Origin of the sequence: Mesorhizobium sp. Z1-4, assembly GCF_004000235.1 — a bacterium.
Classification (GTDB): domain Bacteria; phylum Pseudomonadota; class Alphaproteobacteria; order Rhizobiales; family Rhizobiaceae; genus RCIO01.
Genome location: NZ_RCIO01000005.1, coordinates 1 through 55,916, shown reverse-complemented (window position 1 = coordinate 55,916; position 55,916 = coordinate 1). Strand labels below are relative to the sequence as shown.

The 55,916-nt window shown below is 63.0% G+C and carries 60 protein-coding genes (1 of these 60 running past the window's edge); 28 read left to right on the top strand and 32 right to left on the bottom strand.

The features are described 5' to 3' along the window. The 9 genes from rpsR to purF form a co-directional block, all read left to right on the top strand. Positions 1–13 carry the final stretch of a 30S ribosomal protein S18 gene (gene rpsR / locus EP165_RS16095; RefSeq protein ID WP_127523865.1) on the top strand. 236 nt of this gene lie to the left of the window's left edge, so the window shows 13 of its 249 coding nt (coding positions 237–249); the start codon falls outside the window, past its left edge; its stop codon occupies positions 11–13. A gap of 248 nt (positions 14–261) precedes the next feature. Then, the gene (gene rplI, locus EP165_RS16090) at positions 262–903 is read left to right on the top strand and encodes a 50S ribosomal protein L9 (protein ID WP_127523864.1); all 642 of its coding nucleotides are present in this window, start codon (positions 262–264) and stop codon (positions 901–903) included. Positions 904–1,064: 161 nt separating this feature from the next. Further along, positions 1,065–2,351: a cyclopropane fatty acid synthase gene (locus EP165_RS16085; protein ID WP_127523863.1), complete on the top strand. Its 1,287-nt coding sequence runs from the start codon at positions 1,065–1,067 to the stop codon at positions 2,349–2,351. Between the two features lie 67 nt (positions 2,352–2,418). Beyond that, positions 2,419–4,209: a caspase family protein gene (locus tag EP165_RS16080; RefSeq protein ID WP_127523862.1), complete on the top strand. Its 1,791-nt coding sequence runs from the start codon at positions 2,419–2,421 to the stop codon at positions 4,207–4,209. Between the two features lie 251 nt (positions 4,210–4,460). Beyond that, on the top strand, positions 4,461–5,951 hold the full coding sequence (locus tag EP165_RS16075; RefSeq protein WP_127523861.1) for a replicative DNA helicase: 1,491 nt from the start codon (positions 4,461–4,463) through the stop codon (positions 5,949–5,951). Positions 5,952–5,955: 4 nt separating this feature from the next. Then, positions 5,956–7,113 (top strand): alanine racemase, encoded by a 1,158-nt coding sequence (alr, locus tag EP165_RS16070; RefSeq protein ID WP_245440182.1) that lies wholly within the window; start codon positions 5,956–5,958, stop codon positions 7,111–7,113. After that, positions 7,113–8,495, top strand: a complete 1,383-nt coding sequence (gene radA, locus EP165_RS16065) for a DNA repair protein RadA (RefSeq protein WP_127523860.1) — start codon at positions 7,113–7,115, stop codon at positions 8,493–8,495. The genes alr and radA overlap by 1 nt, the downstream gene beginning before the upstream one ends. Before the next feature lie 37 nt (positions 8,496–8,532). Then, positions 8,533–9,084 carry a CvpA family protein gene (locus EP165_RS16060; RefSeq protein WP_127523859.1) on the top strand — a complete coding sequence of 184 codons (552 nt, stop codon included), beginning with the start codon at positions 8,533–8,535 and terminating at the stop codon, positions 9,082–9,084. Between the two features lie 44 nt (positions 9,085–9,128). Then, positions 9,129–10,604, top strand: coding sequence for an amidophosphoribosyltransferase (gene purF / locus EP165_RS16055; protein ID WP_164743069.1), 1,476 nt, complete (start codon positions 9,129–9,131; stop codon positions 10,602–10,604). Positions 10,605–10,609: 5 nt separating this feature from the next. Here the strand turns inward: purF and sugE are convergent, their stop codons facing one another. Next, on the bottom strand, positions 10,610–10,927 hold the full coding sequence (sugE, locus tag EP165_RS16050) for a quaternary ammonium compound efflux SMR transporter SugE (protein WP_127523858.1): 318 nt from the start codon (positions 10,925–10,927) through the stop codon (positions 10,610–10,612). A 192-nt stretch (positions 10,928–11,119) separates the two neighbouring features. Between sugE and EP165_RS16045 the strand changes: the two genes are divergently transcribed. The 3 genes from EP165_RS16045 to EP165_RS16035 all read left to right on the top strand — a co-directional run bounded on the left by EP165_RS16045 (position 11,120) and on the right by EP165_RS16035 (position 13,159). Further along, positions 11,120–11,869, top strand: coding sequence for an SDR family NAD(P)-dependent oxidoreductase (locus tag EP165_RS16045; RefSeq protein WP_245440181.1), 750 nt, complete (start codon positions 11,120–11,122; stop codon positions 11,867–11,869). 71 nt (positions 11,870–11,940) lie between these two features. Then, entirely contained in the window at positions 11,941–12,372 is a 432-nt protein-coding gene (locus tag EP165_RS16040; RefSeq protein WP_127523856.1) for a hypothetical protein, read from the top strand. Positions 12,373–12,478: 106 nt separating this feature from the next. Beyond that, entirely contained in the window at positions 12,479–13,159 is a 681-nt protein-coding gene (locus EP165_RS16035; protein WP_127523855.1) for a 1-acyl-sn-glycerol-3-phosphate acyltransferase, read from the top strand. A gap of 6 nt (positions 13,160–13,165) precedes the next feature. Here EP165_RS16035 and pssA read toward each other — a convergent pair whose 3' ends face one another. From pssA to EP165_RS16010, 5 genes are all read right to left on the bottom strand, one after another. Then, positions 13,166–13,960, bottom strand: a complete 795-nt coding sequence (gene pssA / locus EP165_RS16030; RefSeq protein WP_127523854.1) for a CDP-diacylglycerol--serine O-phosphatidyltransferase — start codon at positions 13,958–13,960, stop codon at positions 13,166–13,168. A 12-nt stretch (positions 13,961–13,972) separates the two neighbouring features. After that, on the bottom strand, positions 13,973–14,671 hold the full coding sequence (locus EP165_RS16025) for a phosphatidylserine decarboxylase (protein ID WP_127523853.1): 699 nt from the start codon (positions 14,669–14,671) through the stop codon (positions 13,973–13,975). A gap of 89 nt (positions 14,672–14,760) precedes the next feature. After that, positions 14,761–16,650 carry an ABCB family ABC transporter ATP-binding protein/permease gene (locus tag EP165_RS16020; RefSeq protein ID WP_127523852.1) on the bottom strand — a complete coding sequence of 630 codons (1,890 nt, stop codon included), beginning with the start codon at positions 16,648–16,650 and terminating at the stop codon, positions 14,761–14,763. A 22-nt stretch (positions 16,651–16,672) separates the two neighbouring features. After that, entirely contained in the window at positions 16,673–16,996 is a 324-nt protein-coding gene (locus tag EP165_RS16015) for an ArsR/SmtB family transcription factor (RefSeq protein WP_127523851.1), read from the bottom strand. 62 nt (positions 16,997–17,058) lie between these two features. Next, the gene (locus tag EP165_RS16010) at positions 17,059–18,807 is read right to left on the bottom strand and encodes a LysM peptidoglycan-binding domain-containing protein (protein WP_127523850.1); all 1,749 of its coding nucleotides are present in this window, start codon (positions 18,805–18,807) and stop codon (positions 17,059–17,061) included. A 112-nt stretch (positions 18,808–18,919) separates the two neighbouring features. Here EP165_RS16010 and EP165_RS16005 point away from each other — a divergent pair, with 112 nt between their 5' ends. Then, the gene (locus tag EP165_RS16005; RefSeq protein WP_127523849.1) at positions 18,920–19,528 is read left to right on the top strand and encodes an LOG family protein; all 609 of its coding nucleotides are present in this window, start codon (positions 18,920–18,922) and stop codon (positions 19,526–19,528) included. A gap of 4 nt (positions 19,529–19,532) precedes the next feature. On the opposite strand, the gene EP165_RS16000 is transcribed toward EP165_RS16005, so the two are convergent. The 10 genes from EP165_RS16000 to cysS all read right to left on the bottom strand — a co-directional run bounded on the left by EP165_RS16000 (position 19,533) and on the right by cysS (position 28,161). Continuing rightward, positions 19,533–20,216, bottom strand: a complete 684-nt coding sequence (locus EP165_RS16000) for a glutathione S-transferase family protein (protein ID WP_127523848.1) — start codon at positions 20,214–20,216, stop codon at positions 19,533–19,535. Between the two features lie 2 nt (positions 20,217–20,218). Next, a complete protein-coding gene (rarD, locus tag EP165_RS15995; RefSeq protein ID WP_127523847.1) occupies positions 20,219–21,166 on the bottom strand; it encodes an EamA family transporter RarD in 948 nt (315 codons plus the stop codon). A 129-nt stretch (positions 21,167–21,295) separates the two neighbouring features. Continuing rightward, a complete protein-coding gene (cimA, locus tag EP165_RS15990; protein WP_127523846.1) occupies positions 21,296–22,909 on the bottom strand; it encodes a citramalate synthase in 1,614 nt (537 codons plus the stop codon). Positions 22,910–23,030: 121 nt separating this feature from the next. Next, on the bottom strand, positions 23,031–23,987 hold the full coding sequence (pip, locus tag EP165_RS15985; protein ID WP_127523845.1) for a prolyl aminopeptidase: 957 nt from the start codon (positions 23,985–23,987) through the stop codon (positions 23,031–23,033). Further along, positions 23,984–24,445, bottom strand: coding sequence for a GFA family protein (locus EP165_RS15980; protein WP_127523844.1), 462 nt, complete (start codon positions 24,443–24,445; stop codon positions 23,984–23,986). The genes pip and EP165_RS15980 overlap by 4 nt, the downstream gene beginning before the upstream one ends. Then, positions 24,442–24,921, bottom strand: a complete 480-nt coding sequence (locus EP165_RS15975) for a GFA family protein (RefSeq protein WP_127523843.1) — start codon at positions 24,919–24,921, stop codon at positions 24,442–24,444. The genes EP165_RS15980 and EP165_RS15975 overlap by 4 nt, the downstream gene beginning before the upstream one ends. After that, the gene (locus EP165_RS15970) at positions 24,918–25,406 is read right to left on the bottom strand and encodes a GFA family protein (RefSeq protein ID WP_127523842.1); all 489 of its coding nucleotides are present in this window, start codon (positions 25,404–25,406) and stop codon (positions 24,918–24,920) included. The genes EP165_RS15975 and EP165_RS15970 overlap by 4 nt, the downstream gene beginning before the upstream one ends. Then, on the bottom strand, positions 25,403–25,801 hold the full coding sequence (locus EP165_RS15965) for a VOC family protein (protein ID WP_127523841.1): 399 nt from the start codon (positions 25,799–25,801) through the stop codon (positions 25,403–25,405). The genes EP165_RS15970 and EP165_RS15965 overlap by 4 nt, the downstream gene beginning before the upstream one ends. 4 nt (positions 25,802–25,805) lie before the next feature. Continuing rightward, complete coding sequence (locus EP165_RS15960) at positions 25,806–26,633, bottom strand: aspartyl/asparaginyl beta-hydroxylase domain-containing protein (RefSeq protein ID WP_206075931.1); 828 nt, start codon at positions 26,631–26,633, stop codon at positions 25,806–25,808. 67 nt (positions 26,634–26,700) lie between these two features. Further along, positions 26,701–28,161: a cysteine--tRNA ligase gene (gene cysS, locus EP165_RS15955; protein ID WP_127523840.1), complete on the bottom strand. Its 1,461-nt coding sequence runs from the start codon at positions 28,159–28,161 to the stop codon at positions 26,701–26,703. 356 nt (positions 28,162–28,517) lie between these two features. Between cysS and EP165_RS15950 the strand changes: the two genes are divergently transcribed. Continuing rightward, entirely contained in the window at positions 28,518–28,655 is a 138-nt protein-coding gene (locus tag EP165_RS15950) for a transcriptional regulator (protein ID WP_127523839.1), read from the top strand. Between the two features lie 90 nt (positions 28,656–28,745). Here EP165_RS15950 and EP165_RS15945 read toward each other — a convergent pair whose 3' ends face one another. After that, positions 28,746–29,501, bottom strand: coding sequence for an SOS response-associated peptidase (locus EP165_RS15945; protein ID WP_127524021.1), 756 nt, complete (start codon positions 29,499–29,501; stop codon positions 28,746–28,748). 7 nt (positions 29,502–29,508) lie between these two features. Further along, the gene (locus tag EP165_RS15940) at positions 29,509–30,081 is read right to left on the bottom strand and encodes a DUF2799 domain-containing protein (protein WP_127523838.1); all 573 of its coding nucleotides are present in this window, start codon (positions 30,079–30,081) and stop codon (positions 29,509–29,511) included. Between the two features lie 92 nt (positions 30,082–30,173). Here EP165_RS15940 and EP165_RS15935 point away from each other — a divergent pair, with 92 nt between their 5' ends. From EP165_RS15935 to EP165_RS15905, 7 genes are all read left to right on the top strand, one after another. Further along, complete coding sequence (locus EP165_RS15935; protein ID WP_245440179.1) at positions 30,174–30,584, top strand: NUDIX hydrolase; 411 nt, start codon at positions 30,174–30,176, stop codon at positions 30,582–30,584. Positions 30,585–30,659: 75 nt separating this feature from the next. Next, positions 30,660–31,040, top strand: a complete 381-nt coding sequence (locus EP165_RS15930) for a TIGR02301 family protein (protein ID WP_127523836.1) — start codon at positions 30,660–30,662, stop codon at positions 31,038–31,040. 128 nt (positions 31,041–31,168) lie between these two features. Then, a complete protein-coding gene (locus EP165_RS15925) occupies positions 31,169–31,426 on the top strand; it encodes a hypothetical protein (protein WP_127523835.1) in 258 nt (85 codons plus the stop codon). A 114-nt stretch (positions 31,427–31,540) separates the two neighbouring features. Then, positions 31,541–32,260, top strand: coding sequence for a hypothetical protein (locus EP165_RS15920; RefSeq protein WP_127523834.1), 720 nt, complete (start codon positions 31,541–31,543; stop codon positions 32,258–32,260). 60 nt (positions 32,261–32,320) lie between these two features. After that, positions 32,321–32,746: a hypothetical protein gene (locus tag EP165_RS15915; protein ID WP_127523833.1), complete on the top strand. Its 426-nt coding sequence runs from the start codon at positions 32,321–32,323 to the stop codon at positions 32,744–32,746. 133 nt (positions 32,747–32,879) lie between these two features. Continuing rightward, positions 32,880–33,737, top strand: coding sequence for a CAF17-like 4Fe-4S cluster assembly/insertion protein YgfZ (ygfZ, locus tag EP165_RS15910; RefSeq protein ID WP_127523832.1), 858 nt, complete (start codon positions 32,880–32,882; stop codon positions 33,735–33,737). Further along, positions 33,737–34,345 carry a YfbR-like 5'-deoxynucleotidase gene (locus tag EP165_RS15905; protein ID WP_127523831.1) on the top strand — a complete coding sequence of 203 codons (609 nt, stop codon included), beginning with the start codon at positions 33,737–33,739 and terminating at the stop codon, positions 34,343–34,345. The genes ygfZ and EP165_RS15905 overlap by 1 nt, the downstream gene beginning before the upstream one ends. A gap of 6 nt (positions 34,346–34,351) precedes the next feature. Here EP165_RS15905 and EP165_RS15900 read toward each other — a convergent pair whose 3' ends face one another. Together EP165_RS15900 and EP165_RS15895 are read right to left on the bottom strand one after the other, a co-directional pair. Continuing rightward, positions 34,352–35,803 carry a RimK family ATP-grasp domain-containing protein gene (locus tag EP165_RS15900; protein WP_127523830.1) on the bottom strand — a complete coding sequence of 484 codons (1,452 nt, stop codon included), beginning with the start codon at positions 35,801–35,803 and terminating at the stop codon, positions 34,352–34,354. Then, complete coding sequence (locus tag EP165_RS15895) at positions 35,800–36,900, bottom strand: GNAT family N-acetyltransferase/peptidase C39 family protein (RefSeq protein ID WP_127523829.1); 1,101 nt, start codon at positions 36,898–36,900, stop codon at positions 35,800–35,802. Before EP165_RS15895 ends, EP165_RS15900 begins: the two co-directional genes overlap by 4 nt. A gap of 250 nt (positions 36,901–37,150) precedes the next feature. Here EP165_RS15895 and EP165_RS15890 point away from each other — a divergent pair, with 250 nt between their 5' ends. Both EP165_RS15890 and EP165_RS15885 read left to right on the top strand, forming a co-directional pair. Beyond that, positions 37,151–38,029 (top strand): mechanosensitive ion channel family protein, encoded by an 879-nt coding sequence (locus tag EP165_RS15890; protein ID WP_127523828.1) that lies wholly within the window; start codon positions 37,151–37,153, stop codon positions 38,027–38,029. Between the two features lie 116 nt (positions 38,030–38,145). Next, positions 38,146–39,381, top strand: coding sequence for an MFS transporter (locus EP165_RS15885; RefSeq protein WP_127523827.1), 1,236 nt, complete (start codon positions 38,146–38,148; stop codon positions 39,379–39,381). Positions 39,382–39,384: 3 nt separating this feature from the next. Here EP165_RS15885 and EP165_RS15880 read toward each other — a convergent pair whose 3' ends face one another. The 9 genes from EP165_RS15880 to rpoZ form a co-directional block, all read right to left on the bottom strand. Next, the gene (locus EP165_RS15880) at positions 39,385–39,915 is read right to left on the bottom strand and encodes a PaaI family thioesterase (protein ID WP_127523826.1); all 531 of its coding nucleotides are present in this window, start codon (positions 39,913–39,915) and stop codon (positions 39,385–39,387) included. Further along, the gene (recO, locus tag EP165_RS15875) at positions 39,912–40,673 is read right to left on the bottom strand and encodes a DNA repair protein RecO (RefSeq protein WP_127523825.1); all 762 of its coding nucleotides are present in this window, start codon (positions 40,671–40,673) and stop codon (positions 39,912–39,914) included. Before recO ends, EP165_RS15880 begins: the two co-directional genes overlap by 4 nt. 14 nt (positions 40,674–40,687) lie before the next feature. Continuing rightward, the gene (era, locus tag EP165_RS15870) at positions 40,688–41,605 is read right to left on the bottom strand and encodes a GTPase Era (RefSeq protein WP_127523824.1); all 918 of its coding nucleotides are present in this window, start codon (positions 41,603–41,605) and stop codon (positions 40,688–40,690) included. Further along, on the bottom strand, positions 41,602–42,312 hold the full coding sequence (gene rnc, locus EP165_RS15865) for a ribonuclease III (RefSeq protein ID WP_127523823.1): 711 nt from the start codon (positions 42,310–42,312) through the stop codon (positions 41,602–41,604). The genes era and rnc overlap by 4 nt, the downstream gene beginning before the upstream one ends. Before the next feature lie 17 nt (positions 42,313–42,329). Next, a complete protein-coding gene (gene lepB, locus EP165_RS15860) occupies positions 42,330–43,079 on the bottom strand; it encodes a signal peptidase I (RefSeq protein WP_127523822.1) in 750 nt (249 codons plus the stop codon). Between the two features lie 103 nt (positions 43,080–43,182). Continuing rightward, positions 43,183–43,584, bottom strand: a complete 402-nt coding sequence (gene acpS / locus EP165_RS15855; protein WP_127523821.1) for a holo-ACP synthase — start codon at positions 43,582–43,584, stop codon at positions 43,183–43,185. Positions 43,585–43,596: 12 nt separating this feature from the next. Then, complete coding sequence (locus EP165_RS15850) at positions 43,597–44,187, bottom strand: DUF2062 domain-containing protein (RefSeq protein WP_127523820.1); 591 nt, start codon at positions 44,185–44,187, stop codon at positions 43,597–43,599. Positions 44,188–44,353: 166 nt separating this feature from the next. Then, positions 44,354–46,579 (bottom strand): RelA/SpoT family protein, encoded by a 2,226-nt coding sequence (locus EP165_RS15845; RefSeq protein ID WP_127523819.1) that lies wholly within the window; start codon positions 46,577–46,579, stop codon positions 44,354–44,356. Between the two features lie 172 nt (positions 46,580–46,751). Then, the gene (rpoZ, locus tag EP165_RS15840; RefSeq protein ID WP_127523818.1) at positions 46,752–47,147 is read right to left on the bottom strand and encodes a DNA-directed RNA polymerase subunit omega; all 396 of its coding nucleotides are present in this window, start codon (positions 47,145–47,147) and stop codon (positions 46,752–46,754) included. Between the two features lie 252 nt (positions 47,148–47,399). Here rpoZ and EP165_RS15835 point away from each other — a divergent pair, with 252 nt between their 5' ends. From EP165_RS15835 to asnB, 3 genes are all read left to right on the top strand, one after another. Next, positions 47,400–47,984 carry a LabA-like NYN domain-containing protein gene (locus EP165_RS15835; protein ID WP_127523817.1) on the top strand — a complete coding sequence of 195 codons (585 nt, stop codon included), beginning with the start codon at positions 47,400–47,402 and terminating at the stop codon, positions 47,982–47,984. Positions 47,985–47,998: 14 nt separating this feature from the next. Beyond that, positions 47,999–48,646 (top strand): uracil-DNA glycosylase, encoded by a 648-nt coding sequence (locus EP165_RS15830; RefSeq protein WP_127523816.1) that lies wholly within the window; start codon positions 47,999–48,001, stop codon positions 48,644–48,646. A 68-nt stretch (positions 48,647–48,714) separates the two neighbouring features. Beyond that, positions 48,715–50,268 (top strand): asparagine synthase (glutamine-hydrolyzing), encoded by a 1,554-nt coding sequence (gene asnB / locus EP165_RS15825; RefSeq protein ID WP_127523815.1) that lies wholly within the window; start codon positions 48,715–48,717, stop codon positions 50,266–50,268. A gap of 30 nt (positions 50,269–50,298) precedes the next feature. Here the strand turns inward: asnB and smpB are convergent, their stop codons facing one another. After that, on the bottom strand, positions 50,299–50,772 hold the full coding sequence (smpB, locus tag EP165_RS15820; protein WP_127523814.1) for an SsrA-binding protein SmpB: 474 nt from the start codon (positions 50,770–50,772) through the stop codon (positions 50,299–50,301). Between the two features lie 24 nt (positions 50,773–50,796). Further along, a complete protein-coding gene (gene dapA, locus EP165_RS15815; RefSeq protein WP_127524020.1) occupies positions 50,797–51,687 on the bottom strand; it encodes a 4-hydroxy-tetrahydrodipicolinate synthase in 891 nt (296 codons plus the stop codon). 253 nt (positions 51,688–51,940) lie between these two features. On the opposite strand from dapA, the gene EP165_RS15810 reads away from it, so the two are divergent. Together EP165_RS15810 and EP165_RS15805 are read left to right on the top strand one after the other, a co-directional pair. Continuing rightward, positions 51,941–53,971 (top strand): lytic transglycosylase domain-containing protein, encoded by a 2,031-nt coding sequence (locus tag EP165_RS15810; RefSeq protein ID WP_127523813.1) that lies wholly within the window; start codon positions 51,941–51,943, stop codon positions 53,969–53,971. A 2-nt stretch (positions 53,972–53,973) separates the two neighbouring features. After that, a complete protein-coding gene (locus EP165_RS15805; protein WP_127523812.1) occupies positions 53,974–54,867 on the top strand; it encodes an alpha/beta fold hydrolase in 894 nt (297 codons plus the stop codon). Between the two features lie 116 nt (positions 54,868–54,983). Here the strand turns inward: EP165_RS15805 and EP165_RS15800 are convergent. After that, positions 54,984–55,916 (bottom strand): porin (locus EP165_RS15800; protein WP_164743067.1); only part of this gene is annotated, 933 nt, incomplete at its 5' end.

The window sequence follows — 55,916 nt, the reverse complement described above, 5'->3', positions numbered from 1 at the left end:
CGTGGTGAAGTAAGGCCTCGCGGCCGCTAGCCGCGAACCGGAAACATCGTCTGCCGCCCTCGCCCAGCGCGCATTGAGGCGGCAGACGGAAATACCGCTTCGGAAGCGGCAAAACTCCGAGTTGAGGCCGGCCCAAAGGGCTCGCTTCTAACTGCCCGGCGGGCAGGACAGCGATACCAGAGCGCCACAGGCGCGCCGCTTCCTGTTCGTTCGAATTCAACCGCGCCCGGCTCCGCCCGGCGCCAGAACAGGACAAAGACGATGCAGGTCATTCTTCTCGAGCGCATCGCCCGGCTCGGCCAGATGGGCGAAGAGGTGAAGGTGAAGGACGGGTTTGCCCGCAACTTCCTTCTGCCGCAGGGCAAGGCGCTGCGCGCCAACGACGCCAACCGCAAGAAATTCGAAGGCCAGCGTGTGCAGCTCGAAGCACGCGATCTCGAGCGCAGGACAGAAGCACAGTCCGTTGCAGACAAGCTCGACGGCAAGACCTTCGTGGTGGTGCGTGCCGCCGGCGAAACCGGCCAGCTCTACGGTTCGGTGTCGACGCGCGACATCGCCGACATCCTGACCGGAGAAGGCTTCTCGGTTGCCCGCAACCAGGTCGAGCTGAACCAGCCGATCAAGGCAATCGGCCTGATCAATGTGGCGCTCGCGCTGCACCCGGAAGTCGACGTCACGATCACGCTCAACATCGCCCGCTCCACCGACGAGGCCGAGCGCCAGGCACGCGGCGAGACGTTGACCAGCGCCGAGGCGATCTATGGCGAAGACGTCAACGAAAACGCACAGCCGGAAAACTTCTTCGATCCCGATGCGGAATTCGAGGATGAAGACGCCGGCGAAGCCGAGGAAGGCGCAGAGGCCGCGGCCGAGGAAGGCTCGGACGAGGAAGAGAAGTCCTGAGCGGCGACCACGCCTGAGACATTTCGAAGAGGCCCGGCATCGTCCGGGCCTTTTTTCTGTCAGCAGCCATTAGGCCACCGGCACCGAAAAGCTTCACGAAAACGGCAACTTGAGTCATAATGCCGGCCTGCAAACGTGTGATGCAAGCGGGTGTTGTCGCCATGTCGCTGCTGACTACGATCGCAAGTCGCATTTTCAGAACCGGCTCGTTGACACTCACCGAACCGGATGGAACCGTCACACGCTTCGGCGACGGCACGGGCGAACATATTCACATCGCCATTCGCACACCGGCAGCGGCACGCGCCATCGCGCTCGACCCGATGCTGGCGATGCCCGAAGCTTTCATGGACGGCACGTTCGAGGTGCTGGAGGGCGACATTCTCGGCTTCCTGCGGATTGCGCTCGAGAACACCGGCCGCAAGGGCTCGAACCCTCTCTTTACGCGCATGATCGAAGGCTGGCGGGTGATGCTTCGCCGCTTCCAGCAGTTCAATACGCTGGCGCGGGCGCGCGAAAACGTGCACCGGCACTATGATCTTTCGGGCGAGATGTACCGGCTCTTCCTGGATGCCGACATGCAGTATTCCTGTGCCTATTTCGAGCAGCCCGGCATGACGCTGGAGGAGGCGCAGGAGGCCAAGAAGCGCCATATCGCAGCCAAACTCGACATGAAGCCCGGTCTTTCGCTGCTCGACATCGGATCGGGATGGGGCGGGCTGGGCCTCTATCTCGGGCGGCGGTTCGATGCCGAGGTGCTGGGCGTCACCCTGTCGACCGAGCAGCACGCGGCAGCGACGGAGCGGGCGCGCCAGGAAGGCTTGGAGAACCAGGTTCATTTCGAACTGCGCGATTACCGCAGGCTGTCGGAGCGCTTCGACCGGATCGTCTCGGTCGGCATGTTCGAGCATGTCGGCGTCAATCACTACCGCACCTTCTTCGAGCGCACCGCCACGCTGCTGAAGCCGAATGGAACGATGCTTCTGCACACGATCGGCCGCAGCGGCCCGCCGTCGGCAACAAGCGCCTTCATCCGCAAGCACATATTTCCGGGCGGTTACATTCCGGCGATGTCGGAAATGCTGCCGGCGATCGAAAATGCCGGGCTTGTGGTGACGGATGTGGAGGTGCTGCGGCTGCACTATGCAGAAACGCTGAAACACTGGCGCGAGCGCTTTCTGGCCAACCGCAGCCGCGCCGTCGAAATCTACGACGAGCGTTTCGCGCGCATGTGGGAGTTTTATCTCGCGGCGTCCGAGGCATCGTTCCGGTGGCACGACCTCGTGGTGTTCCAGTTACAGCTGACCAGGCGCAACGACACCCTGCCGATCACACGCGACTATATGGTACGGGCCGGAGCCGCACTGCGCCGCACGGCCGCGAAAGGCCCGCCGCGCGAGCCGGTGAAAAGACAGGGGCGCAGGAAGGCAGCCACAGGACGCCTTTGAGCGCCGACAAGCGGCCTTAACTTTGCCCCCAAGGCGGCGCTAGAGTGCTGCCGGGCGGAGACTGCAGATGGCGCGGATCGCATTCTGGGTGTTTTTCTGGACCGGGCTCTGGCTTGGCGCTGCACAGGCCACTCTCGTCATTGAGGCAGCTCCGGCGGACGCTGCCGCCGGCACCGAGGTTCACGACGACAAAGCCGCGCAGCCTGCCGGCGAAGCGCAAACAGAGCCTTATGCCGTTCCGCAGCGCAAATACGCTTTGCTGATCGGCATCGGGGATTACCGCAATCTCAACCCGGTCTCGAACACCAAGAACGACACGCGCCTGATCGCGCAGACGCTCTTCGACCTCGGCTACGAAACGCAGATCCTGCTCGACCTGACCACCGAGGAGATCGGCGAAGCAATCGCCGGCCACCGGGCAAAGCTGGAGCGTGCGGGCCGTGCCGTCTCGCTTGTCTATTATGCCGGCCAGGGCGCGCAGATAGATGGCAAGAGCTTCATGATCGGCGTCGACTTCGAAAACACGCCCGAGCGCAGCAAGCTGACCGGCGAAGGCATCGCGGTCGAACCGAACCAGGAAGACCTGGTGGAAGCCAACACGGCCGGCATCAACCTTTTCTTCTACGATTCCAGCCGCGACGACCCCTTCGTCGCGTCGGATTCACGCGGCAGCCTGCAACTTGCCGCACTGGCGCCGGTCAAGACACCGGAGCTCAACAGCCTGATCATCTACTCGGCCTCGACGGGACAGCAGGCGCTCGACGGCGCGAACCCCGGCGCACAATACAGCCCCTTTGCACAAGCGGTATCGAAAGCCGTGGCGACACCGGGGCTCGACCATTCGGAGATGTTTCGCGCGCTGCGCAACGAGGTGATCGACCTGACCGCCGGAAGGCAGGTGCCGGAGATGCACGACGCCATGAGCGTGCGGTTCGTCATCAACCCCGGGCCGCCGCAGGACGAACCCGAAACGGACCCGAAGTCGCGCGCCGCAACAGCGCTCTATCGCGCGGATTCGGGCCGCCTCGTACCGACCTATGAAGATGGCAGCTATGCCCTGCTCATCGGACAGAGCGATTATGACCAGATCGGCGACGGCAGGCAGGCCTGGCGCGACCTGCCTTCCGTGAAAGGGGAAATCGAGCGGCTGGCCGAGGTGCTGGAAACCGTCCACGGCTTCGAAGTGGAGCAGGTTCTCGATCCCGACAGCGCCGAGCTCGAGGAGGCACTGGAATCGTTCGTGAACAGGAACGGCGTCAAGCCCAATGCACGGCTTTTCATCTACATGGCCGGACACGGCGTGACCACGGAACGCTACGGCAACAAGGTCGCCTGGTTCGTGCCGCGCGACGCGCCCTCAACGTCGCCGCTCGGCCCGTTCGTGAACACGGCGCTCAATCTGCGGCGCATCGAGGAATGGTCAGAGATCATGGAAGCCAAGCATGTGCTCTGGCTGTTCGACAGCTGCTTTTCCGGCGCCGCGATCAAGATGATCGAATCGCGCAGCGGCGAAGAGAAGAAGGACGGGTGGTCGGTGCATCTGCACACAAACCCGGTACGGCGTGTCATCACGGCCGGGTCGGAGAACGAGGAAGTGCCGGCCGAAAGCCGTTTCACCCAGCGGCTCATCGATGTGCTTGCAGGCGCCGTGAAACTGGGTGACGGAACCACCATCACCGGCCAGCAGATCGGTGCATTTCTGCGCGAGGACATCGTTCGCTACACTTTCAAGCAGGGACTGCCCAAGGTGACCCCGCAAAGCGATACGATCGTGATCCCGGACGAGGAAGGCGACATCATCTTCCGGCTCGAACCACAGCTGGTTGCCGACTGGCAGCAGGCCGGCACAGGCCGCTAGCGGGCGGCCCGAGAAGGTTCGAATTCGCGTTCTGTTCCCGCTCCGGGCGCGCTATGCTGAAGCAGCGATTCGGGTCAACCCGGGGTCGCGGCATTGGCCGAGGCAACTGTGGAGAGCTGTGAATCGCGGGGCGAAACGATGAATGTTTCCCGGCGGTCCTGTTCGCCGCAGTTAATGGCGGGTTAACACGGCTGTCGGGCAAGGCCGGTACACGTTCCTCACTACGGCCGGACAACAAACTGGACATTTGAATGGCAGACGCAGTCCGTAAACTCGGCGCGGCGGAAACGCCGCTTTACCGCGAGGCACCGAACAATGTGGAGGCCGAACAGGCGCTACTGGGCGCCATTCTGGTCAACAATGATGCGTTCTACCGCGTCTCGGACTTTCTGAAAGCGTCGCATTTTCACGAGCCGATCCACCGCAAGATCTTCGAGGTCGCAGGCGAACTCATCCGCATGGGCAAGATCGCCAACCCGGTGACGCTGAAGACCTTCCTGCCGGCGGACGAGAAGATCGGCGAGATGACCGTGTCGCAGTATCTGGCGCGGCTTGCAGCCAACGCGGTCACCGTGATCAACGCCGCCGATTATGGCCGCGCGATTTATGACCTGGCCACCCGCCGCGCCCTCATCACCGTGGGCGAGGACATGGTCAACATCGCCTATGACGCCCCGGTCGACATGCCGCCGCAGGAGCAGATCGAAGACGCGGAACGGCGGCTGTTCGAGCTGGCCGAGACGGGACGTTACGACGGCGGCTTCGAAAGCTTCACCGATGCCGTGAAGACCGCGATCGACATGGCGAACGCCGCCTATATGCGCGATGGGCATCTGTCGGGCACCGCAACCGGTTTTCGCGACCTCGACCGCCGCATGGGCGGCCTGCAGTCCTCCGACCTGATCATCCTTGCCGGGCGTCCGGGCATGGGCAAGACATCGCTGGCCACCAACATCGCCTTCAACGTTGCCGCGGCTTATGAGCCGGCGCAGCAGGCCGACGGCTCCTACGCCGCGACCAATGGCGGCGTGGTCGGCTTCTTCTCGCTCGAAATGTCGTCGGAGCAGCTGGCTACCCGTATCATCTCGGAGCAGACGGAAATCCCCTCCTCCAAGATCAGGCGCGGCGAGATCACCGAACCGGACTTCGAGAAGCTGGTCGCCTGCGCGCAGACGATGCAGCGCATTCCGCTGTTTATCGACCAGACCGGCGGCATCTCGATCGCACAGCTGGCGGCGCGCGCCAGACGGCTGAAACGGCAGCGCGGGCTCGACGTGCTGATCATCGACTATGTGCAGTTGATGACCGGCACCAGCGCACGCGCTTCGCAGAACCGCGTGCAGGAGATCACCGAGATCACCACCGGCCTCAAGGCGCTGGCCAAGGAACTCAGCGTGCCGATCATCGCGCTGTCGCAGCTGTCGCGTCAGGTGGAAAGCCGCGACGACAAGCGGCCGCAGCTGTCCGACCTTCGTGAATCCGGCTCGATCGAGCAGGACGCCGACGTGGTGATGTTCGTCTATCGCGAGGAATACTACCTCAAGAACCGCGAACCGAAGCCGGGTTCGGAAGAGTACATCAAGTGGGAAACCGAAATGAACGAGGCGCGTGGCAAGGCCGAAGTGATCGTGGCCAAGCAGCGCCACGGACCCACGGGAACGGTCTCTGTGGGCTTCCAGGGCGAATACACACGCTTCTTCGATCTGGCGGAAGATTCGCATATGCCAGAACGTTTCGAGTAGCGACGTGCAGACAGACCTGGCAGCCGCCGGTCCGGCGGTGCATGGCAGCATCGCGGGCGCCCGCCTGACGATCGACCTTGGCGCCCTGGCGGCGAACTACCGCGCCCTTGCCGCCCGTTCCGCCCCGGCTGAAACGGCCGCGGTCGTGAAAGCCGACGCCTATGGCCTGGGTATCGCCCATGCGGTGCCGGCACTCTGGAGCGCCGGCTGCCGCACCTTCTTCGTTGCTTATCCAGCCGAAGGCCTGGCGGTCCGGACAGCGGCTCCCGGCGCCCGTGTATTCGTTCTTTCGGGGCCGATGAACGAAAAAGCCGCGGGCATCATCGCGGGGGCCGGGCTGATCCCGGTTCTCAACACTGCCGAGGACATAACGCTCTGGCGGCGGGCGGCAGGCGGGCCGGCTGCGCTTCATGTCGACACCGGCATGAACCGGCTCGGCGTGAGCGAAAGCGAAGCCGCGGCCTTTGCGGCCGAGAATACAGGCGATGCGGCGATACCGCTGACGCTCGTCATGAGCCACCTTGCCTGCGCCGACGATCCCGGGCACCCGCTGAACCGGCAACAGATTGAGTCTTTTCAGCGTGTTGAGGCCCTTTTCGAAGGGATCGATTCAAGCCTGGCAAACTCCGCAGGCATCATGATCGGCGGCGATTTTCGCTGCACCCTCACCCGTGCCGGCATTGCGCTCTATGGCGGGCGCGCGGTGAATGCGGGCGATAACCCGATGCTGCCGGTCGTAACGGCGGAGGCACACATTCTGCAGGTTCGGCGTGTGCCGGCGGGCGGTGTCGTCGGGTATGGCGCCGCCGCGAAGCTCGAACGCGACACCGTGGTGGCCATCGCCGCCACCGGCTACGCAGACGGCTATCACCGCTCGGCTTCGGGCGCAGGCGTGCCGCTGCGCGGGGTGGCAGCACAGGGCGCATGCGGCTTCCTCGCCGGCAAGCGCGTGCCTGTCGTCGGGCGCGTCTCCATGGACCTGACGGCATTCGACATCACGGATTGCACAAAGAACATCGTGCCCGGCGACCGGATCGAGCTTTTCGGGGCGAACATTCCGCTGGACGAGGTTGCGGAAGCCGCCGGCACGATCGGCTACGAACTCCTGACCGGGCTGGGGCGCCGCTACGAGCGGGTTTATGTTGGAGGAAGCGGCGGCTGATGGCCAAATCCCGAATCCAGTTCATCTGCCAGAATTGCGGAACGGTGCATGCGCGCTGGGCCGGCAAGTGCGATTCGTGCGGGGCATGGAACACGCTGGTGGAGGAAGGTACTGCCGGCGGCATCGGCTCCGGCCCGCAGAGCCAGAAATCGGCCCGCAAAGGCCGCGCCGTGGCGCTGACCACACTTTCAGGCGAGATCGAGGACGCGCCGCGCATTGCGACCGGCATCAGCGAACTCGACCGGGCGACCGGCGGCGGCTTCGTGCGCGGCTCGGCGCTGCTCGTTGGCGGCGACCCCGGCATCGGCAAATCCACGCTGCTGACGCAGGCGGCGGCTGCACTCGCCAACAGGGGCAACCGCATCATCTACGTCTCAGGCGAAGAAGCGGTGGCGCAAATCAGGCTGAGGGCGCAGCGGCTGGGCGCCGCCAGTTCGCCGGTCGAACTTGCCGCCGAAACCAATGTCGAGGACATTCTTGCGACGATTTCCGACGGCCCGCGGCCCGATCTTCTGATCCTCGATTCCATCCAGACGCTGTGGACAGACCTCGCCGAGTCGGCGCCCGGAACGGTCACCCAGGTTCGGGCCGCCGCCCAGGCGATGATCCGTTTTGCGAAATCCACAGGCTGTGCGGTCGTGCTGGTCGGTCATGTGACCAAGGACGGCCAGATCGCCGGGCCGCGCGTGGTGGAGCACATGGTGGACGCCGTGCTCTATTTCGAGGGCGAGGGAAATCACCATTACCGCATCCTGAGAACGGTGAAGAACCGCTTCGGACCGACCGACGAGATCGGCGTCTTCGAGATGGGCGACAAGGGCCTGCGGGAAGTGCCCAATCCGTCGGAGCTTTTCCTCGGCGAAAGGTCGGAAAAAGCGCCGGGGGCTGCGGTTTTCGCGGGAATGGAAGGTACACGCCCCGTACTGGCCGAAATCCAGGCGCTGGTCGCCCCCTCGCCGCTCGGCACGCCCCGCCGCGCGGTCGTCGGCTGGGATTCGGCCCGCCTCTCGATGGTGCTCGCGGTACTGGAGGCCCATTGCGGCGTGAAGTTTTCGCAGCACGACGTCTATCTCAATGTCGCAGGGGGTTATCGCATTGCCGAACCCGCCGCCGATCTGGCGGTCGCTGCCGCACTCGTTTCCTCGCTCACCGGTCTTGCCCTGCCAGCAGATTGCGTCTATTTCGGCGAAATCAGCCTGTCGGGCGCCGTGCGGGCCGTAGCTCACGCGCCGCAACGCCTTAAGGAGGCCGAGAAATTGGGGTTTGGCAAAGCCGTAATGCCCATCCTTTCGGAAGAGCTTCCAGCTTCACTGGCAACCGGTTCCTTCCAGCCTGAGGCGCTTTCGGAACTGGTGGCGCGCATCGCCGCCGGCACGAAGTAGCGGCGCGCAGGGATTCAGCAACAGGAGTAGCGCTTTAATGCCAATCACGCTGCTTGACGGTATCGTCATTGCATTCACGCTGGTCTCGGCCATGCTGGCGATGGTTCGCGGCTTCTCGCGCGAGGTCCTGTCGATCGCATCATGGGTCGCGGCCGCTGCCGCCTCCTATTTCTTCTATCCGGCCATCCTGCCTTATGTGCAGCCCTATATCGACCATCCGACGGTCGCACTTGCAGTGTCGGCTGCGATCATCTTCTTCATCGCGCTGATCGTGGTGACGGTGATCACCATGAAGGTCGCAGATTTCATCATCGATTCCAAAATCGGTGCACTCGACCGCACGCTGGGCTTCCTTTACGGCGCTGCGCGCGGTCTGCTGGTGCTGGCCGTGGCGCTGCTCTTCTTCGGCTGGCTGGTGGGTTCCAACCCGCCCGGCTGGGTAACGGAAGCGAAATCGCGCCCGCTGCTTGAAGGCATCGGGACCTGGCTGCAGGGCATTCTGCCCGACGATCCGGAGGATTCGATCCTCAACCGGCTGAAAGACATCAACCCGGACGCGCCGAACCAGAGCAGCGGCGCGGACCAATAGCGCGCGAATGGTTGCGCGCGAAACAATACAAGGCGCAACAGGCGATGAGTGTCGACCGCATGAATGACTTCGCCAAGGCGGAGGCCGACGACCATTTCCACGACGAATGCGGCGTGTTCGGCATATTCGGCCGGCAGGATGCGGCGGCGATCACCACGCTTGGCCTGCATTCACTGCAGCATCGCGGCCAGGAAGCGGCAGGCATCGTTTCTTATGACGGCAACCAGTTTCATGTCGAACGCCATGTCGGGCTGATCGGCGATACGTTCACCAAGCAGTCGGTCATCGACCGGCTGGCAGGCAACCGCGCCATCGGCCACACCCGCTACGCCACGACCGGCGGTTCGGGGCTGCGCAATGTGCAGCCGCTGTTTGCCGAGCTTGCCGACGGCGGCATCGCCGTCGCCCACAACGGCAACATCACCAACGCCCTCACCGTTCAACGCCGCCTGCAGAAGGACGGCGCCATATTCTCGTCCACGTCGGACACCGAAACGATCCTGCACCTGATCGCGACCAGCAAGGAACGCGACACCAATGCGCGCTTCATCGAAGCGGTGCGGCAGCTCGAGGGTGCTTTCTCGCTGGTGGCGCTGTCAGCAAAAAAGATGATCGGCTGCCGCGATCCGCTCGGCATCCGGCCGCTGGTGCTAGGCGATCTCGACGGTGCATGGATACTCGCCTCCGAAACCTGCGCGCTCGACATTATCGGCGCCCGCTTCGTGCGCGATGTCGAGCCCGGCGAAATGATCGTGGTGACGAAAACCGGGATCGAAAGCCATTACCCGTTCGAGAAGGCGGAACAGCGCTTCTGCATCTTCGAATATGTTTATTTCGCCCGGCCGGATTCGCAGGTCGAAGGCCGCAATGTCTACGCCGTGCGCAAGGATATCGGCGCTCAGCTGGCGCGTGACAAGCCGGTGGACGCCGATGTCGTCGTCCCGGTGCCGGACTCGGGCACCCCGGCGGCGATCGGCTACAGCCAGGAATCGGGTCTTCCCTTCGAACTCGGCATCATCCGCAACCATTATGTCGGGCGTACCTTCATCCAGCCGGGTGACGCGATCCGGCATATGGGCGTGAAGCTGAAACACAACGCCAATCGGCGCTCGATCGAGGGCAAGCGCGTGGTTCTGGTCGACGATTCGATCGTGCGCGGAACGACCAGCCAGAAGATCGTGCAGATGGTGCGCGACGCCGGCGCGAAGGAAGTGCACATGCGCATCGCCTCGCCGCCGACACGCGCCTCCTGCTTCTACGGCGTGGATACGCCGGAAAAGGCGAAGCTGCTGGCCTCGCGCATGTCTGTCGAGGAGATGGCTGAGTTCATTCGCGTCGATTCGCTCGGCTTCCTGTCGCTCGACGGCCTCTACCGCGCGGTCGGCATGGCTGCCCGCAACAACGAGGCGCCGCAATTCTGCGACGCCTGTTTTTCCGGCGAATATCCGACCCGGCTTGCCGATCACGAGGGTGCGGACAATGTGCGCACGCTCTCCTGGCTTGCCAGTGGCGGCCAGTAGAGCCGTCAGGGCGTAACGAGTTTCAGCCCGACTATACCGGCCACGATCAGCATGATGCAGACGACGCGCATGATGTCGGCAGATTCGGAAAAGAGCAGGATTCCCAGGATGACCGTGCCGACGGTGCCGATGCCGGTCCAGATCGCATAGGCGGTGCCCAGCGGCAGCGACTTCAGCGCTATGGCCAGCAGAACCATGCTGATAGACATCGACGCGACGGTCCAGACGCTCGGCCACAGCCGCGTGAACCCTTCCGAATATTTCAGTCCTATGGCCCAACCGACCTCGAACAGACCTGCCCCGAATAGAGCGAACCAAGCCATTTCTGCCTCCAGATTGACGACGATGAGGCCGTCCCCATCAATGTTCGGAAAAATACGGGCCGTCCCGCTCTGCCAATATGGAGATGACGGGCCAGGACCTCAATGCGTGGCGGGTTCCACCGCAGGGAAAATTCGGCTAGTTGCACGCAGTCCCGATTTTGCCCGTTCCGCGCCCGCCTCAGGAGCCGACCTTTGACCACAACACCCGATCTTTCCGGCCGCATCGCCCTTGTCACCGGCGCGTCGCGCGGCATCGGCTATTTCATCGCCAAAGGTCTGGCGGCGGCAGGCGCGCACGTGATCGCGGTTGCACGCACGGTCGGCGGGCTTGAAGAGCTCGACGACGAAATCAAGGCTCAGGGCGGCGGCGGTGCGACGCTGGTGCCGCTGGACATCGCCGACATGGCCGGGCTCGACAGGCTCGGTGGTTCCATTCACGAACGCTGGGGCAAGCTGGATATCCTGTTTGCCAATGCAGGCGTGCTCGGCGTGATCGCCCCGGTCGGCCATGTCGAAGCCAAGGTGTTCGAGAAGGTAATGACCGTCAACGTCACCTCGACCTGGCGGCTGATCCGTTCGGTCGATCCGCTGCTGCGCGCCTCAGACGCCGGACGGGCGATCCTCATGTCGTCGGGTGCGGCGCATTCGGCCCGCGCCTTCTGGGGCCCCTATGCGGCGTCCAAGGCCGCGGTCGAGGCACTCGGCCGCTCCTGGGCCGACGAAACCAAGAATATGCCGCTCAGGGTGAATTGCGTGAACCCCGGCGCCACGCGCACGGCCATGCGGGCCCAGGCAATGCCGGGCGAAGACCCAGCGAAACTGCCGCACCCCTCCGAAGTGGCAGGCAAGATCCTGCATCTCGCAAGTCCGGGCCTGACAGAAACCGGGCAGATCTACGACGTGCCGAAAGGCCGCTTCGTTGAATACCGGATGCCGGAATAGGCCTCACAATCTTGCCCGCTTTCGCTTGCACCATTATCTTCGGCTCAATTGCGAGCCAGGGGGTTCGAACGATGCCGAAACGATACGGATGGACTGCGCTTGCCGCGGCGGCCGCGTTGAGCGCCTACGCTCTGCCCGCGCTGGCATGGGACCAGCTGGACCTCGGTACAAACTCCGCCGGCCAGCCGACTTATGCGCCTGAAGGGCAAGGCAATGGCCAGCTGAAATTCAAGGATCTGCCTGGCGTTCACCTCAATCCCGGCGGACAAACCGCGAGCGGCGATTGTTCGGAAAGCAAGTTCTACTCCGACAAGCCCGGCGACTTCGGATCGGCAGGCAGCGTGACGGAATGCAATTTCGGCAAGTTTTCGCTGCGGACATACCGTTCCAGCGGCACCCCGAGCAGCACCGGATACAACCCGTTCCCGGTGCCCGCACCGCTGCAACAGCCCGGACCGCCACCCGGTTCGGGGGGCTACAGCAGCAAATCCCAGACCTGGTAGGCCGCAATTTCGAAGCGGCCGTCCGGACCGGCCGGTTAAGCAGACCGCACAGAACCGAATTGCGACCACGCAGAGCCGAACTGATCGAAACGAGGGGACGCGGATCATGGCCATAACACTGATGGTCGTTGGCGCCATCGCGCTGGTCTGGGTGGCGGTTGCATTGTCCTTCTGCGCCCTGCGGCGCTGCACGTTCCACCAGGCGTTTCTGCTTGTTCCGATCGCCATATGGCACCGCCTCGGCGTTTCCGGCGGCGCCAATCTGCGCGGCAAGCCGCCGGTGCTTTACGCGGTGCTGCATCAATCCTATCTCGATCCCGCGCTGATGCTGTCATTGCTGCCCGACGATACGCTGCACATACTGGACGAGCAGTCGGCCAGGTCGATCTGGCTTGAACCCTGGCGCGAGATGGCCCGCACGATCGCCTTCAATCCGGAGCACTTTTTCGTCAGCCGCAGGCTGGTGCGGCACCTCAAGGGCAACGGGCGCCTTGCCGTCTATCTGCCCGACGGCATCGAGCCAGATACGAAGCCCTACCGGCTCTACCGCGCAGTAGCGCGGATCGCACTCCGCTCCGGCGCCAATGTCGTCACGGTGTCGGTCCGTGGATCGCGCCACACCCTGTTTGCGCCCGCCGGCGCACATTCGCGCTTCCCGCTCAAAGGGCTGCGGGTCGCGGCGCTGGAGGCAAAAACGATCCCGGAGCTTGTCGAGCAATCCGGCGATGAGAAAGGAAGCGCCGCGGCGGCGCTGTTTAACCGCGTCATGGAAGCCGACACGGCCTGAGCGCGGCTATTCCGCGTTCTCGGCCGCCTCGCGCCTGCGGTAGGCCAGCGCGCTGAATGGCAGGAACACCAGATACGCTACGACAACCGCGGTGAGCGTGTACCAGGTGTAGGCCACGAAAAGCATGACCAGCAGTACCGCGCACAGCAGAAAGAACGGCACCGAATCACGGTTGATCCTCTGGCCCGGCGCCTTGCCCGACCAGACGCGAATGCGGCTGACCATCAAGAGCGCTATCAAGACGCAGTAGACGGCGGCTGCGGGTGCAAGGGCGCCGTCAAGCGGTGCGCCCAGAAAGCCGATATAGACCGGCAGCAGCACCAGAACGGCGCCCGCAGGTGCGGGAATGCCGACAAAATATGCGGTCTGCCAGACGGGCCGGTCCGGATCCTCCGCCATGACATTGAAGCGGGCAAGCCGCAGTGCGCACGCGATCGCGAAGATGAGCGCAGCGATCCAGCCCAGCGAGTTCAGTTGATGCAGCAGGAACGGATAAAGCACCATTGCCGGCGCAACACCGAAATTGATGACGTCGGCGAGCGAGTCCATTTGCGCGCCGAATTTCGAGGAGGCCTTCAACATACGCGCCGTGCGCCCGTCGAGCGCATCGAGCGCGGCCGCGAACAGCACCATCGCCACTGCAAGCTCGAAGCGGCCTTCGAACGCCAGCCGGATGCCGGTGAGCCCGGCGCAGATCGCCATGACAGTGATAAGGTTGGGTATCACCAGCCGCAGCGGGATTTCCCGGATGCGCGGACCGCCAAATCCCGGTTTCGGCCCTTCAGGCTCATTGCTGGGCATGTCAGCGCGACCTCACGAAATTCGCACCAGCGGACTGGCGTCCGCGCCGCCGAATTCCGCGATGATCGTTTCGCCGGCGACCGCCGTCTGGCCGATGGCGACGCGCGGAACCGCATCGGAAGGCAGGTAAACATCAAGTCTGGATCCGAACCGGATGAGCCCAAAGCGGTCGCCCACGCCTATGCTGGTGCCGGCGTCGACCCAGCAAAGGATGCGGCGCGCAACCAGACCCGCGACCTGCACCACCGCTATCGTGCCGTTCGGGCTTTCGATAACCAGCCCGTTGCGTTCGTTCTCGGTGCTCGCCTTGTCGAGTTCGGCATTGAGGAATTTGCCGGGCCGGTGCTCGATGCGCGCAATCCTGCCGCGAATCGGGGCGCGGTTCACGTGGCAGGAAAATACATTCATGAACACGGAAACCCGCATCATCTCGGCAGGTCCGAGCCCCAGTTCGCGCGGCGGCGCCGCCGGCCCGATCGCGGAAACGATTCCATCCGCGGGGCTGATCACGAACCGGTCGTCGACGGGCGTCACACGCTCCGGATCGCGGAAAAAATACGCGCACCAGCCGGTCAGGATAAGCCCGATCCAGAACAGCGGGCTCCAGACGAGACCAAGCACGATGGCGGCACCGGCGAACGCGGCGATAAAGGGGTAGCCCTCGCGGCGAACCGGAACCAGGCTGTTTCGAACTGACTCAATAACGCTCATGGGGCTGCAAACACTCACTTAACGAGGTTGCGCCTCCATAGCGAAAAGCCGGACCTGCCGCAACGCGCACCCGCCGTGCCGGCGCAACGTCAATTTGGCACTTCGTCCGGCCGCCGGCGCACGATGACGCCCATTTCGTCGCTCTCGCGGGCAATGCGCAATCTCTCCTCGGCTTCCGTTGCCTCGCGCTGACGATCCCACATCTGTTTGTACAGTCCGTCCTGATCCAGCAGTACGCGGTGAGTGCCGCGTTCGGCGATGCGGCCGTCCTTCAGGACAATGATCTCGTCGGCGCCGATAACGGTTGAAAGCCGGTGCGCGATAACCAGCGTCGTGCGGCCGCGGCTGACCTGATCGAGCGCCGTCTGGATTTCCTGCTCGGTCTGGGTGTCGAGCGCCGAAGTGGCCTCGTCGAGGATAAGGATGGGCGGGGCCTTGAGGATGGTGCGGGCAATCGCCACACGCTGCTTTTCGCCGCCCGAAAGCTTGAGCCCGCGCTCGCCGACCATGGATTTGTAGCCGTCGGGCAAGGCCTCGATGAAACCGCCGATCTGGGCCAGGCGTGCAGCCTCCCTCACCTCTTCCTCGCTCGCATCCATACGCCCGTAGCGGATGTTGTAGGCGATCGTGTCGTTGAAGAGCACGGTATCCTGCGGAACCATGCCGATTGCGGCGCGCAAGCTGCGCTGGGTCACGTCGCGGATATCCTGGCCGTCTATGGTCACGGTGCCCGACTGGATATCGTAGAAGCGGAACAGCAGCCGCGAGATGGTCGATTTGCCGGCGCCGGACGGGCCGACAATGGCGACGGTCTTTCCGGCCCGAACCTCGAAGCTGATGCCCTTCAATATTCTCCGGTTTTCGTCATAGGCAAAATGCACGTCGTCGAAGCGAATTGCGCCGTCTTTGACGGCAAGAGGCGCGGCGTCTGGCTTGTCGACCACTTCCTGCGGAACGTCCAGCAGGTCGAACATCTGCTCAATGTCGGCAAGGCCCTGGCGGATCTCGCGATACACAAAACCGATGAAGTTCAGCGGGATGGAGAGCTGGATCAGCATCGCGTTGATGAAAACGAAATCGCCGATCGTCTGGGTGCCCTGCGTGACTTCCCAGGCCGACAGACCCATCGCCGCCGCCATGCCGACGCCGAGGATCAATCCCTGCCCGAAGTTCAGCCAGCCGAGCGACGTCCAGGTTTTTGTGGCCGCATCTTCGTAACGCGCCATTGAGCGGTCGAAGCGCTGTGCCTCCATCTCTTCGTTGTTGAAATATTTGACGGTTTCGTAGTTGAGCAGCGAATCCACGGCCTTGGTATTGGCATCGGTGTCGCTGTCGTTCATCTGCCGGCGAATGACGATACGCCAGTCGCTCGCACGTACCGTGAACCAGACATAAAGCCAAACGGTGACGGCAACGATGGCGACGTAGGCCCAGCCGTAGGCGACGGCGAAGATGATCGCTGCCAGCGCGAATTCGAGAATGGTGGGCGCGGTGTTGAGGATGGTGAAACGCACGATGGTTTCGATACCCTTCACCCCGCGCTCGATAATACGCGAAAGACCGCCCGTGCGGCGCTCGAGATGGAAGCGCAACGACAGTTTGTGGATGTGGACGAAAGTGCGGTGCGAAAGCTGCCGCACGGCGTGCTGCCCGACACGGGCAAACAGCGCATCGCGCAGCTGGTTGAAGCCGAGCTGCACAATGCGCACGACGTTGTATGCCAGCACCAGCATGACCGGCGCGACAAGCAGCGGCGGTACCCAGTCCGGTGCCGTGAGCTGGTTGTCGAGCGCGTCGGTCGCCCATTTGAACGTGTAGGGCACCAGCAGGAGCACGAGCTTTGCGATAACGAGGAATGCCGCCGCCCAGGCCACCCTCAGCTTCAGGTCAGGCCGGTCTGCAGGCCACATATAGGGCCACAGATTGGCCACGGTCTGGAATGTTGAGCCGCTTTCGGCCGATACTGTCTTTTTTGCCAACGGAACTACCTGAATTGCAGGGTCAACCGGCCGCACAAGGGCCGGTGCTGCATTTTGCCAATAGATGCGTCACCGAACCCGAAAGCGCCTCGATTGCCGAACTGTCGACCTCGTATAGCGAACGGGTTCCCTGCCGCTTATGCCGGACGAGCCCGGCATCGACGAGAATCTTGAGGTGCTGCGATACGGTGGATTGCGCCAGGTCCAGCTGGCTCACAACATCCTTGCAGCAGGCGCAGCAGCCTTGCTGGGCGAGATGAGTGAGAATGTACAGCCGGGCCGGATGCGCCAGCGCATTGAGCCGGGCCGCGAGATAAACAACGCTTGGGGTTTCGGTGGGGTTCATCGTTTATCGACGATAAACGATGAACCGGCTCGATACAACCCGCGGCAGGCTATTCGGCGTATCTAGCGCGTTACAACCTCGCCGGGAGACTTGTCGGGATCGGCCATCTGCTCGGCCACGGCGGACATGTCGGCCGCCTCACCCTCGTCCGTTTCGGAAGGCAGGGAGAACACCTGTCCCGGCCAGATACGATCCGGGTCGGAAATCTGTTCCTGGTTGGCGAGATAGATCGTGGTGTAACGCACGCCACGGCCATAAACGCGCCGCGACAGCCGCCAAAGCGTGTCGCCGCGCCTAATGATGACCGCACCGCCGACACTTTCGAGCTTCGGCGCCGTGGCCCCGTCTCCTGTGGCTGCCGCCGGCGCACCGCCGGAACTGCTTTCGACGCTTGCGCTGGCGGCTTCGCCGGCAGCCGATGGCGTGTCATCCGCTGCTTGGGTCCCGCCGCCTTCCAGCGCGGCAACTTGCGTGGGTGCAGGCGCGGCTTGATTGCCGTCCGTCTGGCCGGAAGACTGAGCCGACACCTCATTGTCCGAACCGGCCGGCTGCACAGCCTCACCGCCAGCAGCCGTCACTTCCTGCGGTGCAACCGCGGCAACCTTTTCGCCCGCCTCGCGCTCGAACGGCACAGCTGCACGCGCCACCACGTCGGCCGTGCCGGTTTTCAGCATGTCGGCGCGCACGATGTAGTCGCCGACAGGCAATTCGCGCTCGGCCTCGATCAGGAAGCGGCCGCCTTCCGATGCAACGGCCTGACCAAGCAGAATGTCATTTGCATAGACGCGCACGGTGGTGCCGGCTTCCGTCCGGCCGGCCACGAAGACCTTGCGCCCTTCGATCTCGACCGCCTCGACCGCGACACGAGCGGGCGGCGCAGTTGATACGGGTTTGTCTTCCGTCGGGGCGGCAGCGGCGACCTGGTTCTCGCCGGCCGCCGTATCCGGCATCGGTTCTTCGGCAACGACGGTCGCAGCCTCCGCGGCAGCGGGCTCGGTGCTGTTGGAGGCAGCCGTTTCGTGGTCGCCTGCCAGCGTTTTTCCGTCGTCTTCAACCGCGGCAACCTCTGCCGGCGCGGCCGTTTCGGCCGGCTCGTCCCCGGCGGCTGCCACACCGGCGTTTTCGGCGGCAGGCGTTTCCGCAGCGGGGGCGGATGGAACCGTGATCAGGCGGCTGGGCTCGCCGGGCTCTTCGACCAGGGCGAGCACTTGCCCGTTGCGCGATTCCGGAACGGCGATCACGGCAGTCTGGGTCGAACTCGCGACAACGTTGTCGCCGCTCGTTGCACGCAGTACCACAGTGTAGTCGCCAGGCTTGAGCGGCTCATCGAGGACAACCGCGAAGTCGCCCGTCTGGCCCGTGGTCGCCGTGCCGATAACAGTCGCGCCAGCGATCAGCTCGACAACGGAGCCGGGAGCCGCGCTGCCGGCGATAACCACCGAACCGTCGGGTTCAACCCGCACAAGATCGAATGCCGGCACCTTGACATCCGGCGCAGGGGCCTCCTCGCCGGCGGCAGAAGTGGGCTCTTCGGCGCCGGTCGATGCATCCGCAGCTCCATCGCTCGCTGGCAAAGAAGCGACCTTCTGGTCCTCGGAACCTTGCGGCGCACCCGCGGCATCGGCAGCCCCGCTTTCGGCTGCCTCCGTTGCCGAACCGGTCTGGCCGGCGGGCTTTTGCTGAACCGCTGCCTCGACCGGAGCGCTGCCCGGCGCCGGGCTGTCGAAAACGCCGCCGACATAGGCTGCGCCCGCAGCCGCGACAGTGCCGCCGATCAGTATCCAGACAACCTTGACCCAGTTGGCGACCATATCCGAATTTCCTTCCCGAATTTTCCCAGCTTTAGCGTGTTTTCAGGGGGCTAACAAGAAAAAGGCCGGCCGCGCCTTGACCCGGCAAAGGCCGTCAGGCCTATGAAATTTCATGAGCAAGATCCAATCCGTCTGCGTCTATTGCGGCTCCTCGCCCGGCTCCTCGGACACATATCCGGAAGCCGCCAAAACCCTGGGCCGCGCTATTGCCGAAGCCGGCCTCACCCTCGTCTACGGTGCCGGCACACGCGGCATCATGGGTGCCGTCGCCGAAGGCGCGGCGCAGGCCGGGGGCAAGATCACCGGCATCATTCCGCGCTTCCTGATCCGCAAGGAAGCCGACGGCGTAAAACCGCCGAACCTCGACGAATTCATCGTGACCGAAGACATGCACACCCGCAAACACACGATGTACGAGAAATCGGACTCATTCGTGGCAATGCCGGGCGGCATCGGCACACTCGAAGAGGTCATCGAAATCATGACCTGGGCGCAGCTCGGGCGCCACAAGAAACCGATCGTTCTGGCCAATATCGATGGGTTCTGGGACCCGCTGCTGGCGCTTCTCGATCACATGAGTGCGGAAGGCTTCCTGCACAGCGGCCACCTCATTCGCCCGATCGTGGTCGAGCAAGCAGCCGACATCGTGCCGGCAATCCTGGCTGCGGCATCGGAAGCCGGCTCGAACGGCGCGGACGAGGCGGTGATTTCGAAACTCTAATGCTTCAGCCGGTGCGCTCGTCAGCGGTGATTTCGCCGAATTGCGTGATTTCGGCCTCATGGCCCGGCTCACGCCAGGGTTCCTGAAGGGCAGCCCGATACCATTCCTGCATCGCAGGCAGAGCCAGCATATGGTGGCCATAGGCGTCCGCCTGCCCGCCAAACACCAGACCGAAACTCTGCGCGCGGAAGACCACCGGCGCAAAAAACGCGTCAACGGCGGTGAATTCCGCACCGCCGAGATACGGCCCGCCGAAACGGGTCAGCCCCTCGTTCCAGAGCTCGGCGATGCGGGCAAGATCGCGTTCCAGCATCGGCGGGCGTTCGCCAAGCCTGACACGCACGCCGCAATTCATCGGGCAGACATTGCGCAAGGTCTCGAAGGAGGAGTGCATTTCGGCGCTGGCGCAGCGCGCCCAGGCGCGCGCATCCGCGTCTTCCGGCCACACACCGGGATGCCGCTCGGCAAGATATTCCACGATCGCCAGCGAGTCCCAGACCGGCTTGCCGCCGTCGATCAGGCACGGCACGCGCCCCGAGGGCGTGTGCGGCCGATAGGTTTCGTAGCTGTCGCCGCCCGGAAACGGGATCAGACGTTCGGTAAACGCAATTCCTTTTGCACGCATCAATACCCAGGGCCTGAGCGACCAGGAGGAATAGTTCTTGTTGGCCATCACAAGTTCGTACACGGCTAGCTTCTCCTGTTCGACTGAACGCGCAGCATCGACCAGGTGTACAGCGCAAGCGCGATCCAGATGAGCGCGAAGGCGACAATACGTTCGACGCCGAACGGTTCGCCAAAGACAAAGACGGCAATCACCGCGATCATGGTCGGCGCCAGATACTGCATGATGCCGATCGTCGATATGCGCAGCAGCTTGGCGCCGAACGCATAGAGGATAAGTGGCACGGCGGTTGCGGGCCCGGCAAACATCAGCAGCCAGAAGTCGGTCGGCGCGGACAGGCTGAAATGCCCTTCCCCGGACGCCGTCAGCCAAACGATCCAGCCGAGTGCGATAGGCAGCAGGATCAGCACTTCAAGGAAAAACCCCTGGCTCGGCCCGATGGGCAGCGTCTTGCGCAGATAGCCATAGGCAGCAAACGAAAACGCCAGCACCAGCGAAATCCAGGGCAAACCTCCTGCGCTGACGGTGAGGATCGCCACCGCAACCGCGGCTAGCGCGACCGCAACGATTTGCAGGCGCGTGAGCTTCTCACCCAGCAGGACGGCGCCGAGCGCCACGGTAACAAGCGGGTTGATGTAGTAGCCGAGAGCGGTTTCCACGGCCCTGTCGGCCGCGATCGCCCACACATAGAGGCCCCAGTTGATCGAAATGGTGCCGGCTGTCACCGCCGCCATCAGCATCGTGCGCGGCGAACGCAGCGCCGCCTTTATGTCCGCAGTTCGGCCCAGAACGAAAAGCACGATGCCGGCGAGAGGCACCGACCACAGGACACGGTGCGCAAGAACCTCGAGTGCGGGAACATGCGCCACCGCCTTCATGTAAAGCGGCAGGAACCCCCACAGGCCGTAGGCCGACAGCGCGAAAAAGAAACCGCGCGTCGCCTGGCTCTGGCTCGGCTGAGCAGCCGCCGAAGCCGCGGGCGCTGCCTCCGGTGGCGCGGACCTTTCCTGCATTAACGTCTCCAGTCAGGAAGGTCAGGTAAGACACCAGCACCGGTCAGACCAGCGCATAATGGTGATCCAATCATCGATTTTGTTTGATGATCAGGCCGGATCGACGCCGGCAACCGGTGCAGTCGAGGCCTACTCCGCTGCGATCACGTTGCCGTCGCGGTTTTTCACCAGCTTGAAGTTGATCGCGTCCATCAGCGCCTGAAACGAAGCGTCGATGATGTTGTCGGATACACCCACCGTCCACCAGCGCGCGCCGGTGGCATCGTGCGATTCGATCAGCACCCTGGTGATCGCCTCGGTTCCGCCATTGAGGATACGCACCTTGAAATCGACCAGCTCCATATCGGCGATTTCGTCCTGATAGCGGCCGAGATCCTTGCGCAGCGCAATGTCGAGCGCATTGACCGGGCCATGCCCGCTTTCGGCCACCGACATGCGGGTTTCGCCATCGACGGTGACTTTCACCACCGCCTCAGTGACGGTGACGCGATCGCCCAGCGCATTGTGGCGGCGTTCGACCATCACACGGAAAGATTCCACCTCGAAGAATTTCTCCACCTTGCCCAGCGTGCGGCGCGCCAGAAGATCGAAGCTGGCATCGGCCCCTTCATAGGCATAACCCTGCGCCTCGCGCTCCTTGACCAGCGACACCAGCGTGTCGAGGCGCGGATCGTCCTTGGCAACCGCGATGCCGCGGCGCTTCAGCTCGGCGATGAAGTTCGATTTGCCGCCCTGGTCGGACACCATGACGCGGCGGAAGTTGCCCACCGTTTCCGGCGGCACATGCTCGTAGGTTTCCGGCTCCTTGAGCAGAGCCGAGGCATGGATGCCCGCCTTGGTGGCAAAGGCCGACGCGCCGACATAGGGCGCCTGCGTTTCGGGCGCACGGTTGAGCAGTTCGTCAAAAGCCCGCGAGAGCCTCGTGACGTTGCCCAGCGCTTCCTCCGGAATACCGGTCTCGAAGCGGTCGGAATAGGCCGGTTTCAGCATCAGCGTCGGAACGATGGTGATGAGATTGGCATTGCCGCAACGCTCGCCAATGCCGTTCAGCGTGCCCTGCACCTGGCGCACGCCGGCTTCGATTGCCGCAAGGCTGTTGGCGACCGCCTGACCGGTGTCGTCATGGGCGTGGATGCCCAGCCTGTCGCCGGGGATGCCCGCTGCGATGACCTTGCCGACGATCTCGCGCACCTCGTATGGCTGCGTGCCGCCATTGGTGTCGCACAGCACCACCCAGCGCGCACCGGCATCATATGCCGCCCTGGCGCAGGCCAGCGCATAGTCCGGATTTGCCTTGTAACCGTCGAAGAAATGTTCGCAATCGACCATCGTCTCCTTGCCCGCGGCGTTGGAGGCTTCCACCGACTGGCCAATCGATTCCAGATTCTCCTCATTGGTGCAGCCGAGCGCGACACGGACGTGATAGTCCCACGCCTTGGCCACGTAACATACGGCATCCGATTTCGACTGGATCAGCGCTGCGACACCCGGGTCGTTCGATACCGAAACGCCGGCACGCTTGGTCATGCCGAAGGCGACGAAGGACGCCTTTTTCGTCCGCTTCTTGTCAAAAAACTGCGTGTCGGTCGGGTTCGCACCCGGATACCCGCCCTCGACATAATCGAGACCGAACTCATCCAGCATCTGGGCAATGACGATCTTGTCCTCGACCGAAAAGTCGATGCCCGGGGTCTGCTGGCCATCGCGCAAGGTGGTGTCGAAGAGGTAGATGCGTTCTTTCATTACTCAGTCCTTTCTCCCCCTTGGGGGAGACGGCCCGAAGGGCCCGAGAAGGTTTTTGCGGAAACGTCCGGCCGCTTCGCGGCCATCCTCCCCTCAAGGGGAAGCGAAAGGCGCTGCGTGTTCATCGCATCCCCCCGAACCGGTCGGTTGCCTCGACCAGGTGATGCAGGATGCCGGGTTCCGAAAAGGCGTGACCGGCGCCTTCGACAAGATGGAGCGTCGCGTCGGGCCAGGCTTTCGCCAGCTCCCAGGCGTAACGCGCCGGACACGGCATGTCGTAGCGGCCATGCACGATTGTTCCGGGAATGCCGGCGAGTTTGTGGGCATCGCGAATGAGCTGCCCCTCTTCCAGCCAGCCGGCATGGACGAAAAAGTGGTTTTCGATGCGCGCAAAAGCGAGCGCGAACTCGTCACCGCCGTGCTGCTCGGTCATCGCCGGATCGGGCAGAAGCGTGATCGTCTCGCCTTCCCAGAGGCTCCACGCCCTGGCGGCCTCAATCCGGGTTGCGCGGTCATCCGAAGTCAGCCGCTTGCGATAGGCGGTCATCAGGTCGCCGCGCTCGGTTTGCGGGATCGGCGCGAGAAAGCGTTCCCACTTGTCGGGAAACATTTCCGACACGCCGCGCTGATAGTACCAGTCGAGCTCTGCCTTGGTGAGCGTGTAGACACCGCGCAGCACGAGTTCGCTGACCCGCTCAGGGTGCGTTTCCGCATATGCAAGCGCCAGCGTGGAACCCCATGAGCCGCCGAACACCAGCCATTTGCCGAAGCCGAGTTTTTCGCGCAGGCGCTCGATGTCAGCGACGAGATGCCAGGTTGTGTTGGCCTCAAGCTCCGCATGCGGCGTCGACCTGCCGCAACCGCGCTGATCAAACAGCACCACGTCGTAACGCGCCGGATCGAACAGGCGGCGATGCGCCGCCGAAATGCCGCCGCCCGGGCCGCCATGGAGAAACACCGCCGGCTTGGCGCCCTTGGTCCCCACCCGCTCCCAATAGACCATGTGCCCGTCGCCAACGTCCAGCATGCCGGTCTCGAACGGCTCTATCTCGGGATAGAGGTTTCGCAGCTCGCTCACTTCAATGCCTCCGGCGGCCAGCGGTTCGTGTCATGGTCGGGATGCTGGTTGCTTGCCACCGATGAGAGGAAGGCTTCAGACGACGGATTGGCCTCGCGCCAGGGCAAGGCGTGCAGCGTGTCGTAAAATGGCAGCTTGTCCGCCGGATTAAGCTGGATGACCGGTGCCGCGCGCCCGGGCTCGTCCAGGGTTCCGATCGCTACCTCGACGGCGTCGCCGCCGTAATCATAGGTCAGCGGAGTGCCGCAACCGGCGCAGAAGCCGCGCTCCACCTTGTTGGAGCTCGCAAATCGCGCGGGTTCACCGCGCGTCCACACGAGCCCCCTGGCCGCGACCAGCGGCCCGAAAAACGAGCCGAATGCCTTCTGGCACATGCGGCAATGGCAGATCGAGGCGCGCCCGAGGCTCTCCGCCCGGTAACGAACCGCGCCGCACTGGCAGCCGCCGGTGACGCTCATCGCTTTGCCTCCGGCCAGGTGTCGGTGTCGTGATCGGGGTGCTGACGGTTGCTGCTGCGAATTACAGCCAGTTCGTTTTCGGGAAAATCGTCTTCGGTCACCTTCTGGCGCGTACCGGTCCATTCGGCGATGAAAGTGACACGGGATTCGACCGAGTCCTCCGACACCGGCTTGTAGCGGGAGGGATCGTCCAGGCTGCCCAGCGTGACCAGCAGGCGGTCGCTGTCGACGGGATCGAAAAACATCGGCGTGCCGCATTTGGCGCAGAAGCCGCGGCGCACGATGTCGGACGAATGGAACCAGCCTGGCTCGCCACGGGTGACGGCGATCTTTTCGCGCTCGGCGCCGCCGAGCGGCATGAAATAGTTGCCCGCCGCCTTCTGACACATGCGGCAGTGGCACAAATGCGGATTTGCCAGCTCACCCTCGACACGGTAGCGCACCGCACCGCACTGACAGCCGCCGGTGACGCTCATTGCTTCGCCTCCGGCCAGCAGTCGGTGTCGTGATCGGGGTGCTGGAAATTCTCCAGGCTTCTCAGGTATGAGGCCTCGCCGACATCGTCCATCGTTTCCCTGTGGGGCAGCGACGGGATGTCGTCGGCATAAGGCAGCTTGCCTTCCACGCCCCACTGCTTCGTGGGCATCACCTCCTGCGGATGATCGAAGGCGCCGATGGCGAGCGCCACGCCGTCCGGCGCCTCGAAGGTGAGCGGCGTGCCGCATTCCGCGCAAAAGCCGCGCAATACGTGGTTCGACGAACGGAAGCGCTTCGGCTCGCCGCGCGTCCAGCTGAGCCCGCCCTCAGGCGCTGTAGCGAGAGGCGCATAAAAGCTGCCGAACGCCTTCTGGCACATGCGGCAATGGCACACGGATACGTTGGCCAGCTTGCCTTCGACACGAAAACGCACGGCGCCGCACTGGCAGCCACCGGCATAGACGGGTTTGTTGTCCAGGCTCATCGTTCCCCACCCTGTTCCGGTTCGTGGCAGACCGCTTCGACATTGTTGCCGTCGGGGTCGAGCACGAAGGCCCCGTAATAATGTTCGTGATAGTGCGGACGCGGGCCCGGCGCCCCGTTATCGCGGCCGCCGGCTGCCAGCGCTGCCTTGTAGAAGGCATCCACCTCGGCGCGGCTGCCGACCCGGAACGCGTAGTGGCGTCCGGGTCCGGGCTCACCGCCCTCATGCAGCCAGAAATCCGGTTTCGAGCGGCCATAGCCGCCGACATTCGCGCCGCCGGTGAACTGTTTCGGCACCGTCATCAGCAATCCGGCCCCGATAGCGGCGAAAGCCGCATCATAGAACGTTTTCGACGTCTGCCAGTCGGCAACATTGATGCCCGCATGATCGATCATCGCACTATCCTCCGGCGGCGGCCCCGGGCTTGCCGCCCTTCAGCTTCATCTGGGTCCAGTTGGTGTAGAAGATGCCGTTGACCTTCTGAAACGCGGCAACGATCGCCACCATCGTGTTCTGGAGCGCGGTGAAGCGCGACGGGCGCAGCACGTCGACAAAGGCCACGAAACGCGGCCAGTCCTCGCCGTTAATCGAGCGATGATTCACCGTGTCATCGAAGATGATCAGCGGGTCGTCGTGCCAGAAATATTTCTTGCCATCGACCTCGAGGAAGATGTCGTCGCTCTTGCGCGGATTGAGATTGTAGAGCAGCCGAACGGTGACACGCACCGGCCCGTAATGCAGCCGCGTCGCCTCCTTGGCGTTGAACACCGAGACGCCGATGGTCTTGATGTATTTCCACTCACGGTTGAAGTCGGCAATGCTCTGGTCGCCCGGCTTGTCGTACCATTTGAAGAAGACCATGCCGCGCTTCTTGCCTTCCATCTGCTTGCCGATTTCGGAGATGATGGTCTCCTTGTTGTCGTCAAAGGCTTTGAGCAGGTCCTCGATCTCCTTGCGGTGCTCGCCCGAAAAATCCTCGGGGCGCCACATCACCGGATTGCGGCCGCTGATCAGGTCGGTGAACAGGTTGAAGGGCGTGAGCAGCCATGTGAGCACGCCGTTGCCGAGGAAATAGCTCTTCAGCAATTCGCCGTTGATGTTCTTGTGGCGGCCAATGTCGATGATGCCGAACAGGATGTAGACCAGCGCCAGCACCGGCAGAAGCCAGGCGACCAGCGCCAGCACCAGCACCTTCACCACCATTCCGATTGCATTGCTGCTGTTCATGCCAGTTTCTCCAAAGCGCCGGCCGGCGCGGAAGCGATCAACGTATCGATATAGTGGCCGCGATACCTCACCGCACCACCTCCCAGGTGGTGACGCGTTCGCCGGTCTCGGGATCCTTGCCATCCTTGAGCTGGATGCCCTGCCCGAGGAGCTCGTCGCGGATCTTGTCGGCCTCGGCCCAGTTCTTTTCGCGGATGAGGGCAAGGCGGTTCGATACGATTTCGGCAATTGTATCCGCGCCCACCGACACGTCATGCACGACCGGGCGGAGGCCCATTGCATCCATTGCGAGTCTGAGCGCCCCGCCTGACATGCCGTGCATGTGCCGGATTGCATCAGGCGTATTCAGATCGTCCGTGAGGCATGAAAACGCATCCGCGACGACCTCGGCATTTTCCGACTGGTCGCCCTCGCCCAATCGGCGCGCAAACTTCGTCAACACGGCTTCCGCCTCCTCCAGCCGCTTCACGCTGAAATCGATCGGCTCGCGGTAATGCGTCATGAGCATCGCAAGCCGAAGCACTTCGCCGGGCCATTTGCGGCCGCCGAATTTTTCCGTGTGCAGCAATTCGTGGATGGTGACGAAGTTGCCTTCCGACTTCGACATCTTGCGGCCTTCGACCTGCAGGAAGCCGTTGTGCATCCAGACATTCGCCATCACCCGGCTGCCATGGGCGCAGCGCGACTGGGCGATTTCGTTTTCATGGTGCGGGAAGATCAGGTCCAGCCCGCCGCCATGGATGTCGAACACCTCGCCGAGATAGGCAGCGGACATTGCCGAGCACTCGATGTGCCAACCCGGCCGGCCGCGAATGGCGACCTCGGCCCCCTCGACACGGAAAGAGGCTTCCCAGCCAGGTTCGTCTGCCGACGATTCCTTCCACAAAACGAAGTCGGCCGGGTGCTTCTTGTGCGCCTCGACCGCGATGCGCGCGCCGGCCTGCTGCTCGTCGAGATTGCGCTTCGACAGCTGGCCGTAATCGGTCATCGAGGTGGTGTCGAACAGGATCTCGCGGCCCGATTCGCCTTTTGCCTCATAGGCATGGCCGCGGTCGATGAGAGACTGAATCATGGAAACCATGTCCGGTTTCCCATCCTTCCGCGCGAGCACGAACTCCGTTGCGCGCGGCTCTACCGTCGGCTGCAGGCAGCCGAGGGCAGCCACATCCTCGTGAAACTGATTGGCGGTCTTTTCGGTGACCTTGCGGATCGCCTCATTGAGCGGCAGGCCCGGATAGTCGCGCAGGGCGCGCGCGTTGATCTTGTCATCGACGTCCGTGATGTTGCGGACATAGGTGACGTGGTCGGCGCCGTAGACATGGCGCAGCAGCCGGTAAAGCACGTCGAACACGATCACCGGCCGCGCGTTGCCGATATGGGCGAAGTCGTAGACCGTCGGCCCGCAGACATACATGCGCACATTTTCCGGATCGATGGGGGCAAACGCCTCCTTCGACCGTGTCAGCGTGTTGTAGAGCGTGAGTTCTGGCGAACCTTGAGCCACGAAGTCTTTCCCTCTTTCTGGCATGCCCGATAGGCTGGACGATGCCGGCCGGCTGGCCAGGGCGGTTTTCGTGTCTGTCGGAGAGGGCGAAAACGTCCGGACCAGCGATGCGCTAGCCGATAATGCAGATGCCGGTAATGACGAACGACGTTTTCATGGGCCGCCTTATCGCGTCAGGCCGGCATTGCGTCAAGACGGAAGTTCTTCACCACGATAGCTACGGCGCGATGTTGCAAAGTTGCACCGCTTCGACTGCGGTCACCTTTTCATAACTCCCGGCCGGCAAAATAGTTTCCGTGCCAGACGAAACCGTCACGATTTCGTCTCAATCGGGACCTTACGGAGTGGCAATTCTGATGCCCCGACCCAGGAAAAAGAAAATGAGCCTTTCCCGCCACGAACAGCAACGCGTGCGAGCCCGCGCGGCAAGCCTCTCGCGCCATTACGGATCGATCGGTCCGGCGGCGATCATCGCCGCGCTGATGTTCCGGCCGCAGGGCAAGCGGTCGGCCGTTTAGGCGGTCAGGCAGTCGCAGACCGACGTCTATGCGACGCCGAGCGCGACGTGGCCGTTCGGCCTTCAGCCAATCTGCCTGTCTGAACCTACCTTAGAACAGGTCAAGCTGCCCGGCGTCGCGATCTTCCTTTTTTGCCGATGCAGGTTCGGACTTCGGCTCCACCCGCTCCTGAATTTCAGGGCCGGTGTTGGAAAACTTGTTGACCTTGTCCGAGACGGGGATCGCCTCGAAAAAGTCCGGCTGAACCGGCTGCATCAGGTCGGCAACGTCGCGCGGCTCGTTATTGACGCAGTCCAGCCAGCGCGAGAAATCCTGCGGCTGGATCACCACCGGCATACGATGATGGATGTGGCCGATTGCCTCGTTAGCACCGGTGGTCAAAATGGCTCCGGTGTCGATCTCGGAACCGCCCGGTTCGCTATACGTCTCCACAAGGCCGCCAAAAGCCACCAGGCCGCCATGGCGCGGCTTGATCCAGTAAGCCTGCACCGGCTTGCCGCCCTGGCGCTTCCATTCATAAAACCCCGACGCGGGAATGAGCGCACGCCGGTGCCGCATGGCGGCGCGGAAGGTGTTTTTCTCCGCCGCCGTTTCGGAGCGCGCGTTGATCAATAACGGCAGATCCTTCGGGTTTTTTGCCCAGCCGGGGATGAATCCCCAGCGAACCAGCAGCTCAATGTGATCAGGCAGGTTGGAGCCCGGCTCGCGCGGCGGGCCGGCAATTATGGTGGTGACCGGCTGCGTCGGGGCGATGTTGTAGCGTGGCGGAAACTTCGCGATGTCGAGCAGGTTGAAGAATGCCTTCACCTCCTCCGGCGTGCCAATCAGGGCGTAGCGGCCACACATGCCGACCTCAGTATCCGCGCGAGAAATCGGCCAGATAGCGGTCGTAATTGGCCTCTGCGCTTTGCACCCTGATCTCGGCGCCAAATACTTGCGTACGCAGCGTCTCGGCCTCGATGGTCAGCCGCTGCCTGTCGTCTTCCTTGGCATCGGCAAGGTCGTCCAGCGCCTTCTCCAGCTTGGAGCGCGCCTCATTAAGCTCCTTGCGGGCATCGAACACACGCTTGCCGACCTGATATGCATTGAGGAACGCTGGCGCGAGGTCGGCCGGGCAGGAATTCTTGTAGCTGTTGCCGTCGCGGCCGACCAGAAGACCGTTCTGCGGCGTGCAATAGGTTCGGATGCCAATCTGCCAGCCCTGAAACCAGAGCGTGTCGTTTACCGGTATGCCATGTTTGGCGCAGGCCTCCCGGTGCAGCTCGACATAGTTTGACGGCTGACCGGCGGCACCGTCGCCCTGCCCAAGCTGATACCAATCAGCCGACAGGCACTCGTCTTCGTTAAGCGTTGCACATGTCGACAGCGCCATGGCCGATGCCACCAGCGCCGAAACGACCCAAATCGATCTTGCGAAACCAATCATGTCGCCCTACCCCTCGCCTGAGGTCGGAAGGTGGCCTGTGAGCGCCGCCGCCGCAACCCCGGCACGGATGCCGGAGGCGTTTGGAGCCGGATGTGAACAAGAAGGTGCCGCTCAAAGCCGTTTCCGCCGCCTGTGTGGCAAAGGACAAGGTGCTGCTTGTACTGCGCGGGCGCGCGCCGGCGAAAGACACTTACGCGTTCCCGGGTGGGCGGGTCGAACCCGGCGAAGAGCTCGAGGCGGCGATGCGGCGCGAGTTGAGAGAAGAGACCGGGCTGGAGGCCCTTGCCTGGCAGCCCTTCCGCGACGTGCTTTTGCAGGCCAGCGAACCCGGCGCCATGGACTTTGCTCTTACTGTTTTCCTGGTGCCCGAAACCACCGGAACTCTGCAGGCCGGCGACGATGCGGCGGAGGCCCGGTGGGTGACGCTGCGCGAGGCCGAAACACTTCCCGTTACGCCAAGCACGCTCATCGTCGTTCGCGAGTTGCTTGAAAATGCCGGTTAACGCTAGCTGAAACCGGCAACGCAACACCTACCGTCCGGCCTTGCAGCGGTCGCATTTCCACGCGAAAAGAACGCTATGAGGTTGGGAAGAGCAACGATAGCCGGATTATTGCTGGCAGCCACGCTTGCCGGCGGCACGGCGCGCGCCGTTGCCGTGGAAGCCGCATACGAAAAACACCTTGTGCGGCTCGCGGAGCTGTTCGGCTCGCTGCATTACCTTCGTAATCTGTGCGGGGAAACCGGCAACACCTGGCGCGAGCATATGGAAACGCTGCTCGTTGCCGAGGAACCCGAACCCGAGCGGCGGGCGCGCCTGGTGGCCAGTTTCAATCACGGCTACCGCTCCTTCGGCAGCGTCTACACCACCTGCACCGCCTCGGCAGTGGAGGCGATCGAACGCTACATGCTGGAGGGCGAGACGCTGACGCGCGACCTCGTCTCTCGTTTCGGCAATTAACCGCGCGTTAACCGCCGCTTCAGCGCCCCGCTTCCCGCCACATTTGCTGTGTTATCGTCACTGCCGGGACTAAAGAACGGGATGCTGCACGCCGATACGAGGCGGCGTTCGGCACAGGGTGATGAGCGATGATACGCAGCGGCGGCGACATCGACGCAATGCTTCGCGAGCATATGCGGCTTACGGCAACCGAAAGCCAGAAAACGGCCTGGGCGGAAGCCGAGGCCTGGGGCATCGATCCGGACATCATGGCAGAAGCAGCGCTTGCCGCGGCACTTGGCGCAATGGTCGCCGAGGGCGGTGAAGATGCCGCCCTCGCACTTATCGAAGCGATGCGCGAACGTGTTATCCAGGGTGCATTCGAGCCGGAGCAGACGCGCCATTGAGGAGCGAAACGCCGGACCAGCGTTGCCGCAATGCATCCAATTACGGCCGCGGTTGATTTATAGTGCGGCTGACTGGACCGGCCCGACGCCGATCCAACCGCCATCGTGAGGCATATGCGGCACCTTTCTGCAACTAACGACGACAAACACAGCCGCCTGACCGCGCTCGGCCTGGCAGTCGGGCTTTCCGTGCTGCTGATGCCCGGCCAGTCGCTGGCGTTGAGCGAACTTCCCGAAGAAGACATCGAGCCCGCACCGGAAATCATCACGGTACCGCTGCCGCCACCGATTTCGGGGCCGGGGCAGACCGTTCGGGACGATGAGGACGACGAGAGCGCAGGCGCGGCGACGCCCCCCGCGGCTGAAACGCCGGAAGTCTATTACGACCTGGAAAGCCTGCCGGAGCCGGTGCGCCGCATGCGCAGCCTGATTGTCGAGGCGTGCAAGGCCGGCAACATCGAAGCCTTGCGTCCCCTGCTCGGCAGCGACGAGAGCCGGACCCAGGTCTCGAGCGGCGGCGGCAATTTCGACCCGGTCGAATTCCTGAAGGACATTTCCGGCGACGGCGAAGGCCACGAGATTCTGGCCATTCTGCTGGAAGTGCTGGAAGCAGGTTATGTTCACCTCGATCCCGGCGAGCCGGAGGAGATCTATCTCTGGCCCTATTTCTTCGCCGTTCCGCTGGAAGGCCTGAGCGCGCCCCAAAGGGTGGAACTCTTCAAGCTGGTGACCGCCGGCGACTATGAGGACATGAAGTCCTTCGGGTCCTATATCTTCTACCGCGTCGGCATAACGCCGGAGGGCCGCTGGGCGTTTTTCGTCGCCGGCCACTGAGCCGTTGGCATTGCCGTGCCGAGCACCCATATCAGCCGGGAAGGCAATCGGGGGACAGCCATGGCAGCCAGCGACTCGAACCGCGAGCGGATGCCGCGGAAGCCCAGGCAGCACAGCCGGCCGCGCCTGATACGGCGGGTGCTGCTTCTGCAGGTCAAACTCTTTGCCGACGGCCTGCGGGATTTCGTCATGATGCCGCTCTCGCTGGCCGCGGCAGCACTCGGTATTCTGTCCAGCCGGAACGAACCCGAGGTCTATCTCGACCGGCTGATGCATTTCGGCCGCGAAAGCGACCGCTGGATCAACCTTTTCGACCACTACGACCCCGACGATCCGCGCCGTCCGGTTTCGCTCGACCGGCTGGCCGAGGAACTGGAAGCGACCGTTCTGCGCGACTATGAAAACGGCGGCCTGAGCGCACGCGGGGCCGAACATCTTCGCGATCTGGTCGGCCGGCTGAGACGCGGGCGCGGCGAAGCAACATGACACAAGCCGTCGGCGGCAGGTGAGGCACGGCAGTCTGCCATTTGTCAGCAGTCATACTGAGCGGCGGCAACAGCCTTGTAGGCGGGTGCGACCGGGCTTAGTTAGAAGGCGTCGCAAACGCAAACGCCCCGCCATGCCAACAGCTCACATCACAGACCGCGCCCTCATTCTGGCCACCGGCCCCGATGCCCGGCCATTCCTGCAAAATCTCATCACCACCGATATCGAATCGATGGTGGATGGAGAAATCCGGCCCGGGGCATTGCTGACGCCGCAAGGCAAGATCCTGTTCGATTTCCTGATTTCGCGGTACGGCGCGGACGGGTTGCGGCTCGAGTGCCGTGCCGATGCCGCCGACGATTTCCTGCGCCGGCTGATGCTCTACAAGCTGCGCGCCAAGGTAGAAATAGACAAACAGGAACAGCCTGTTGTCGCTGTCGCGTGGGAGATTGATTCATCAACCTCGCGCGATGATTCAAGCTGGCTCCGCGACACGCGTTTCGCGGATATCGATGTGCGGCGGAGCTATCACGAAGCACCGGCAGCTGACGCGACAGCCGACGCCTATGCCGCCCTGCGCGTCGCACATGGCGTTGCCGAAAGCGGCGCCGACTATGCGCTGGGCGATGCCTTCCCGCATGATGTGCTGTTCGACCAGAATGGCGGCGTCGGGCTGAAGAAAGGCTGTTTCGTCGGCCAGGAGGTCGTGTCGCGCATGCACCATCGCGGCACGGCGCGGCGGCGGCTGCTGCTTGCCAGCGCGGACACCCCCCTGCCCCCGGCCGGCACCGACATCGACGCTGGCGGCCGTGCCGTGGGGGTGCTCGGCACCGTGGCCGGTGCAAAGGGGCTTGCGATCGCGCGCATCGACAAGGTGAAAGCCGCACGCGATGCCGGCACCGTACTTGCAGCCGGCGGCATACCGCTCAAGCTGGAGATTCCGGGCTGGGCAACATTCACCTTTCCCGACAAAGACACGGGGACCGATTAGTGGCCGACAAACCGGGCGCTCCGGCGCGTGCCTGGCAGCGCATGCTTTCGGGCCGCCGACTCGACCTGCTCGACCCCTCGCCGCTCGACATCGAGCTTGTCGATATCGCGCACGGGCTTGCGCGCGTTGCCCGCTGGAACGGACAGACCGTGGGCGATCATGCCTATTCGGTGGCGCAGCACTCGCTGCTGGTGGAGGCGATATTCACCAGATCAGCCCGCAGCCCGTCTCCGCGCGACCAACTCGCTGCGCTTTTGCACGACGCACCCGAATATGTGATCGGCGACATGATCTCGCCCTTCAAGTCGGTGGTCGGCGGCGGCTACAAGGCCGTCGAGGCACGCCTACAGCACGCGATCCACGTTCATTTCGGCCTGCCGCCGGAACTGCCCCAGACGCTCAAAAAGGCGATCAAACGCGCCGACCAGATTGCCGCCTATTTCGAAGCGACCGAGCTGGCCGGGTTTTCGACCGCCGAGGCGGCAAAATTCTTCGGACGACCGCGCGGCATATCTGCAGACGGGTTCGACCTTGCAGCCCTGCCGGCGAAAGTTGTGCAGAAGGCGTTTCTTAAGCGGTTCAGCGAGATCAGCCGCACACAATCGTGAAACGGCTTACCGCTCCAGGCGGCGGATGAACCAGTCGGTCAGCCTGGTCCAGACCTCGTCCTTCTCACCGGTATCCTCGCAGCCATGGTCGAGGTTCGGATTGTCGTTGACCTCGATGACGCACACGCCGTCCGGCGTCTCCTTCAGGTCGACACCATAGAGCCCGTCGCCGATACAGCGCGCGGCGCGTACGGCGACGTCGATCACCTCCGCCGGCGTCTCACGCAGGGTGAATGTCCGGAAGCCGCCCTCATCCGGGCGGCCGCGGCGCTCATGATTTACGATCTGCCAGTGTTTGCGCGCCATCAGATACTGGACCGAAAACAGCGGCTCGCCGCCCAGAACGCCGATACGCCAGTCAAACTCGGTCGGCATGAATTTCTGCGCGATCAGAAGGTCGGAATCCTCCAGCCATTTGGTGGCAAGCTGCTTCAACTCGGTGAAATCCCCCGCCTTCTTCACGCCGCGCGAAAATGAGCTGTCGGGGATTTTCAGAACCAGCGGAAATCCAAGCGTCTGCGCGGCGAGCTCCAGGTCGCCCGGCCCGGCGATCATCACAGTGGGCGGCACCGGCACCTTGTTCGCGGCCATCAATTCGTTGAGATAGACTTTGTTGGTGCAGCGGATCATCGACAGCGGGTCGTCGATGACCGGCATGCCCTCCTGCTGTGCGCGGCGGGCGAAGCGGTAGGTGTGATTGGAAATCGCGGTCGTCTCGCGAATGAAAAGCGCATCGTAGTTGGCAAGCCGCGCGAGATCGCGCTTGGTGATCGGTTCCACCTCAACGCCCATCTTTGCGGCAACACGCGACCAGTGCTTGAGCGAATTGACCGACGATGGCGGCAACTGCTCATTGGCGTCAATAAGAGTGGCAAAGGTATAGCGGGCCGGCGTGCGGGTGCGCGAATCGCGCCATTCACGCGCGGTGTAGCGCTCCATCGATTCCAGGAACCGCGCCTTGTGGCCGGCATCCATGCGGGCCAGCGGCAGGAAGCCGATTTTCCTGATCGCCGCCCATTGGCCATCCTCGATGGTGACCTCCAGCGAGGGCGCGCGGAACCAGTCGAACAGCAGCCGCGCAAAACGGTCCCACACTTTGGACGGTCCCATGCCGAAAAAGACGGCCAGCGTGCGCGGAAAGTCTCCACCCAGATCCTTGCGGCATTTGTTGAGCGCCTGCTCAAGCTCCGGCAGCGCGTTTTCGTACAGTTTCTTCTCCGACAGGTCGATCATGGTCTCGACTGTGGGAATGACCTTGTGGCCGCGCGAACTGGCCAGCAGCGACGCGTAATAGCCACGCGACTGGTAGGAATAGGAACTTGAAAGGTTGATCACCTTGGGCGGCTGGCCCCGAAACAGCGAGGGATGGGCCAGGTAATCGCGGTTGGTGATGATCTTGTGGGGTGTCGCCACCTGATCGAGATCGCCGGCGCGGCCGGTCAGGATCACCCAGCTCATATCTGCTTGCCCTCTCCCAGAATGACGGCGGCACGCATGCCGCCGAAGCGCGCCATCGAATAGAACACGTCATGCGGAACGGGGATCGCCGCCGCGTCGATGCGCGTCTCTCCCCTTTCATCCTCGACCCAGGGGTCATGCATAATCAGATGGTCCCCGTCGTCGGCCAGCACCAGCACCCAGTGCGGCACCTTCTTGCCGAACATCAGATAACCGCTGACCAGAACCATCACCAGCCGGCCGGAAGCGACGGCGGCGCGAATTTCGTCGAGCGCAAAAATGCGGTGCGACACCGGAATGCCTGCGGTGCGCACGCGCTCCCTGAAGTCCTTCTGGGCAACCTCCATTACCCAGCGCTTTTCGTCGCTGCGCACCGACTGAAGAAAAAGCGCGCCGGGATGCGAGACGATAATCTCTGCAGACAGGCCATGATCGTGCGCCACAGCCGCGAGGCCGAACGGCTCGCAGCCTCCGGGTCCCGACATCATGAAGACCGTGGTCGCCTCGCGCCACAGCCTGATCTCCTTGACCGGGTCGGGCACAAAGCCCGGCTGATAGTGCGCCAGCGCCATCATCAGGCAGCATGGGCCGCATGTGAAATCGACCGACTGCTCGTAATACGGAACTTCGGCGACCGAGCCGCGATTGCCGCGCAGTATCTTTTCGAGCCTGAAAGCGCCCGCACCATCTTCGTAATAGTCTGGCTCGGCCCCGATCTGGCGATAACCCGCCTGTTCGTAGAGCTTGATCGCGCGGCCGTTTCGCTCGCTGACCTCAAGACGCAGGAGCAGCCGGCCGCGCTCGTAGGCCGCTTTTTCAGCCGCCGCGAGAAGCTGCGCACCGACGCCGGCGTTTTCGCCGCCTGGCAGCCGCGCCAGCGAATAAAGCCGCGCGACGCCACTGCCACGGCGGAAAAGCACCATCGCATAGCCGGCGGCGGCGCCCGCCACCTCGGCGATCAGCGTCGTGGCCGACTTGCGCTCCAGCAAAGTCCTGAACGACCGGCGTGAAATCCGGTCGGTTTCGAATGCCTGGTTTTCGATTGCAACGAGCGCATCGATGTCGGCGGCCCGCGCGGCGCGAATGGCAAATGACATGCCTGAGGGATTCCCGATCCCGCGAAGACCGACCCCTGCCGTTGAGGGCGCTTGCGCGCGGTCTTCTTCCGGCAAGCCCAAATCGCCTATCGCGCGCGAATTGGGGCTGAATTGTGACAACATGCGCGCGTGTGCACGCTATGCTTGGACAAGTGGCGCACGAATCGCGCCAGCGTCGATAAGGGGCCGGGTTCACAGGCTTCGTCGGCGCACGCAGCCCAATGCAATTACAAACGGAGCCACGCAGAACATGGATTTCAGCACGGAGAACATGATCCAGGCACTTGAGGCGGCTTTGCGCGAAGCCGGCTCGCTTGTTGTCAGCTATTCATTCTCGATCCTCGGCGCGGTGGTTCTCCTTGTCCTCGGCCTCATCATCGCCCGCATGATGGAAAAATGGTCTTACCGGCTGCTGGGCGAAATCCGCGGCTTCGACGAGACCCTGCGGCGTTTCCTGTCCAAGGGGCTTCGTTATGTCGTGCTGGTGCTTGTTCTCGTCACCGTGCTGGCCCAGTTCGGCGTGCAGACGGCATCGATCATCGCCGCTCTTGGCGCCGCCGGCCTGGCGATCGGCCTGGCGCTGCAGGGAACACTGCAGAACATAGCCGCGGGGATCATGCTTCTTGTGCTCAGGCCGTTCCGCGTCGGCGAGTTCATCACCGCCGGCTCGATCAGCGGCACTGTTGTCGAAATCGGGCTGTTCGCGACGGAGATCAAGATGCTGGACGGCGTATATATGTTCGCGCCCAACAGCGAGCTCTGGAACACGCCGGTGACCAACTATTCGCGCAATCCGCAGCGGCGCTACGATCTGACGATCGGCATCGGCTACAGCGATGACATCGACCTTGCCAAGAAACTGCTGCTGGATCTGGCCGGCGGCGACAACCGGGTGCTTTCAGAGCCGGCGCCCGAGGCCTTCGTCATTGAACTCGGCGACAGCGCCGTCAACGTCACCTGCCGCTACTGGACCATGACTTCGAACTGGTGGCAGACGCGCCTCGACCTTACCAAGGCTGCAAAAACCGCCTTCGACCAGAACGGCATCTCGATCCCCTTCCCGCAGCGGGACATTCATTACATTGCCAATGAGCCCAAGGCGAAGAAGCCGGCGCGCAAGGCGGGCTGACCTTGCACGGCGCGCGGACCGGTCAATTAATTTGATCGAATAGCGCCGACAATTCATTTGTACCGATTGGCTGGCGGCCTATTATCCGGCCGGAATTCAGTCAGGAACCTTGACCTATGGCCCTGCCCACCGCCAACCGCGCAGATCCGCGCCTTCCCTGGCTGATCATCGCCTGCGGCTGCCTGATTGCTGCGCTGACCTTCGGCCCGCGCTCGGCAATGGGCTTCTTCCAGCTGCCGATGCTTGCCGAGAAAGGCTGGGACCGCACCACCTTCGGCCTCGCCATGGCGTTTCAGAACCTGGCCTGGGGGCTCGGCACGCCGGTGTTCGGAGCGCTGGCCGACAAGTTCGGCACCTGGCGCGTGCTGGCGCTGTCCGGCGTCATGTACGCGCTGGGCCTGGCCATGATGGCGGGTTCGTCGACGCCGCTGATGCTGCATATCGGTGGTGGCGTTCTGGTCGGTCTCGGTGTCGCTGCGGGATCGTTCGGAATCGTACTGGCGGCCTTCGCACGCAACACGCCGGCGGAAAAGCGCAGCCTGGTTTTCGGCCTCGGAACCGCGGCCGGGTCGGCCGGCATGTTCTTTTTCGCGCCGCTGTCGCAGGGGCTGATCGATTATGTCGGCTGGTACGATTCGCTGATCGCGATGAGCGCGATGATGCTCATCATCCCGGTGCTGGCCATACCGCTGCGCGGCAATTCCTCCAGCGGCACCGTACAGGAAGTCAATGCCAACCAGACTGTGGCGTCGGCTCTGACCGAAGCGCTGGCACATCGCAGCTATCTGCTGCTGGTATCCGGTTTCTTCGTCTGCGGCTTCCAGGTTGCCTTCATCACCGCGCATTTCCCGGCCTATATCTCCGATATCGGTATCGAGGCGCGTTATGCCGTGATCGCGCTGGCGCTGATCGGCTTTTTCAACATCATCGGATCCCTGAGCTCCGGCTTTGCCGGCCAGCGCTATTCCAAGCCCATGCTTCTGGTCTGGATTTACCTTGGCCGTTCGGCACTCGTGACAGCCTTCCTGCTCCTGCCGCAGACGCCAGCCAGCGTGATCGTCTTCTCGATCCTCATGGGTCTGTTGTGGCTGTCGACCGTGCCGCCCACCAACGCACTGGTGGCGATCATGTTCGGCACCCGCCACCTCGGCATGCTGGGCGGCATCGTGTTCCTGTCGCACCAGATCGGGTCGTTTCTGGGCGTATGGCTCGGCGGCTATCTCTATGACAGCATCGGCAGTTACGATCCCGTATGGTGGCTGGGTGTGTTGCTCGGGCTATTCGCAGCGGTGGTGCACTGGCCGATCGCGGAGAAGCCGGTGGATCGGCCAGTGGCGGAAGCGGCGGAGTAAGCTCTATCTTCGGGCAATCAGGTCCGACATCGGGAATATCGAGCAGGTTTCGGTGCCGAATGCGAGCAGCTTGCCATCGGCATCACGCAAAGACGCCTCCGAAACCGCCGTTGTGCGGCCCTTGTGAACCACCGTGCCGGTGCACTCCACCAGCCCGGTCTTCGGCGTGATCGGGCGGATCAGGTTCACCTTGAACTCGGCGGTCGTATAGGCCTCGCCCTTGGCAAGCAACGTCTGCACGGCGCAGGCAAGTGCTGAATCCATGATGGTTGCAGTCCATCCGCCATGTACGGCGCCAAGCGGGTTCAGGTGGCGCTCATTGGCAACGCCGCGAAAAACAGCCTTGCCTTCTGCCACTTCATAGAGCGAAAAATTCAACTGGCCGCCGATCGGCGGCGCGGGATAGGTGCCGTCAGCAACGCGTCGAAGGAGTTCGAGGCCCGAATATTTCGGCAGGTCCTCGATCGGGATCGTGCCCACGCCCAGGCGCGAGAAATATCCGGGGTAGATCTCGAGCCCCTCGCCGTCACTCATGCCGCATCGCCTCCCAATTGTGCCGCCCCTTGCGAAACGTGCCTTCGTACCGACGACAAAAACCCGGTTCTCGCCTCGGGTTCCGTCAGCCCGCGCGGCTCATAGACATGGCGGGCCAGAAAATAGCCGGTCAGCCTGAACGCCTGATCGAGCGCTGCCGGATCCGACGGGCGGCCGGCCCCGGGGCCGAGAAATCCCGGCAGCTGAAGCAGCCGGTCGTGCCAGGGCTCGCCTGCCTGGCGCGATACGGCGCGGCCGGTCTTTGGCGATACATAGACGAGTTCCTCTCGCGCGCCGCTTGCCGCGCAGCGCGACAGGTCGAGCCCGAAGCCAAGGTCGTCAAGCAGTGCCAGCTCGAAGCGGATGACGAGTTCGGCCGCCGTGCCGGCGTCGTCCAGATGGGCGATGAGCAGCTTGAGCGTTTCATAAAGCCGCAGGTGCGGATCGCGCTCGGGCAGGAGCCGCAAATGGGCGGCCAGAAGCTGCAGGCCGTAGACGGCAATAGAGCTTTCGAACAGGCGCGCCGCATTGAGCTCGCGCCCTTCGACCTGAAACGTGCCGAGATGCTCGTCGAGCCGGGCACGCCAGTGGATTTCGACCTCGTTGCCGGGTTGCAGGAGCGGCTGGAGCTTGCGTGAGCGTCCGCCGCGCACCATGCCTAGATGGCGCCCGCGCTGACGCGTCATGACCTCAAGGATGGCGCTGGTTTCGCCATGCTTGCGGGTGCCGAGAATGATTCCCTCGTCGCGCCATTCCATTGTTCAAGCCTGAACTATCCTTTCGGAAATTCAAGTCCCATCTCGCGGTAGCGCTCGGGATCATTGCCCCAGTTTTCGCGTACCTTCACGAACAGGAAGAGATGCACCTTCTGTTCGAGGATTTCTGACAGCTCCTTGCGGGCGGCCTCGCCGATCGCCTTGATCGTCTCGCCCTTCTTGCCGATCACAATCTTCTTCTGGCTGTCGCGTTCGATATAGATCACCTGTTCGATACGTACCGAACCGTCGGGCTTCTCCTCCCATTTCTCGTTCTCGACATGGGAAGAATATGGCAGTTCGTCGTGAAGCCGCAGGAACAGCTTTTCGCGGGTGATTTCAGCCGCCAGCTGGCGCATCGGCAGATCGGAAAGCTGGTCCTCGGGATAATACCAGGGCCCTTCCGGCAGTTTCTGCGCCAGATAATCGAGCAGGTCGCCGCAGCCCGAGCCGTCCAGCGCCGAAATCATGAAGGTGCGCTCGAAGGCGGCATATTCGTTCGCCTGCGCCGTCAGCGCCAGAAGCGTGTCGCGTTTGATCCGGTCGATCTTGTTGAGCACCAGAACCTTGGGCTGGCGCACCTCGCCGATATTTTCGAGCAGCGCCAGTGCGTGGCCCTTGATGCCGCGCTCGGCATCGATCAGCACCAGCACCAGGTCGGCATCCTTGGCACCGCCCCAGGCGGTGGTGACCATCGCCTCGTCGAGCCGCCTCTTCGGCTTGAAGATGCCGGGCGTGTCGACAAATACGATCTGTGCAGCGCCATGCGTGGCGATGCCGCGTACGATGGCACGCGTGGTCTGCACCTTATGCGTAACAATCGAAACCTTGGCGCCAACGAGACGATTGACAAGCGTCGATTTGCCCGCATTCGGAGCGCCAATGAGGGCAACGAAGCCGGAGCGCGTGGTTTTCTGATCGGGTTCGGTGTTCACCCGTTATCTTCCTTTTCCCAAATGCCTTCGCGCTCGAGCATCGCTGCGGCCGCATTCTGCTCCGCCTCGCGTTTGGAGCGCCCTTTGCCGCTCGCCGGCTGATAGCCCTTGAGTTTGGCCTTCACCGTAAAAAGCGGATCATGGTCGGGGCCCGAACGGCCTTCAAGCGCGTAGCTGGGCGCCTCACCGGCCACCTGGTGCGCCCATTCCTGAAGTTCGGTCTTGGCGTCACGGCGGGCAGCACCAGCGGATTCGGCGTGTTCGGACCAGTGGCGGTGAATGAATGCGCGGGCGGCGTCCAGCCCGCCATCGAGATAAAGTGCTGCTATCAGCGCTTCGACAACGTCGGCCCGCACGTTGACGCGTTTGCGGCCAGACAGCGCACGCAGTTCGGCGCCGGTCGCGATGAATGCCGTGAGGCCGATTTCCTCCGCGATGGACGCCAGCGTCTCCGCATTCACCAGCGCGTTCAGCCTGACGGAAAGCTCGCCTTCCGGCGCGGCCGGAAAGCTAGAAAACAGCATTTCGGAGATCACGAGCCCCAGCACCCTGTCGCCCAGGAACTCGAGCCGCTGATAGTCGATCCCTTTGCGGGCGCTGGCGTGGGTCAGTGCTCTTTCGAGCAACGCCATGTCAGCGAATCTGTGCCCGGAGAGAGCGGCAATGCCCTCGACCGGCGCCGCGCCGGCTACCACGCGTTTCGGCATCTGCCGGCCCGCATCGTCTACTCGACCCATCCGAACAGACGGTCGACACGCAGTTCCGCCGGCCATTGCCAGATTTCGAGCGGGCTGTGGCCGCCGGCGATGGAGAAGAAAATGATGTTGGCGCGCCCGACCAGGTTTTCGTGCGGCACGAAACCGACCGTGAAGCGGCTGTCGGTGGAGTTGTCGCGGTTGTCGCCCATCATGAAATAATGGCCCTCGGGCACACGAAATTCACGCGTGTCGTCGCCGATGCCGTTCTTGGTAAGATCGAGGGTGTCGTAGGATACGCCGTTGGGCAGCGTCTCGCGCCACACCTCAACCGGGCGATTGACCTCGGTAATGTCGGGATTGTTGATCTCACCGACCTTCTCGCGCGCCACTGGCTCGTCATTAATGAACAGCGCGCCGTCACGCATCTGGATGCGGTCACCCGGCAGACCGATGACGCGCTTGATATAATCGAAGCTCGTATCCTGCGGCAGCTTGAACACCACGACATCACCGCGTTCGGGCTCGGCATCCCAGATGCGGCCGGAGAAGACGGGCGGCGAAAACGGCAGGGAGTGACGCGAGTAGCCATAGGCCCATTTGGTGACGAACAGATAATCGCCCTCAAGAAGCGTCGGGCGCATCGATCCCGACGGAATCGAGAAAGGCTGGAACAGGAACGTTCTGATGATCAGTGCCAGAATAAGCGCCTGAACGATGACGCTGACGGTCTCGCCAAGCCCGCCGGACTTCTTCTGCGTTTTTTCTGCCACGCTCATTTCTTCCTCGGTTCGAACAGCCCCGGTGGGCCGCAGCCGTATTAGACCTTCACACCGGCAGGGGCAACGCTATTGCGGCAGCCTTGTGGCGGCGCAACAGCGGCTAGTCGACCGGCAGCGCCTCGATGATCACAAACGCCTGCGCCAGCGGGTGGTCGTCGGTGATGGTGATGTGAATGTGAGCACGATGGTTTTCGGGCAGCAGCTCGTTCAGCCGCGCTGCCGCGCCGCCCGTGAGTTTCATCGTCGGCTTGCCGCCGCGCAGATTGACCACGCCCATGTCGCGCCAGAAAACCCCTCGCGACAGCCCGGTTCCAAGCGCCTTGGCGCAAGCCTCCTTGGCGGCGAATCGTTTGGCATATGATGCAGCGCGCTGCTTGCGCCGTTCCGAGCGTGCCTGTTCCACCGGCGTGAAGACGCGGTTGATGAAACGTTCGCCAAACCTCTCGAGCGTAGCTTCGACGCGTCTGATGTCGATGAGATCGCTGCCGATGCCGACAATCATGAAGCTATCAGTTCACGCCGTACCGGGCTGGGCGGCCATCGCCGCCTGAGCGCGGCGTTTGGCTCGCTCGGCAAGCCGCTTGCGGCGTTCCTCCCGGAACATGACCGTGCCCCAGCGGGTCAGCAGATAAACGGCCACGCCGGCCAGCGACCCGAGAACCAGCCCTCCGACCGTCATCGGCCACAGCAGCGGCTCCCAGATGTGGCTGAAGTCGAGATGGCGCAGGGTCGATGCGAGGTTCAGAGGAGCAAACGATTCGGGATGGCGGCCGTAGAGCAGGAAACGGCCAAGCTCCAGGGTTCCTGCAAAGATGAAGGGAAAGGTGATCGGATTGCCGACCATGGTTCCGAGTGCGGAGGCCACAACATTGCCGCGCAGGCAGATCGCCAGAGCCGCCGCAATGAGAAAATGAAACCCGAGATAGGGCGTGAAAGAAGCCAGCACGCCGGCTGCGGCGCCGGCCGCGATCGCATGCGGCGTCGCCGTAATCCGAAGCACACGTTTGACGAAATACTGGGTCGATCGCCAGACCGACCTGCGGGGCCAAAGCCAGGTGCGAATCCGGCCCCATGAATCTTCAGGTTTTCTGCGTCGAAACAGCATCGCGCCGTCAATACTCGTTTGTCAGAAGCCGCATCCGCGACCCCACCCATGGCAGGAGAATAATGGCGGCTTGTTAACCAAGCGTATCGCCGTGCCCCAGCAACTCCCAACCGGACCATAAACACGCAATGTGGCAGCCACAACAACAACTAAGGACGTAATGAGCCTATCCGTTCACGCGTTTGGCGTCCGAAACGCTGGCATGCTCCTTGAGCTGCGACAGAAGCCGGTTGAGCTGCTTCAGATCCCAGACTTCGAGATCGATGATCATCTCGGTGAAATCGGGAGCGGTGCGCACCATGGAGAGCATATGGATATTGGCATCGTTTGCGGCAACCACCTGGGCGATATTGGCGAGGGAACCGGGTTCGTTGATTGCGGTCACGGTCACCCGGGCAGGAAACCGTTCCTTGGTGTCCTCGTCGATATCCCAGCGCACGTCGATCCAGCGGTCGGGCTGGTCGTCATAAGCGGTCAGCGACGGAGACTGGATCGGATAGATCGTGATGCCCGAACCCGGCTGCAGAATGCCGACGATCCGGTCTCCGGGCACGGCACCTTCCGGCGCGAAGCGGACGGGAAGATCGCCGCTGACGCCACGAATCGGCACCGCGTCGCCCTGTTTCTGCGTCGGCTTCTTGCTCTTGCGCGACGAACGGCCCGGGATCTGGAACAGCATGCCCGCGGCATTGCGCATGTTGAACCAGCCCTCCTCCTTCGGCGGATGCGTGACCCGCTCATCCTTGAAGTCGGGGAACACGGCCTTCATCACGTCGGGTGAGGAAAGTTCGCCGCGGCCGACCGACGCCAGCACGTCCTCCACCTCCTTGCGCGCAAGCCGGTGAAGCGCCGGCTTCAGCGCGTCCTTGGTGAAGGATTTGCCGGCGCGCTCGAACGCGCGCTCGAGAATGCGGGTGCCAAGCCCGGAATACTGCTTGCGGATCGCGTTGCGGGTGGCGCGGCGGATCGCCGAGCGCGCCTTGCCGGTAACGACGACATTTTCCCAGGCCGCCGGCGGCACCTGCGCCTTGGACCGGATAATCTCGACCTCGTCGCCGTTCTTCAACTCGGTCACCAGCGGCATGATGCGGCCATTGACCTTGCAGCCGACGCAGGTGTCTCCGACATCGGTATGAACCGCGTAGGCGAAATCGATCGGTGTCGCACCGCGCGGCAGCGGGATGATCATGCCCTTGGGCGTGAAGCAGAACACCTGATCCTGGAACAGCTCCAGCTTGGTGTTTTCCAGAAAGTCCTCCGGGTTGTCGCCGACCGACAGCGCTTCGATGGTGCGCCGCAGCCAGCCATAGGCGTTGGTGTCGCGCGAGATCGCATGGCTGCCGCCGTTCGCCCCCTCCGGCAGATCCTTGTAGAGCGCATGCGCGGCGACACCGTATTCGGCGACGCGGTGCATCTCATGAGTTCGTATCTGCAGTTCCACGCGCTGGCGCGAAGGGCCGACAATCGTAGTGTGGATCGACTGGTAGTCGTTCTGCTTCGGGGTCGAAATGTAGTCCTTGAAACGGCCGGGCACCATCGACCAGGTGCTGTGGATCGCGCCGAGAGCCCGGTAGCAGTCGGGCACGTTGTCGACGATGACGCGGAAACCGAAGATGTCGGAGAGCTGTTCGAACGACAGCCCCTTGGTTTCCATCTTGCGGAAAACGGACCAGGGTTTCTTGCGCCGGCTTTTCACCACCGCGTCGATCTTGTTGCGCTCGAAGAGATCGGTGAGCGCGACTTCAATGGCGGAGATGACGTTCTTGCTGCTTTCGGTGATCTCGGTGAGGCGCTCGATGACAGCGGCGTAGGCTTCCGGGTTGATGTGACGAAAGGCGAGCTCCTCCAGCTCCTCGCGCATGTCCTGCATGCCCATGCGACCGGCAAGCGGCGCATAGATTTCCATCGTCTCTTCGGCAATCCGCTGGCGCTTCGAATGCGGCACATGATCGAGCGTGCGCATGTTGTGCAGGCGGTCGGCAAGCTTGACCAGAAGCACACGCACATCGTCGGAAATGGCCAGCAGAAGCTTGCGCAGATTTTCTGCCTGCTCAGCCTTCTTCGAGACAAGATCGATTTTCTTGAGTTTGGTCAGGCCCTCGACTAGCCGGCCCATGTCGGGACCGAACAGCTCGTCGATCTCCTGCCTTGTGGCAGTCGTGTCCTCGATCGTGTCATGCAGCAGCGCCACGGCGATGGTGGCTTCGTCGGCATGCATGTCGGTCAGGATCGCCGCGACTTCGAGCGGGTGCGAAAAATAGGGGTCGCCAGATGCGCGCCTTTGCCGGCCGTGCTTCTGCATGGCGTAGATATAGGCCTTGTTGAGCAGCGCCTCATTAACGTCGGGCTTGTAGCGCTGAACACGCTCGACAAGCTCATACTGACGCATCATCGGCAGCTACTCCGGCTCTTGTCCTGCTTCGAGATGGCTGCGGACGTGGAAGGCCCGGCATGCAGGGGCTAAACGAAACATGCGCCGCGGACGCCCGCGACGCATGTTCAAAATAGCGCTGATTGCTTGCCCAAGAAAAGGGGCGCGTTGCCTCAGTCCGGCGATAACCGGCTCAGAAATCGTCGCTTTTTTCCGGCGGCACGAGGCCTTCGATGCCGGCGAGCAGGTCTTCCTCGCTCATGCGGTCGAAAGTGACGGCTTCTTCGGGCGCGTCGGGGGTCTCGGCGGCCTCGGAAGCTTCGGCGGTCAGCGCGGGCTGATCGGCTTCCGGCTCGTCGACCTCGACGTGCTTTTGCAGCGAGTGGATAAGGTCTTCCTTAAGATCGCCAGGCGACAGGGTCTCGTCGGCGATTTCACGCAGGGCCACGACGGGATTCTTGTCATTGTCACGATCGATCGTGATCGGCTGCCCCTGCGAAATCAGGCGGGCGCGATGACCGGCCAGGAGGACGAGTTCAAAACGGTTATCAACCTTGTCGATACAATCTTCGACAGTAACGCGGGCCATGAGGCGCCCCTTTCGTTCAATCGGATTTTTCCGGAAATTTGCGGCTCAATATCGCGAAGCGTTCCGGATTTCAAGCAATCACGCACAGGTGCGGCGGTTTTGCGGCATCGTTGAATGAGCGAACCACACTAACGTGACTGTCTGCACCCTTCAAAATGCCCAAGCAACGCGCTAACTGATAATCATAGGCTGGGCGGGTTTTCCTCCGGCGGCACCGTTTTGAATTCAGTCTTTTCAAAGAGGGATATTGCCATGTTCGATCCGCGTGAAAAAATCGCCCTGTTCATCGACGGCGCCAATCTCTACGCCACCTCCCGCTCGCTCGGTTTCGACATCGACTACCGTAAGCTTTTGGAAGCATTCGGGAAAAAGGGGTACCTGCTGCGCGCATATTATTACACCGCGCTTGTGGAAGATCAGGAATACTCCTCGATCCGGCCGCTGATCGACTGGCTGGACTACAATGGTTACCGGGTGGTGACGAAACCGGCGAAAGAATTCACCGACTCCACCGGGCGGCGCAAGATCAAGGGAAATATGGACATCGAGCTGGCGATTGACGCGTTCGAGCTGTCCGATGTCGTCGATCACTATGTGATCTTTTCCGGCGATGGCGATTTCCGAACGCTTGTGGAAGCGCTGCAGCGGCGCGGACGCAAGGTAAGCATCATCTCCACGATGAGTTCGCAACCGCCGATGATTTCAGATGATCTGCGCCGGCAGGCGGACCAGTTCATCGATCTCGTGTCGCTCAAGGATGAGATCGGGCGCGATCCATCCGAGCGGCCGCCACGCCGCACAGAGCCCGACGAGGACCTCGAAGACGACGAATATTGAGGTCATCCGCGGCTATGACGGCCTTTGAACCTCCTCGCGATTGCGAGCAATGCCCTCGCCTGCACGGCTTCATTTCCACCTGGCGGGCAAAAGAACCTGCCTGGTTCAACGCGCCAGTGCCGACACTGCTGCCGGAGGCCGGCGCGGAGAGTGTGCGGCTGTTGATCGTCGGGCTTGCGCCAGGCCTGCGAGGCGCCAACCGGACCGGTCGCCCCTTCACCGGCGACTATGCGGGCGACCTGCTCTACGCAACGCTCGGCGCATACGGCTTCGCGGACGGAACCTACCAGGCACGCCCGGATGACGATTTAAGGCTCGTGGGGGCGGCGATCACCAATGCGGTACGCTGCGTTCCGCCGGAGAACAAGCCGACCGGAGGCGAGATTGCCACCTGCCGGCAGTTTCTGACCCCGACAATCGAGCGCTTCTGTAATCTGGCGGCGATCCTTGCGCTGGGCACGATCGCGCATCAATCCGTCGTTCGGGCGCTGGGCGAACGCGTTGCGGCGTTCAAGTTCGGCCACGGCTCCCGGCACGATATCGGCGGCATCGCACTCTTCGGCAGCTATCACTGCTCGCGCTACAACACCAATACCGGCAGGCTGACCGAAGAGATGTTCGCAGACGTATTCTCCGAAATACGACGGTTTCTCGACAATTAGGCCCGCGCGGCCCTGATATGAGCTACCGGGTCCGGCCCGACAAAGGCCGGTGAAAGGAAGAGTATCTCATGTGCGGGTTCGTCTGCCTGTGGAACGTCGGCGACGAGGCGCTGGCGCGAAACATGATCGAGCGTCTGTCCCATCGCGGACCGGATGCCGTGGCGGTGGCACGGCTGCCGGGCAGTCCGGTTGTCATGGCACATTGCCGGCTATCCATCATCGGACCGGAGGATGGCGCGCAACCCATCCATCAAAGCGACGACATGCTGGTCGTCAACGGCGAGATCTACAATCACGAAGACATCCGCGCGATCGTCGGGCCGAGCGCATTTGCAACCGCCAGCGACAGCGAGACGATCCTGCATCTCTTCCGCACGGGTGCCTCGAAATGGATCCGCCAGATCGACGGCATGTTCGCCTTCGTTCTCGCGACCCGCGACCGCATCATCGCGGCCCGCGATCCACTCGGCATCAAGCCTCTCTACTTCGCGCGTATCGGCAACGGCCATGCATTCGCGTCCGAACTCAAGGCGTTCGAGGGCATGGACGTCGAATCCGTCCAAGCGATCCCGCCGGGTACCCTGTTCGACAGCATGGATGGCTGGCGCCAATGGTATCGGCTGCCGCAAGGCGCGGCAGAGGCCGAACCCGACTTCGACACCGCGCGCACGGCGCGAGAATTGCGCTTCTTCCTGGAAGAAGCGGTAGCGAAATGGATGGTCGCCGATGTGGAGGTGGGTTCGTTTCTCTCCGGCGGCCTCGACAGCTCCATCATCGCCGCAATCGCACAGCAGCAACGGCGCAAGTCGGGGAAGGGCCCCCTCAGAACGTTCTCCGTCGGCACCGAGGGGTCGCCCGACCTGCTGGCAGCACGCGCGGTTGCCCGGCATATCGGCTCCAACCACAAGGAATACGCCTTCACCGCCGACGACGTCGCCGCCAACCTGCCGCATGTCATCTATCATCTGGAAAGCGCCGATGTGGATCTGGTGCGCAGCGCAATTCCGACACTCTTTGCCGCCCGGCTGGCGCGCCAGGAGGTCAAGGCCGTTTTGACAGGCGAAGGGGCCGACGAGCTGTTCGCCGGCTACACCTATCACCACGGATATGTTGACCACCCGCGCGCGCTCGCCGACGAACTCACGCGCGCACTTGGAACGATGCACAACATCAACCTGCAGCGTGTCGACCGCGTGGCGATGGCCGAAAGCCTGGAGGCCCGCACGCCATTTCTCGACCGTGACCTGATTGCTTTCGCGCAATCGATACCGGCGACGCTCAAAATGCGGCGTACCGGCGACGCAGAGGCTGAATCCACCGGGCCGACAACGGAGAAGTGGATCTTGCGCAAGGCGTGCGCCGACCTTCTGCCGCACGCACTCATCTGGCGAAAGAAGGCGCAGTTCGACGAGGGGTCAGGTACGGTGGATGCGCTCTCGATCGCGCTGCAAGACCTGACCGGCGCGGCTTCGCCACTTGACCGCCAGTCGGAAGCCGATCTCTACGAAACGATCCTGCGCGAGCGATTCATGAACCCGCAGCGCATTCTTGACAGTGCGGGCCGCTGGGAAGCGGGTCGCGTGCTCACCGGCACCGACAATCTGGTTCAAGGCGCTGCATAGGCCCGGGCGACGCGTAGACGGCGAAGCGCCTTAGCCACGGTCCTTGAGCAGCCGGCCTTTTTCGCGTGCCCAGTCGCGCGTCTTTTCGGTCTCGCGCTTGTCGTGAAGTTTCTTGCCGCGCGCCAGACCGATCAGCAGCTTGGCGCGGCCGCGATCGTTGAAATAGATCTTGAGCGGCACCATGGTCATGCCCTCGCGATCGACCGATTGCGAGAGCTTGGCCATTTCCTTCTTGTTCAACAACAACTTGCGGCGGCGGCGCGGCTCGTGGTTGAACCGGTTGCCCTGCAGATATTCCGGCAGGTAGGAGTTGATCAGCCAAATCTCGCCGTCTTCGGCCGAGGCATAACTCTCCTGGATGTTGGCCTGCCCCTCACGCAGCGACTTCACCTCCGTGCCGGTCAGCACAAGGCCGGCCTCGTAAGTGTCGAGCACCTCGTAGGAGAAACGCGCCTTGCGGTTTTCAGCAACGGCGCGTGTCTTTGATTTCGCATCCTTGGACATAATATTCGTTACGGTCGGTGCCCGTCAGTTCAGCAGGCCGGCGTGCTGCATTGCCGCGTCGATCTGCGCTTCCGTCGACTTTTCGATAGTGACGAGCGGCGAGCGCACAACATTGCTGCATCGGCCGAGCTTCGAGAGTGCGTATTTGGCGCCGCAGAGGCCCGGTTCGATGAAGATCGCCTTGTGAAGCGGCATCAGGCGGTCCTGAAGCTCAAGTGCCTTTGCTCTATCGCCACTGAGCGTCGCCTCCTGGAACTCGGAACACAGCCGCGGCGCGACATTGGAGGTGACCGATATGCAGCCCACACCGCCATGCGCGTTGAAGCCGAGCGCCGAAGCATCCTCGCCGGACAGCTGGATGAAGTCCTTGCCGCAGGCCAGGCGCTGTTCCGACACACGTTCCACCTTGCCGGTGGCATCTTTCACGCCGACGATGTTGTCGAATTCATGCGCAAGCCGACCCATCGTTTCAGGGCTCATGTCGATCACCGAGCGGGGTGGAATATTGTAGATCACAATGGGCAGGCTCGTGGCGCGGGCGATCGCGGAAAAATGCGCGTAAAGGCCCCGCTGCGTCGGCTTGTTGTAATAGGGTGTGACCACCAGAACGGCATCCGCACCGGCCTTCTCGGCGTGGCGCGCAAGATCGATCGCCTCGGTGGTGTTGTTCGACCCCGCACCGGCGATGACCGGCACGCGGCCGGCAGCCACCTCCACGCACACCTCAACGACGCGCTTGTGCTCGGCATGCGAAAGGGTCGGCGATTCGCCCGTGGTTCCCACCGGAACCAGTCCTTTCGTGCCTTCCGTGATCTGCCATTCCAGAAAGCCGGCGAAGGTTTTTTCATCGAGGCTCCCGTCGCTTGCAAACGGGGTCACCAATGCGGTGTTCGAACCTCTCAGCGTGATAGCCATATTCTTCAAAACCTTCTCTTCTTTCCCGCCTGCGGCTGCGGGCGGGCCGCAAGGCGGCGCACCATAGTCCTGACACCCTTTGCGGGCAAGCATTTGGCCGTACCGAATAGTGGGCCACAGACGGTCTGATCGCGCATCCCGAATTCAGGAACCCGCGGCGAGCGCTTGCGTGCGGGCTTCGGTTTTCCACCCGGCGGTTGTAAACTTGGAAATGATGTATCTTAAGGTCATGCCGCGATACCGCAGACAGGGGATGATTGTCGCCCTGGCGCTTGGTGTGTCCGTTTCTGCCGCCGGCGCCAAAACCAGCCTGCCGAGCACCGACATCCCCTTGCCCGTATTCCGCGATGACGCCGGTTCTGCGGCATCGGACGCTGCTGCCGCCCGCGAAACCGCGCAGGATCCCGCAGCCGGCGATTTTGCGCTCTTGAAAGCCGGACTTGCGGCGCTGAAGCGCGGCGACATCGGCGGGGCGCTGCGGGCCCGAGACGCCATTCCGCAAGGCACGCTCGATCATGAGATCATGAGCTGGGCACTGGCACTCGGCGGCGTTGCCCGATCGAGCTCCGAACTGGTCGAGGTTAAGCGTGAGCTTGCCGGGTGGCCCGGCATGATCACGTTAAGACGGCATCTCGAGCGCGCGCTTCACGACGAAAACGCAGCGCCTGAAGCGGTAATCGAAGCGCTGCGGGGCATGCAGCCCGATACGCTGGACGGCGTGACGATCCTGACACGCGCCTATGCCGCGGCTGGCATGATGGACGAAGCAGCGGCGACAATGGGCCCCTTCTGGCACCATGCCCGGCTGGAGGCCAGGCAGGAAGCCACGTTGCTGAGCGAATTCGGCAATCTGCTGACGAAAGCGGATCACCGAGCACGCATGGAGCAGATGCTGCATCTCGACCGGGTGAGTTCGGCGCTGCGCGTTGCCGACAAGGCCGGTGCGTCGGAACTTGCCGAGGCATGGGGCGCCGTCATTCGCAAGGAAAGCCGCGCGAAGAAGCTGCTGGACCAGGTGCCACGGTCGCAGCGCGGCGCAGCCTATGCTTTTGCGCAGGCGCGCCGCCTGCGTTGGGCAGGTCGGTATGAAGATGCCGCGGCAGCGATGCTGGAGGCCCCCGCCGACGCCGGCGCCTATCGCGATCCCGACGCCTGGTGGTCCGAACGCAGGGTGCTTTCACGCGAACTGATTGATATCGGCAAATCGGAGGCCGCATACCGGATTGCTGCCGCCCACATCGGCGGAAGCCCGGCAGCCGTGGCAGATGCCGAATTTCATGCCGGCTGGTATGCGCTGCAGCGGCTGCGGGATGCGAAACTGGCATCGAAGCACTTCCGTTCAATCACCGAACTCGCGGAGGGCCCGATATCGCTGGCGCGCGGCCACTATTGGCTGGGCCGGACAGCGGAAGCGGATGCGAGCGTGGCCGACCCGCGCGAGCAGTTTGAGAAAGCGGCGCGATATCCAACCACATTCTACGGCCAACTGGCCGCCGCGCGCATCGGGCTAACGCCGCCGCCGGCTGCCTACCCAACGCCCAGCGACGAGGAGCGGCGCACATTTGCGGCACGTAGCGCCGTGCGGGCCATCCAGCGCATCGAAGCCGCCGGCTTCCCCGATCGCGCCGACGTGCTCTACCGCAACCTCGCCGAGGAACTCGACAGCGCCGGTGAGCTCGCGCTGCTGGCGCTGATGGCAGAAAAGCGGAGCGATCACAATCTGGCGCTGCGTGTCGGCAAGATCGCCGCTGCACGCGGCATCAATGTCGGCGCTCTGGCGCATCCGGTCGGCGTGATTCCGGCAAGTGCCGATATTTCGGCGGCGGGCGAAGCGCTCGCCTACGCGGTCGCGCGGCAGGAAAGCGAATTCAATGTTGCGGCGGTTTCGCCCGCCGGGGCGCGCGGGCTGCTGCAATTGCTGCCGCGCACCGCCCGGTCGATGGCGCGGCGGGCAGGCCTGAGCTATTCGCCCCGCCGCCTCACCTCCGACCCCGGCTACAACGCCACGCTCGGCGCAACCTTCCTTGGAGACCAGCTCAACCGCTTCGGCGGTTCATATGTCCTGACGCTGGCCGGATATAACGCCGGCCCTGCCCGCGCTCAGCAATGGATCGCGCGCTATGGCGATCCGCGCGGCAAAGACATCGACACGGTTGTCGACTGGATCGAGAGCATTCCCTTCACGGAAACACGCAACTATGTTCAGCGCGTCATGGAGAGCTTCCAGGTCTACAAAATGAGGCTCGACGGCCGCCTGGATATCACCGACGATCTCGTCAGGTAACAATGAACAACGAATTCAAAGACTTCTATTATACATCCAATGACGGGCTGAAGCTTCACGCCCGCATTTACGGCGAGAAGAACGCCCCCGGCCTGCCGATTGTTTGCCTGGCGGGGCTGACGCGCAACGCCGCAGATTTTCACGAACTTGCCGTTCACCTGGCTGGCGGCGCCACGCCTCATCAGGTGATCGCATTCGACTACCGCGGGCGCGGGCGCTCGGCCTACGACAGGAACTGGAACAACTACGATCCGATCGTGGAAGCCGGCGATGTCGTGGCGGGCCTGACGGCGCTGGACATCGAACATGCCGCTTTCATCGGAACGTCCAGGGGCGGGTTGATCACCTTCGTGCTTGCCGCCATGCGTCCGTCCCTGCTCAGGGCGGTTGTACTCAACGATATCGGGCCGGTCGTCGAAGGCACGGGACTGGCTCAGATCCGCTCCTATCTGGAACGCGCGCCCAGCCCTTCGACTTTCGAAGAGGCGATTGCCATTCAAAGGTCGGCCCAGCAGGGCATTTTTACCGGCCTCAGCGATGCCGACTGGGACCGCGCGGTGCGGGCCTTGTACCGCGACGACAACGGCCGGCCAGTGCCGGATTTCGATCCCGCACTGCTGAATACGCTCAAGAGCGTCAATCTCAGCAAAGCCCTGCCGGAGTTCTGGCCGCAGTTCCTGGGTCTTTCGGCAGTGCCCGTGCTCGCAATCAGGGGTGAAAACTCGAAACTGCTTTCAGCCGAGACGCTGACGCAGATGAAAGCGCGCCATCCCGACCTCGAAACAATCACGGTTGCAGGTCAGGGCCACGCTCCCTTCCTGGAAACCGCCGGGCTGCCAGGGAAAATCGAAGGTTTCCTGAACCGCAAAGCCACGTCCGCGAAGCACGCGGCGTAGCCTACGCTTCCGCCCCGACCGACGGGCAGTCGAAGAAGCCAGTCAACCACAGACATGAAAAAACCCGGCGGTTGCCCGCCGGGTTTTCTGTTCCAGCGATTGCTGGAAACTGATCCTTACGGGATCGAGCGGTCGAAGCGCAGAGCGCCCGCCCAGCCACCGCTGGTGGTCATGTAACGGACTTCCGGACGGATCCGGAGACCGGTAACCGGACGGATGTCCAGACCACCGACGAGGTCGAAACCACCGGTGTTGGAGAACCACTGAGCCGACAGGGTACCAGCAACGGTTGCGGTGAACTGACCCTTCACGTGAGCGAGGATCGACCACGGAGCAACGTTACCAGCTGCACCACCCGGATCGCTGATCGCGTAACGGCCAGCGCCGCTCGAGTAGAGGATGTGCAGGCCAGCAGAGAACGAACCGTTAGGTGCGTTGTAGCGGAACACACCCTTGGCGCCCCAGGTGTTGGCATCGGTGTCGTAACCGACGATCGCACCAACGGAACCCCAGCCCTGAGCGAAGCGGATACCGCCTTCGATGTCCGGCACGTAGCCGCCAGCACCGTCTTCAAGCAGCGCGAGGATGGCGGAGAAGCCATTCGAGCCGTTGAAGGTGTAGCTGATCTCAGCCGAGTTCGAGAAGCCGTAGACGCCGCCATAGACGTTGCCCGAGCCGTAGCCGAGGAAACGAGCGTACGGGGTGTCGCCCTTACCCATGCGCAGAGTACCGGAAGCACCGATGATCTCGATGAACGCATGGTTCAGGTTGACCGACTGGCCGTAGCCGGTGACTGCAGCCGGAGCTGCCGGCGTGCCGGCGAGGCCAACGCGGGTGCCCCAACCGTAGTCGAACTCGACTTCAGCGAAGCCACGCAGCGTGCCCCACTCGGTTTCGTTGCGGACGTCGAACGTCGGCGCGAAACGAGCAAACCAACGCAGGTCGGTGTTGCTGAAGTTGAGCTGGAACCGGTAGTAGCCGCCGATGGCCATGCAGGTCTCGGTGCCCGGGATGTAGTAGAATCCGGTGCCGTACACGTCGCAGATGCG

Coding starts and splice junctions, on each gene's coding strand:
- rplI (WP_127523864.1), top strand. CDS start 262: ATGCAGGTCATTCTTCTCGAGCGCATCGCCCGGCTCGGCCAGATGGGC.
- EP165_RS16085 (WP_127523863.1), top strand. CDS start 1,065: ATGTCGCTGCTGACTACGATCGCAAGTCGCATTTTCAGAACCGGCTCG.
- EP165_RS16080 (WP_127523862.1), top strand. CDS start 2,419: ATGGCGCGGATCGCATTCTGGGTGTTTTTCTGGACCGGGCTCTGGCTT.
- EP165_RS16075 (WP_127523861.1), top strand. CDS start 4,461: ATGGCAGACGCAGTCCGTAAACTCGGCGCGGCGGAAACGCCGCTTTAC.
- radA (WP_127523860.1), top strand. CDS start 7,113: ATGGCCAAATCCCGAATCCAGTTCATCTGCCAGAATTGCGGAACGGTG.
- EP165_RS16060 (WP_127523859.1), top strand. CDS start 8,533: ATGCCAATCACGCTGCTTGACGGTATCGTCATTGCATTCACGCTGGTC.
- purF (WP_164743069.1), top strand. CDS start 9,129: ATGAGTGTCGACCGCATGAATGACTTCGCCAAGGCGGAGGCCGACGAC.
- sugE (WP_127523858.1), bottom strand. CDS start 10,927: ATGGCTTGGTTCGCTCTATTCGGGGCAGGTCTGTTCGAGGTCGGTTGG.
- EP165_RS16040 (WP_127523856.1), top strand. CDS start 11,941: ATGCCGAAACGATACGGATGGACTGCGCTTGCCGCGGCGGCCGCGTTG.
- EP165_RS16035 (WP_127523855.1), top strand. CDS start 12,479: ATGGCCATAACACTGATGGTCGTTGGCGCCATCGCGCTGGTCTGGGTG.
- pssA (WP_127523854.1), bottom strand. CDS start 13,960: ATGCCCAGCAATGAGCCTGAAGGGCCGAAACCGGGATTTGGCGGTCCG.
- EP165_RS16025 (WP_127523853.1), bottom strand. CDS start 14,671: ATGAGCGTTATTGAGTCAGTTCGAAACAGCCTGGTTCCGGTTCGCCGC.
- EP165_RS16015 (WP_127523851.1), bottom strand. CDS start 16,996: ATGAACCCCACCGAAACCCCAAGCGTTGTTTATCTCGCGGCCCGGCTC.
- EP165_RS16010 (WP_127523850.1), bottom strand. CDS start 18,807: ATGGTCGCCAACTGGGTCAAGGTTGTCTGGATACTGATCGGCGGCACT.
- EP165_RS16005 (WP_127523849.1), top strand. CDS start 18,920: ATGAGCAAGATCCAATCCGTCTGCGTCTATTGCGGCTCCTCGCCCGGC.
- rarD (WP_127523847.1), bottom strand. CDS start 21,166: ATGCAGGAAAGGTCCGCGCCACCGGAGGCAGCGCCCGCGGCTTCGGCG.
- cimA (WP_127523846.1), bottom strand. CDS start 22,909: ATGAAAGAACGCATCTACCTCTTCGACACCACCTTGCGCGATGGCCAG.
- EP165_RS15980 (WP_127523844.1), bottom strand. CDS start 24,445: ATGAGCGTCACCGGCGGCTGCCAGTGCGGCGCGGTTCGTTACCGGGCG.
- EP165_RS15975 (WP_127523843.1), bottom strand. CDS start 24,921: ATGAGCGTCACCGGCGGCTGTCAGTGCGGTGCGGTGCGCTACCGTGTC.
- EP165_RS15970 (WP_127523842.1), bottom strand. CDS start 25,406: ATGAGCCTGGACAACAAACCCGTCTATGCCGGTGGCTGCCAGTGCGGC.
- EP165_RS15965 (WP_127523841.1), bottom strand. CDS start 25,801: ATGATCGATCATGCGGGCATCAATGTTGCCGACTGGCAGACGTCGAAA.
- EP165_RS15960 (WP_206075931.1), bottom strand. CDS start 26,633: ATGAACAGCAGCAATGCAATCGGAATGGTGGTGAAGGTGCTGGTGCTG.
- cysS (WP_127523840.1), bottom strand. CDS start 28,161: ATGCCAGAAAGAGGGAAAGACTTCGTGGCTCAAGGTTCGCCAGAACTC.
- EP165_RS15950 (WP_127523839.1), top strand. CDS start 28,518: ATGAGCCTTTCCCGCCACGAACAGCAACGCGTGCGAGCCCGCGCGGCA.
- EP165_RS15945 (WP_127524021.1), bottom strand. CDS start 29,501: ATGTGTGGCCGCTACGCCCTGATTGGCACGCCGGAGGAGGTGAAGGCA.
- EP165_RS15940 (WP_127523838.1), bottom strand. CDS start 30,081: ATGATTGGTTTCGCAAGATCGATTTGGGTCGTTTCGGCGCTGGTGGCA.
- EP165_RS15930 (WP_127523836.1), top strand. CDS start 30,660: ATGAGGTTGGGAAGAGCAACGATAGCCGGATTATTGCTGGCAGCCACG.
- EP165_RS15925 (WP_127523835.1), top strand. CDS start 31,169: ATGATACGCAGCGGCGGCGACATCGACGCAATGCTTCGCGAGCATATG.
- EP165_RS15920 (WP_127523834.1), top strand. CDS start 31,541: ATGCGGCACCTTTCTGCAACTAACGACGACAAACACAGCCGCCTGACC.
- EP165_RS15915 (WP_127523833.1), top strand. CDS start 32,321: ATGGCAGCCAGCGACTCGAACCGCGAGCGGATGCCGCGGAAGCCCAGG.
- ygfZ (WP_127523832.1), top strand. CDS start 32,880: ATGCCAACAGCTCACATCACAGACCGCGCCCTCATTCTGGCCACCGGC.
- EP165_RS15900 (WP_127523830.1), bottom strand. CDS start 35,803: ATGAGCTGGGTGATCCTGACCGGCCGCGCCGGCGATCTCGATCAGGTG.
- EP165_RS15895 (WP_127523829.1), bottom strand. CDS start 36,900: ATGTCATTTGCCATTCGCGCCGCGCGGGCCGCCGACATCGATGCGCTC.
- EP165_RS15890 (WP_127523828.1), top strand. CDS start 37,151: ATGGATTTCAGCACGGAGAACATGATCCAGGCACTTGAGGCGGCTTTG.
- EP165_RS15885 (WP_127523827.1), top strand. CDS start 38,146: ATGGCCCTGCCCACCGCCAACCGCGCAGATCCGCGCCTTCCCTGGCTG.
- EP165_RS15880 (WP_127523826.1), bottom strand. CDS start 39,915: ATGAGTGACGGCGAGGGGCTCGAGATCTACCCCGGATATTTCTCGCGC.
- recO (WP_127523825.1), bottom strand. CDS start 40,673: ATGGAATGGCGCGACGAGGGAATCATTCTCGGCACCCGCAAGCATGGC.
- rnc (WP_127523823.1), bottom strand. CDS start 42,312: ATGCCGAAACGCGTGGTAGCCGGCGCGGCGCCGGTCGAGGGCATTGCC.
- lepB (WP_127523822.1), bottom strand. CDS start 43,079: ATGAGCGTGGCAGAAAAAACGCAGAAGAAGTCCGGCGGGCTTGGCGAG.
- acpS (WP_127523821.1), bottom strand. CDS start 43,584: ATGATTGTCGGCATCGGCAGCGATCTCATCGACATCAGACGCGTCGAA.
- EP165_RS15850 (WP_127523820.1), bottom strand. CDS start 44,187: ATGCTGTTTCGACGCAGAAAACCTGAAGATTCATGGGGCCGGATTCGC.
- EP165_RS15845 (WP_127523819.1), bottom strand. CDS start 46,579: ATGATGCGTCAGTATGAGCTTGTCGAGCGTGTTCAGCGCTACAAGCCC.
- rpoZ (WP_127523818.1), bottom strand. CDS start 47,147: ATGGCCCGCGTTACTGTCGAAGATTGTATCGACAAGGTTGATAACCGT.
- EP165_RS15835 (WP_127523817.1), top strand. CDS start 47,400: ATGTTCGATCCGCGTGAAAAAATCGCCCTGTTCATCGACGGCGCCAAT.
- EP165_RS15830 (WP_127523816.1), top strand. CDS start 47,999: ATGACGGCCTTTGAACCTCCTCGCGATTGCGAGCAATGCCCTCGCCTG.
- asnB (WP_127523815.1), top strand. CDS start 48,715: ATGTGCGGGTTCGTCTGCCTGTGGAACGTCGGCGACGAGGCGCTGGCG.
- smpB (WP_127523814.1), bottom strand. CDS start 50,772: ATGTCCAAGGATGCGAAATCAAAGACACGCGCCGTTGCTGAAAACCGC.
- dapA (WP_127524020.1), bottom strand. CDS start 51,687: ATGGCTATCACGCTGAGAGGTTCGAACACCGCATTGGTGACCCCGTTT.
- EP165_RS15810 (WP_127523813.1), top strand. CDS start 51,941: ATGATTGTCGCCCTGGCGCTTGGTGTGTCCGTTTCTGCCGCCGGCGCC.
- EP165_RS15805 (WP_127523812.1), top strand. CDS start 53,974: ATGAACAACGAATTCAAAGACTTCTATTATACATCCAATGACGGGCTG.